Genomic DNA, 57,671 nt, shown 5'->3' on the forward strand with positions numbered 1-57,671 from the left:
CGCGCGATCCACGCGGCGAGGCCGTAAAGACAGTTAGTTTAGGGCAGGGATTTTAACGCTTGCAAGCTTCGAGCACATAAGGATTATGATTCCCCTGTACCCGTGCGATACGTTGGTCTCGCTCGCATTCCCACTGGCTGACCGGATAGAGCTTGTTCCAGGCCGTAAATAGCTGGGTTTGCTGGCGCGACAAGCGCAGATGATATTGATCGCGCATATAGAAGTAGGTGCGCGCGATGGCACCGCGGGCCCGTTCTGGTGGCTCTGCCTGTTTGTTTTTAAAATCAATGTGCATGCTGCACTGACCATATTGCTTCTCTGTCCCGTTCCACTGGCTGTAAGCAAAGTTACCCCGGTCGCCGTTTACTTCCCCTATTGCCGGTTGCAGATTGTGCAGATCGGTCTCCATATGGCGATAGTCGGCATCTTTACTGCAGTTTTTGCGTCCACCATTCTGCCAGCACTGACGTTGATGACCGAACTCCCAGGCAGGCATCACGTGCTCCCACTCGATGCGCGCGGCACGGTTGGCATTTTTACGCGGTTGATAACCGCAGCCGCTCAGATCAGGTTCGCCCTTTTTACCGTGCCAGGTCATTTTGCAGCCGCAATAAAAACTGCCCGGTGCATCGGCGTTAATCTCGGCCGCATAAGCTTTTGCCTGCTGAAAATTATTCTGATGGTAATTATTCAGGTTAAGCGCGGTGGCATGAAAGGAGGCCAGCAGCAGCGCGGCGGTCATGATTATTTTGTGAGACATATTCCAGTTATCACCTTGATCCTAAAAAGGGCGGCAGGGTACCAGAATGCGGGGGCAGGCGGAATGAGAATCCGGTCAGGATGGAAGGAAAAGGCCGGCTTTTAATACGTTGCCGCAATGGACACAGCGGTATTCGCTTTCGCCGCGAATCACGCGATTATGACGCCGTACGGTAAGGTGGTGCTGCTGACACTGACAGCGGTAGGCAAAGGTGCGACTACGGACGGACGCGACTTCAAAACGGTGGGTACGCTGGGCCGGAACACCGAGGACGGTTTCCATCATCCACTTCCACTCTTTCCCGTGCGGTGCCACGCGACCAAAGGTCTTCCACACCAGCAAATGGGCCAGTTCGTGAGGAACGACTTCATCAATAAACGCCTGTTGGTTCTCCAGCAGCAGCACAGGATTGAGGCGAATCTCCCATTTTTCCAGCCAGGCGGTACCGGCGGCGGTGCCCCGTTGCTGATAAACCAGCGTGGGCTCAGGGTAGGTGCGTTCAAGCATGCGATTAGCGCGCTCAAGAGCATCACGCAGGGCGCGCATAACGGCTTGTTGCAGGGCAATCGGAAGACGAGGTGTTTTCATGGCGCTCAGCATAAGCGCCGCAGAGGCGGAACTCAATATGAATGCGCGGGGCAAAGATGGCGATGCCCGTCTGTCACGACGGACATCGCCACGGCTTAATGGAACTGCGCGACGGTTTGTGCCAGCTGGCGGGCCTGATCCTCAAGCGAACTGGAGGCCGCCGACATCTGCTGAACCAGTGCCGCATTTTGCTGAGTCGTGCCGTCCATTTCATTAACGGCAATGGTGACCTGAGCGATACCGCGCGCCTGTTCATCGGATGCGGCAACAATTTCACCGATGATGCGCTGCACGGATGAAACGGCATTTGTCATTTCATGCATGGTTTTGCCCGCATCATTGACCAGCACAACGCCATTCTCGACGCGCAGCGCTGACTCTTCAATCAGGGCGGCGATGTCCTTTACGGCACTGGTGGTGCGCTGCGCCAGGTTACGCACTTCTGAGGCCACCACGGCAAATCCGCGTCCCTGTTCCCCTGCACGTGCCGCTTCAACGGCGGCGTTAAGCGCCAGAATATTGGTCTGGAAAGCAATGCTGTTAATCAGCGTGGTGATATCACCAATTTTCTGCGAGCTTTCATCGATCTTCGCCATGGTTGTCACGACCTGATCCACCAGCGTTTCGCCACGGTTAGCGATACGGGTGGCAGTTTCCGTCAGGCCTGTCGCCTGTTGTGCGTTGTCAGCGTTCATACGAATGGCCGCGCTAATCTGTTCCATGCTGGCCGCAGTTTCCTCCAGGGCGGCAGCCTGCTCCTCAGTTCGGGAGGACAGGTTCAGGTTGGCGCTGGCGATTTCGCCCGCGCCCTGCTGGACAGAGAGGCTGGCATCTTTGATTTGGCCGACCATCGTCCTAAGCTGTGACTGCATGGTATTCAACGCGTAGAACAGACTACGGCTATCGTCGGGCGCAACGCCAATGCTGTTGTTTAACCGCCCCTCAGCCACAGCCAGCGCGATACGCGCAGCCTCTGCCGGTTCACCACCCAGCGGGCGCATCACTTTGCGACTGAACAGCAGCCCCAGCACGGCACCCACCGACAGGATGCTGATGATCATCAGCCCGATTGCCCAGTACAGCTGGCGGTCAGCGGCCGCCATCACCTGACTGACGGGCGCCACGATCCCGACATACCAGGGTTTATCACTCTTCCCAACGCGCACGGGATACCACGTATACATGGCCTGTTCTTTGAGCACCGGATCGTATTGCTCCGTCACGTTGGTACTGGTGCTGTTTACGTTCCCCGGCCATTTCTTGCCCGCTTCACTTGTATCGGGGGAGGAAATCACGTTACCGCTGTTCGAAATCAGCAGCGCGTAACCGGTGCCTTGCCAGGGTTTGATCTGGTTGATTTTTTTCTGGATAGACGACAGCAGAATATCCGAGCTGACGACCAGTTTTAGCTTATCGTTCACCATGACAGGCGTGGCGACTGAGGTTAACCACTCGGGTTTCGCGCCATCATAGGCGAAGCTGTAGGGTTCAATCAGCGTGTCTTTAAGCGTTTCTTTCGGCAGCAGATAGTAATTGCCCGCACCGGGTTGTAAAAAATCCAGCGCCGGATTCATTTTAAAATGCCCGTCTTTATCCCGATCAATATACCAGGCATAGCGCCCCTCGGGTGGCATTCCCTGCTGGCCGGCGAAAGCACTGTCACGACCGTCGAAGGCGTTGGGTTCGAACACCACGGTCATCGATACAAAGTCAGGATTTTTCTGCAGGGCATATTCCATGAGCTTATGGGCAACGTTGCGATCGGTCACGCCGGCCGCTGGCAGCGCGGCAAGGCTTTGCCCCAGGTTTTGTGCCGCGTCCAGTGCATGTGTCAGTTCCTGTTGAATTTGTCCGGCATGGCTGGCAGCAATTTGTTGCAGGTAGTCAGCGGCCAGAGATTTTTGCGCTTTTGAAGACTGCCAGCTGAGCAATCCGATGGTCGCTGCAAAGCCCACGACAATCGTCATTCCCCCTGCCAGCAGCATCTGAGCCCGGGTGCTCATTGTCTTTTTAACGCTGGGGTTGTTCATTGGATTTCCTGATGAAAATAAAGTCTGAAAACGGGTTTTTTATAAGGGAAACGTCAGGTCATTTATCGGCGTATATTTTTTCGACTTTAACGAAAGAAAAGCGAAGCGGGGCGGCGCAAGCCAGGCGTGGCAGGGTTTTAGCGTGAATACGCTGAGCTGTTGGCGTGGGTAAAGGGTTAAAAAAAGCCAGTCAGTTTACACTGACTGGCTTTCACGGGCGCGGGCGCGAAGGAATTTACTGGCCGATATCGCGCAGTTTTTTACCCGCCATCAGGTTACGTTCAATATGTTCCAGCGACACGTTTTTGGTCTCCGGAATGAGCATAACGGTGAGCACAATAAAGAACACGTTCAGCAGCGCGTAAACCCAGAAGGTCGGTGCATTACCCAGCGTGTTCAGCATGGTCAGGAAGGTTGCGCCAACGATCATATTGGCAATCCAGTTGGTGGTGGTTGAAACCGTGATACCAAAATCACGCCCTTTAAGCGGCTGAATTTCGGAACACAGTACCCAAATCAACGGACCGGCTGACATGGCGAAGCCCACGATAAACATCAGCAGCATACCAATGGCGAAGTACTGCGCGCCTGGTGTATGGATGCCCATGTGCAGCATAGTGCCCAGGATGCCCATACCGGCAGCCATGACCAGGAAGCCCAGAATCAGTGTAGGCTTACGGCCCCAGCGATCCACCAGGCCAATGGCGATGAAGGTGGCCAGTACGTTAACCAGACCGACAATAACCGTTCCCCACATCTGCTGAGTCGTATTCGCAAAACCGGCGATCTCAAAGATTTTCGGCGCGTAATACATGATGACGTTCATCCCGGTGAACTGCTGCATCACCTGAAGCAGAATGCCGAGGAAGACCGCGCGGCGGAAGTTGGCGTTATTGGTAAACAGACCCCAGCCAGACTGCTTCACTTTCAGGCTTTCGCGGATCTCATCCAGTTCGCGTTTTGCCTGTTCACTGGTGTCACGCAGACGATCCAGAACACGCTGTGCGTCGCGGAAGTTGCCTTTCGCCGCCAGCCAGCGCGGGCTGTTCGGCAGGAAGAACACACCAATCAGCAGCAGAATGGCAGGGATCGTGATCACGCCCAGCATCCAGCGCCAGTTTCCGGTAAAGCTAAATGCGGTATCGGAGAGATACGCACCCAGAATACCGATGGTAATCATCAGCTGGTACAGCGAGATCATGCTGCCGCGGATTTTCTCTGGTGCGATTTCAGAAAGGTAAAGTGGCGCGGTATACGAGGCGACACCCACGGCGAGACCTAACAGGACGCGCGCGCAGATCAACATTTCCGGATTAGGTGCCATCGCTGACCAGAGTGAGCCAATGACAAACAGAATCGCACCGGCCATCAGGCTTTTTTTACGGCCCAGACGTGATGACATCCAGCCGCTGCCGATAGCACCAATGGCTGCACCAAACATCATGGAGCTGACAATCCACTCCTGTTGGTGGGCAGTAACATTAAAGTCCTTAGCGATAAAGGGCAGGGCACCTGCGATAACGCCGATATCCAGCCCAAAGAGCAGGCCTGCGAGCGCTGCCAGAAAGCAGACAAATAAGGTCATTGCCTTATTTGAGGTTCTGCTTTTATGTGAGTTGCCAGGCATGGTTGCCTCCAAATTATCCATCATTGTTGTTATCGATGTTAAAAAACCTTATCTGGGTTAAAAGTGAGCCCGATCACATTGATGTAATCGCTTACACATGCTGAAACCCTGAAATCCAGCATTTACAACCCAGAAAGGTCAAGTAACCAGTGAGGTATAGTACCCTCGAAGTTTCTGACAATGTCCTGATTAACGCCTATCAGATGACGCTGAAAATAACGCATTTTTAAAAGAATAACTACGGCGATAAATTCCTAAATAGCCGATATTTAAAGCGTTTCAAATTGTAATCGTTAACACAAGGGCAGGGTACAAACTGAAAGAAAGTGTAGTTGAGTTAAAAAAATGTGCCGCAGGAAAAAAGCGGAGGACGAATGCGGGATAAAGCCCATAAAAAAGCCCCGCCATCGGGCAGGGCTTTCAGGTGCACTTACTCAACGATGCTTACAGGCCAGCGGCCTCGCGCAGCTGTGCCGCTTTGTCGGTTTTTTCCCATGGGAAATGTTCGCGGCCAAAGTGACCGTAAGCAGCCGTTTCTTTATAGATTGGGTGCAGCAGATCCAGCATCTGAATCAGACCGTATGGACGCAGATCAAAGAATTCACGGACCAGCAGCGTCAGCTGTTCAGTAGAGACTTTCTCGGTACCAAAGGTTTCCACCATGATAGATGTCGGCTCTGCCACGCCGATGGCGTAGGAAACCTGAATCTCACACCGATCGGCCAGGCCAGCCGCCACGATATTTTTGGCAACATAGCGCGCAGCGTACGCCGCGGAGCGGTCAACTTTTGAGGGATCTTTACCTGAGAATGCGCCGCCACCGTGACGCGCCATCCCGCCGTAGGTATCGACAATGATTTTACGACCGGTCAGGCCACAGTCACCCATTGGACCGCCGATAACAAAACGGCCGGTTGGGTTGATGTGGTATTTGGTGGACGCGTTCAGCCACTCAGAAGGCAGTACCGGCTTGATGATTTCTTCCATCACCGCTTCCTGCAGATCGTTCTGGCTGATGGCTTCGCTGTGCTGAGTCGAGAGCACGACCGCGTCGATGCCTACAATCTTGCCATTGTCATACTGGAAAGTGACCTGGCTTTTCGCATCCGGGCGCAGCCATGGCAGCGTGCCATTTTTGCGGACTTCAGCCTGACGCTGAACCAGACGATGCGCATAGGTTACCGGGGCGGGCATCAGCACGTCGGTTTCGTTGGTCGCGTAGCCGAACATCAGGCCCTGATCGCCTGCACCCTGTTCCAGCGGATCGCTGCGGTCAACGCCCTGGTTGATGTCCTGAGATTGTTTACCGATGGCGCTTAACACGGCGCAGGAATTGGCATCAAAGCCCATATCGGAATGAACATAGCCGATTTCACGTACGGTATTACGGGTGATTTCTTCGATATCAACCCAGGCGCTGGTCGTGATTTCGCCGCCGACCAGAACCATACCGGTCTTTACGTACGTTTCGCAGGCCACGCGCGCTTTAGGATCCTGCTCCAGGATCGCATCAAGCACCGCATCGGAAATCTGGTCAGCGATTTTATCAGGATGTCCTTCTGATACGGACTCGGATGTAAAAAGATGTTTAGCCATTATGTTCTTTACCTTACCAATGGTTTGAGTTCGACTGCGTAGCGCAAGTGAGTGTTAGCTGACTTAACGCCCCTTAAGGCAAAGCCGAGAGCAGTCAGGTAGTGTCAGCACGCCAGGCCAACACCGCCTGGATATTAACCTGTTTAGATGGAAAACCATCTGGACGTCTATTTTAGGTTACGAGATGAGCGAATTACCAGCCCTTTTTTCTGATGCACTGCCGGCCTGGTGCTGAGTAGTGAATAATGCTGCGGGCAGGGCCAGCATTAAGCGAATAATCTCTTTGCATTTTTCAGGCACAAATTGTATAAAACGCCGCTGCGTTTGCAGCAGAAAAAGGATGACGCGCTATCGCGTCGCGCCCGTCAGACCACTGTCTGGCTTTCACCCTGATGGTTTGCCACATGACGGCGTCATGTGCGGAGGTGATACACGTCATGAGCCTTATCTTCTCCTTCACGGCTTCTTTGCGTGCTGGCTTTGCGTCAGCGTTATCCTGTTTCCCGTCTTTATTTCTTTCCTGCCACCCTTTTATTCGCTTCGGTAATTATCCCGACACAAGCGCTGGCTAACCTCTGACACGTCAACGTGGGCAAGTGGCCCGACCGACGTAGTGTGAATTATTCGCGGCCCTTTTTTCCCCTGTCGTGGCGGAGTGTTTTACACTTAGGTCATGCAAGGGGATTATCTGGGCGCGTGACGCTGACAGAGCATGACGTAATATGTGGCAACGAATTTCCCTACATCCGGCTGTTGAGTCGGATTACAGTATTATCTTTCAACGGAAAATTGAGGTTCGTGATGTCTGACGGCATGAAGAATATCAAGGGTTCGTCAGCTGGCGAACAAGGTGCTCTCCGCTCTATGCAGGAGGTGGCGATGAACGATCAGGACGCCAGCCTGATGCTGCGGACCTATAACATTGCCTGGTGGGGCAATAACTATTATGACGTGAATGAACTGGGTCATATTAGTGTCTGTCCCGACCCGGATCGCCCGGACGTGCGCGTTGATCTGGCAAAACTGGTGAAAGAACGTGAGGCGCAAGGGCAGCGTCTGCCGGCGTTGTTCTGTTTTCCGCAGATCCTTCAGCACCGCCTGCGCTCAATCAACGCCGCGTTCAAACGCGCGCGTGAATCCTATGGCTATACCGGTGACTACTTCCTGGTTTATCCCATCAAGGTTAACCAGCACAAACGCGTGATTGAATCGCTGGTGAACTCCGGTGAGCCGTTGGGCCTTGAAGCCGGATCAAAAGCGGAACTGATGGCGGTGCTGGCGCATGCCGGCCACACCCGCTCAGTGATTGTCTGTAACGGTTATAAAGATCGTGAATACATTCGTCTGGCGCTGATCGGCGAAAAAATGGGGCACAAGGTTTATCTGGTTCTGGAGAAGATGACCGAAGTGCGCCTGGTGCTGGAAGAAGCGGAACGCCTGAATGTGGTGCCGCGCCTCGGCATTCGTGCGCGTCTGGCGTCGCAAGGTTCCGGTAAATGGCAGTCGAGCGGTGGCGAGAAATCCAAATTTGGCCTGTCTGCCACGCAGGTGCTGAAGCTGGTTGAAATCATGCGCGAAGCCGGACGCATTGACAGCCTGCAACTGCTGCACTTCCACCTTGGCTCTCAGATGGCGAATATTCGCGATATCGCCACCGGCGTGCGCGAGTCGGCACGTTTTTACGTGGAGCTGGCGAAGCTGGGCGTCAACATTAAGTGCTTCGACGTCGGCGGCGGCCTGGGCGTGGATTATGAAGGGACGCGTTCACAGTCTGACTGCTCGGTAAACTACGGGCTGAATGAATACGCTAATAATGTTATCTGGGCCATCGGTGCCGCCTGCGACGAACACGGACTTGAACATCCTACCGTCATCACCGAGTCAGGTCGCGCCGTAACGGCGCACCATACGGTGCTGGTCTCTAACATCATTGGTGTTGAGCGGAACGAATTCAGCAAACCTGAAGCGCCCGATATCGATGATGCGCCACGTCCTATCCTGAGCATGTGGGAAACCTGGCAGGAGATGCACGAGCCGAATACGCGCCGCTCTCTGCGTGAATGGCTGCACGACAGCCAGATGGACCTGTTTGATATTCACACCGGCTATTCGTCAGGCATTTACAGCCTTAAGCAGCGCGCCTGGGCTGAACAGCTGTACCTGAGCATTTGCCATTATATTCAGCAGCATCTGGATCCCAGCAACCGCGCACATCGCCCGATTATTGATGAGCTGCAGGAGCGCATGGCGGATAAGATCTATGTGAACTTCTCGCTGTTCCAGTCGATGCCGGACGCGTGGGGCATCGATCAGCTGTTCCCGGTGCTGCCACTGGAAGGCCTGAATAAAAAGCCCGAACGTCGGGCCGTGCTGCTGGATATCACCTGTGACTCCGATGGCACCATTGATCATTACGTGGATGGCGACGGCATCGCGACGACCATGCCGATGCCGGAATATGATGTGGAGAACCCACCGATGCTGGGCTTCTTTATGGTCGGCGCGTACCAGGAAATTCTGGGCAACATGCACAACCTGTTTGGTGATACCGAAGCGGTGGATGTCTTCGCATTCCAGGATGGCGAAGTGGAAGTACAGCTTTCCGATGAAGGCGATACCGTGGCCGACATGTTGCAGTATGTGCAGCTGGACCCCAATGAGCTGATGACGCTGTTCCGTAAACAGATTCAGACCTCTGAACTGGACGAAGACCTGCGTGAGCAGTTCCTGCAGGAGTTTGAAAGCGGTCTCTATGGCTACACGTATTTAGAAGACGAATAACGCCCTGCGAAGCGCTTGCAGCCGGGCGGGACATTGTTGATAATCGGCGGCAACACATCCCTTCCTCGTCGGGCCTAACGACGCGGAGGGGATTTTTTTTATCTCAACCTGAAAGGTGTGCGGGCCCGGCCCGGTTCAGACATTAACAGAGGACGACTTATGTACAATACCCTCGGTAATCAGTACGACAATTCACTGGTTTCTAACGCCTTTGGTTTTATGCGTTTTCCAGTCAATTTTCAGCCTTACGACAGCGACGCAGAGTGGGTGATCACCGGCGTTCCATTTGATGCAGCAACCTCTGGCCGTCCAGGCAGCCGTCTTGGCCCTGGTGCCATCCGTCAGATTTCAACGAATCTGGCCTGGGAAGGCTGTCGCTGGCCGTGGGATTTTGACCTGCGTCAGCGCCTGAATGTCGTGGACTGTGGCGATCTGGTTTATGCCTTTGGCGACTCTCAGGATCTGTCTGACAAGTTGCAGGCTCACGCAGAGAAGCTGCTGGCTAACGGTAAACGTATGATGACGTTTGGCGGCGATCACTACGTCACGCTGCCGCTACTGCGTGCCCACGCGAAGCACTTCGGTAAAATGGCGCTGGTGCACTTCGACGCGCATACCGATACCTATTCTAACGGCCCCACGTTTGACCATGGCACCATGTTCTTTACGGCGCCAAAAGAGGGCCTGATCGATCCGCAGCACTCCGTCCAGATCGGTATCCGTACCGAGTTCGATAAGAGCCTGGGCTTTAACGTGCTGGATGCGGCACAGGTTAACGACCGCAGCGTGGACGATATCCTGGCGGAAATTAAGCGCACCGTTGGCGATCTGCCGGTTTACCTTACCTTTGACATTGACTGCCTGGACCCTGCGCATGCGCCGGGTACCGGTACGCCAGTGATCGGTGGCTTAACGACCGACAAAGCGACCAAGTTGATTCGGGGTTTGCAGGGCATGAATATTGTCGGGATGGATCTGGTGGAAGTGGCCCCGGGCTATGATCACGCCGATCTGACCGCGCTGGCTGCCGCAACGCTGGCACTGGATATGTTACACGTTCAGGCCGCCAACAAAGGCTAATGCCACAGCGGGATAACGCAGCGTTATCCCGCTGATTCAGGCTTACTTGCTGTCTGCCGCGATACGATCGCGAATGTGTTGTGCGCGGGCTTCAGAATCAGGGTGCGAATCGAACATAGAGCTCTGGCGACCCTGTTCCAGTTTCGCCAGTTTTTCAAAGCTGGTCGCTAATCCGACAGGGTCAATTCCCCGTTTTTTAAGCAGATCGTAAGAGTAGTCATCCGCCTGCGTTTCCTGAGTCTGGGAGAACTGCGCATTCACCAGTTTTTCGCCCATATCGCCCAGTTGTGACTGCGACAGCGAGCCAATGATGCCTCCTACGGACGCGGCAGCGGTGCGCGCGGCGGTCGTGGTAAAGGCAACCTGCATCGCTTTACGTGTATGGCCCAGCGCGACGTGACCCATTTCGTGCCCCAGCACCGCCTCCACTTCATTGTCGTTCATCATGTCCATCAGGCCGCTGTAAACGCGAATACAGCCGTTGGCCATCGCCCAGGCATTCACATCTTTGGTCTGGTAGACCTTATAGTTAGCCGGCGTACCGTTAATGTTGTCGCCCAGTGCGGCCGCGATTTTATTCAGACGTTGCTGGTATTCGCTGTTCGCCGGCGCGACCTGATTGTCTTTGTCCATCTGGGCACAGGATTGATCGCTCAACTGCTTCACCTGGGCATCGCTTAATGTGTACGCCTGGAAAGCCTGTGCACCTGACTGCAGCAGGCCGTTGTTATTCATCCCCTCGCAGCCACTTAACAGCGCGATCATCCCCAAAGCCAGTACCGTTTTCTGAATTTTCATTCCATCTTCCCAATAGTAACAAGATAAAAAACAATCACCTGACGCGGTGGCTGGTGATCGAACTTACTGGTTATAGTCGGCGGTAAACCGTTTTGCTAGCAGACATTACCGGAAAAGCCAAACGCGCCGGGCATATTTCGCGTTTTACAACATTACTTTTAGGCCGTTTTTCATGTACATTGTTGTGAAAGTTTCCCCTCGCTTTGCCCGATAACTGATTAATTACAAAAGGTTAAGGCGCAAATCGTTAATCCGAAATGGAGTAGAAGATGCCCTCTCGTAAAGATCTTGCCAATGCCATTCGCGCGTTAAGTATGGATGCAGTGCAAAAAGCTAAATCGGGACATCCGGGTGCCCCTATGGGCATGGCGGATATCGCCGAAGTGTTATGGCGTGGCTACCTGAATCATAATCCAACTAACCCATTGTGGGCTGACCGCGACCGTTTTGTGCTGTCGAATGGTCACGGTTCGATGCTGATCTACAGCCTGCTGCATCTGACCGGTTACGATTTGCCCATCAGCGAACTGGAAAACTTCCGTCAGCTGCACTCTAAAACCCCGGGGCACCCTGAGTACGGCTACACCGTTGGTGTGGAAACCACCACCGGTCCGCTGGGCCAGGGCATTGCCAATGCCGTGGGTTTTGCCATTGCTGAGCGCACATTAGCGGCGCAGTTTAACCGTCCGGGTCATGACATCGTAGACCATAACACTTGGGTGTTTATGGGCGATGGTTGCATGATGGAAGGCATCTCACACGAAGTCTGCTCACTGGCCGGTACGCTGAAGCTCGGTAAGCTGGTGGCCTTCTATGACGATAACGGTATTTCAATTGATGGCCATATCGACGGCTGGTTTACCGATGACACCGCTAAGCGTTTTGAAGCCTATGGCTGGCATGTGGTGCGCGGTGTGGATGGGCATAACGCGGATGCGATCGCGAAAGCCATCGAAGAAGCGAAAGCCGTAACCGATAAGCCTTCACTGCTGATGTGCAAAACCGTGATTGGTTTCGGTTCACCAAACAAAGCGGGCACCCATGATTCACATGGCGCGCCACTGGGTGACGACGAAGTGGCCTTGACCCGTAAGCAACTGGGTTGGGAGTACCCGCCATTTGTTATCCCGTCTGAGATTTATGCCGAGTGGGATGCTAAAGAAGCGGGCCAGGCGAAAGAAGCCGCGTGGAATGAAAAATTTGCCGCTTACGCTAAAGCCTTCCCGGAACTGGCTGCCGAATTCAAACGTCGCATGAGCAACGAACTGCCAGCTAACTGGCAGCAAGAGTCGCAAAAATTCATTGAGCAGTTGCAGGCGAACCCGGCGAAAATTGCCAGCCGTAAAGCTTCACAGAATGCGATTGAAGCGTTTGGTAAGATCCTGCCGGAATATCTGGGCGGTTCAGCGGATCTGGCACCCAGTAACCTGACTATCTGGTCGGGATCTAAGCCAATCAATGAAGATGCTGCGGGTAACTACATCCATTATGGTGTGCGCGAGTTTGGTATGACCGCGATTGCTAACGGTCTGGCCCTGCACGGCGGTTTCCTGCCTTATACCGCAACCTTCCTGATGTTCGTGGAATATGCGCGTAACGCGGCACGTATGGCTGCGCTGATGAAGATCCGTCAGATCATGGTGTATACCCATGATTCAATCGGTCTGGGTGAAGATGGCCCGACGCACCAGCCTGTTGAGCAGATGGCAAGCCTGCGCACGACGCCGAACATGAGCCTGTGGCGTCCGTGTGACCAGGTTGAATCTGCCGTGGCGTGGAAATATGCCATTGAGCGTAAAGACGGTCCAAGCGCCCTGATCTTCTCGCGTCAGAACCTGGCACAGCAGGAGCGTACACCCGAGCAACTGGCCAACGTGGCCCGCGGTGGTTATGTCCTCAAAGACAGCGCAGGCACGCCAGAACTGATTCTGATTGCCACCGGTTCCGAAGTGGAACTGGCCGTCGCGGCTTACCAGAAGCTTACCGAAGAAGGTCGCAAGGTGCGCGTGGTGTCTATGCCATCGACCGATGCTTTCGATAAACAGTCCGAAGAATACCGTGAATCTGTTCTGCCAAAAGCCGTTGCGGCGCGCGTCGCTATTGAGGCTGGTATCGCCGATTACTGGTTTAAATACACCGGGCTGAACGGGGCTATTGTTGGGATGACCACCTTTGGTGAGTCGGCTCCTGCTGAGAAGCTGTTCGAAGTGTTCGGTTTCACGCTCGACAACGTTGTCGCAAAAGCAAAAGCGTTGCTGGCGTAATGCCACAATCCTGACGCGTGCCTGCGCGTCAGGATAGCAATAAAAAAGGGGGCGCTTTCTGCCCCCTGACTGACGCAATTATTCCTGGAGTAATCGCTCATTTTTGCTCAATTATGTGATGCAGATCCAAAAATTCGCAGCTCGCTTGATCGCAGTCATTCCTGTTATTCCTCACTTCTATTATTCTCGCTGAACCGTTTCAGTTATGGCGCGTTCACCCTGCACCAGGTAAGAATCTCCTGTACAAAACGTGGTGAAACGCTCAGGCTATCTGCACCTTTTTTTCAGTCTGGTTTGGCAGGAGAAAGATGACCATTCGGGTTGCAATAAACGGCTTTGGTCGCATTGGACGCAACGTGTTGCGTGCACTGTATGAAACGGGACGCCGTGCTGAAATCACCGTGGTGGCGATTAATGAGCTGGCGGAAGCCGCAGGCATGGCGCACTTATTAAAATACGACACCAGTCATGGCCGTTTTGCACTGGATGTTCGCCAGGAGCGGGACCTGCTGTGGGTGGGAGAAGATACTATTCGTATTCTGCACCACGCCGGACTGGACGCGCTGCCCTGGCGCGAACTCAATGTCGATGTGGTACTGGACTGTACCGGCGTTTATGGTTCCCGCCAGGATGGTGAAGCTCATCTGCGCGCTGGCGCTAAAAAAGTCCTGTTTTCCCATCCGGGTGGTCACGATCTTGATGCCACCGTCGTGTACGGTGTTAACGAGCAGGAACTGAAACAAACGGACTGTATTGTCTCGAATGCCTCCTGCACCACCAACTGCATTATTCCCGTGATTAAGCTGCTGGATGATGCGTTTGGGATTGAGTCGGGCACGGTGACGACGATCCATTCGGCGATGCACGATCAACAGGTGATCGATGCTTATCACAGCGATCTGCGCCGCACGCGTGCAGCCAGTCAGTCTATTATTCCGGTGGACACGCGCCTGGCGGCAGGCATTACGCGTATTTTTCCGAAATTTAACGATCGCTTTGAAGCCATCGCAGTGCGTGTGCCGACGATCAACGTGACCGCCATTGATCTCAGCGTTTCTGTGCGTCAGCCGGTTAAGGCCTGTGAGGTTAACGCCTTGTTGCTGAGCGCGGCAGAAGGGGCGTTTCGTGGTATAGTTGACTATACGGAGTTGCCGTTAGTCTCAATAGATTTCAACCATGATCCGCACAGTGCCATTGTGGACGGTACACAAACGCGGGTCAGCGGTCAGCATCTGATCAAAACCCTGGTCTGGTGCGACAACGAATGGGGCTTTGCTAACCGAATGATCGACACGACGTTAGCGATGGCCGCAAGCGGTTTCAGGTAAGACGCGGTTTGCGTCTGGCAAAACTTATGAGAATCAACGAGAGGGTTCACCATGTCCGTAATTAAGATGACCGATCTGGATCTTGCTGGCAAACGCGTTCTAATCCGCGCCGATCTCAACGTGCCGGTAAAAGAAGGGAAAGTGACGTCAGATGCACGTATCCGTGCGTCTCTGCCTACCATCGAAGCAGCCCTGAAGCAGGGCGCTAAAGTGATGGTTACCTCTCACCTGGGTCGTCCGACCGAAGGTGAATACAACGACGAATTCTCACTGCTGCCTGTAGTGAACTACCTGAAAGAAAAACTGAACGGCACCCCGGTAACGCTGGCGAAAGACTACCTTGACGGCGTCGATATCGGCGCGGGCGAGCTGGTTGTGCTGGAAAACGTTCGCTTTAACAAAGGCGAAAAGAAAGACGACGAAGCGCTGGCAAAAAAATACGCAGCACTGTGTGACGTGTTCGTGATGGATGCTTTTGGCACCGCGCACCGCGCCCAGGCCTCTACACACGGCGTGGGTAAATTTGCGCCTGTCGCCTGTGCGGGCCCGCTGCTGTCGGCTGAGCTGGACGCGCTGGGTAAAGTGATGAAAAACCCTGAGCGTCCGCTGGTGGCCGTTGTCGGTGGTTCAAAAGTCTCAACCAAATTTGATGTGCTGCAGTCGCTGGTCAAGATTGCTGACACCGTGATTGTCGGCGGTGGCATTGCGAACACCTTCGTCGCTATCGATAACAAAGTGGGTAAATCGCTGTATGAGCCAGACTTTGTTGAAGCGGCAAAAGGCCTGCGCGATCAGTACGGTATTCCTGTCCCAACCGACTCACGCGTTGGCACGGAATTCTCTGAAACTGCCCCGGCAACCGTGAAAAAGGTTTCGGAAGTGGCAGATAACGAAGAGATTATGGACTTCGGCGACGAAACCGCTCAGGCCATGGCAACCATCCTCAAGAATGCGAAAACCATTCTGTGGAATGGCCCGGTTGGTGTGTTTGAGTTCCCGAACTTCCGTAAAGGCACCGAGATTGTCGCTAACGCGATTGCAGACAGTGACGCGTTCTCTGTTGCAGGTGGCGGTGATACGCTGGCTGCTATCGATCTGTTTGGCATTGAAGACAAAATCTCCTATATCTCGACGGGCGGCGGCGCGTTCCTTGAGTTCGTTGAAGGCAAAAAACTGCCTGCCGTTGCCATGCTGGAAGAGCGTGCGAAGCAGTAATCCTTTGGGGGCGGTGCCTGGCGGCACTGCCTGAAAACTCGCCCGATACCGGGCGTTTAAATCGCTGTCCCCATGTTGGGGATAACCGGTCACGAAACAGGACACAATCATGTCTAAAATTTTTGATTTCGTAAAACCCGGCGTTGTCACTGGTGACGACGTTCAGAAGATCTTCAAAGTAGCGAAAGAGAATAAATTCGCTCTGCCAGCGGTTAACTGCGTCGGTACTGACTCAATTAACGCTGTGCTGGAAGCCGCCGCGAAAGTTAAAGCCCCGGTTATCGTACAGTTCTCTAACGGCGGTGCTGCGTTCATCGCCGGTAAAGGTTTTAAAACCGACAAGCCACAGGGCGCCGCCATTTTCGGTGCGATCTCTGGCGCACAGCACGTGCATCTGATGGCTGAACAGTATGGCGTGCCGGTTATCCTGCACACCGACCACTGTGCCAAAAAACTGTTGCCGTGGATCGACGGTCTGCTTGACGCAGGCGAAGAGCACTTCAAAAAAACCGGCAAGCCGCTGTTCTCTTCTCATATGATCGACCTGTCTGAAGAGTCACTGGAAGAAAACATCGAAATCAGCAGCAAATACCTGGCGCGCATGGCGAAAATCGACATGACCCTGGAAATCGAACTGGGCTGCACCGGCGGTGAAGAAGATGGCGTGGACAACAGCCACATGGACGCTTCTGCCCTGTACACCCAGCCAGAAGACGTGAACTACGCGTACGAAAAACTGAATGCGATCAGCCCGCGTTTCACCATTGCGGCATCCTTCGGTAACGTCCACGGCGTTTACAAACCCGGTAACGTGAAACTGACCCCAACCATCCTGCGTGACTCCCAGAAATTTGTCTGTGAAAAACATGGCCTGCCGCACAATGCGCTGGATTTCGTGTTCCACGGTGGTTCAGGTTCTTCTGCTGAAGAAATCGAAGAGTCTATCAGCTACGGCGTGATCAAGATGAACATCGATACCGATACTCAATGGGCGACCTGGGACGGTATTCTGCAGTACTACAAAAAGAACGAAGGCTATCTGCAGGCGCAGCTGGGTAACCCAGAAGGCGCTGATAAGCCGAACAAGAAATACTACGATCCACGCGTCTGGCTGCGCGCTGCGCAGGCATCCATGGTGGTGCGTCTGGAGCAGGCGTTCAAAGAACTCAACGCCGTTGACGTTCTGTAAGTAGCGTTGCTCAGCGCTGAGGTCGTCAGGACGTCAGCGTGACTGACTCTGTCCCGATCAGCCGATCGGGACTTTTTTTATCCCGCCTTTGCACACCTTTCTCTTTGCGCTTTTGATAAGTCGACGTCCGGTTACAGCGGCATCGCTCACCACCTTTTATGCTCAAAAACTTCTCAACAGGGAAGGGCGAAGCAAGGGGAGTCAAACGCATTGTGGCGACGATTCAGGCTGCCCGTCCTCATTATGGTGCCATGTAATTTGGCACCAGGCTAAATAATTGATTACCCTTAATCCCTGGGTGTCGGATTACATCTGGCAGTTTTTGTTTTTCCCCTCGGGGATTCATCAACAGGGCTTACAAATGGAAGACTTGAATGTTGTGGATGGTATCAACAGTGCCGGTGGCTGGTTAGTACACAACCAGGCGCTGATTCTGAGTTATGCCGTGAATATCGTTGCGGCTGTTGCCATCATTATTGTCGGGATGGTCATCGCCAGAGTGATTTCAAACGCCGTTAATCGTCTGCTCATCGCGCGTCATATTGACGCCACCGTGGCAGACTTTCTTTCCGCGCTGGTTCGTTATGGCGTCATTGCGTTTACGGTGATTGCTGCGCTGGGACGCGTTGGCGTGCAAACCGCGTCGGTCATTGCCGTGCTGGGTGCGGCGGGTCTGGCCGTCGGCCTTGCGCTACAGGGCTCATTGTCCAATCTGGCAGCCGGTGTACTGCTGGTCACGTTCCGTCCTTTCCGTACCGGTGAGTTTGTTGATCTGGGCGGCGTGATGGGCACCGTACTGAATGTGCAGATTTTCTCGACCACACTGCGGTCGGCGGATGGCAAGATTGTGGTGGTGCCCAATGGCAAAATCATCAGCGGGAATATCATCAACTTCTCGCGTGAACCCGTGCGCCGTAATGAATTCATTGTCGGCGTGGCCTATGAAGCCGATGTGGATGAGGTGATTGCCCTGCTGCGTGAAGTGGTGGAAGCCGATCAGCGTGTCTTAAAAGATCGTGGCATCCAGATTGGCCTGAATGAATTGGGCGCTTCATCGCTGAATTTCGTTGTGCGTTGCTGGAGCAACAGTAGCGATCTGCAGGACGTTTACTGGGATCTGCTCAAGAACTTCAAACGTGCGCTGGATAACAAAGGCATTGGTATTCCTTACCCACAGATGGATGTCCATCTGCATCAGGTGAACAAACCTGACGCGGAAACTGCGGTCACCCGTTAAGCCGATGGGCGGCAGCCGCCGCCCATTAAAATGGCTAATGACGTATTAATTTTTTCCATTTCCGCTAATCATATCGGCTTCCCTATAATGCCTGACATCTGACTGATGTAAGGATATTTCCCGTGTTATCGATTTATTTTCAAGGGCTTGCTCTTGGGGCCGCGCTCATTCTGCCGCTGGGGCCACAAAATGCCTTCGTACTTAATCAGGGCGTGAAACGGCACTATCATCTGATGACCGCCACGCTCTGCTCGCTGAGCGATGTTGTGCTGATCTGCGCGGGGATTTTCGGGGGAAGTGCGCTCCTGCAGCAGTCGCCACTGCTGCTGACCGTGATTACCTGGGCAGGTGTGGCCTTTTTGCTCTGGTATGGCTGGGGCGCATTACGGACCGCTTTTAGCCGCGAGCTGGCGCTGGCGTCAGGCCTGGATATCCGGCAGAGCCGAGGCCGGATCATTGCTACCCTGCTGGCAGTCACGTGGCTCAATCCCCACGTTTATCTCGATACCTTTGTTGTGCTTGGCAGCCTGGGAAGCCAGTTGCCTGATACCCACGCGCGTCAGTGGTTCGCCCTGGGGACCGTCAGTGCCTCTGTGTTGTGGTTTTTTGGCTTAGCCCTGTTGGCGGCCTGGCTTGCGCCGTTACTGCAGACAACGCGCGCGCAACGCCTCATCAACCTGCTGGTCGGCGCGGTCATGTGGTTTATCGCGTTTCAACTCGCACAGCAGGCTATCACAGGATTTTGAGCAAAAGGTAAACGAAAACGGGTTATCCAGACCCGTTTTCCGAACTTTTGTCATTACCTTCACTCCAAGCAAGGCGTAATATGATGCGCGTGCCGGCTTCGGACCCGAAGCCACCGAACTGACCTTTCAAGGAGGACTTTCATGAAACTGAAAGCATTGGCGCTTGTCGCGATGATGAGCGCAGGGGCATTGCCTTTAAGCGCACAGGCTGATGAACTGCCAAACGGACCGCATGTTGTGACGTCAGGCAAAGCGACGGTTGATGCCCGCCCGGATATCGCGACGCTGTCAATTGTGGTGAATGTCTCATCGAAAGATGCCGCAGAGGCAAAGAAACAGGTCGACAGTCGTGTTGCGCAGTATTTTGATTTCCTGCAGAAAAACGGCATCGAGAAAAAGGATATTGAAGCGGCCAACCTGACCACGCAGCCAGAATACGATTATACCAAAGACGGTAAATCGCAGTTGAAAGGTTACCGTGCGGTACGTCAGGTTCAGGTGACCGTCCGCCAGCTGGACAAGCTGAATGAGCTGCTTGACGGCGCGCTGAAATCGGGCCTGAACGAAGTTCGCAGCGTCGAGTTAGGCGTCGCCAATCCTGAGCGCTACAAGCAGCAGGCGCTGAAAGCCGCCATCAAAAATGCGACTCAGCAAGCCACAGAACTGGCAGAAGGCTTTAACGCCAAACTGGGGCCAATCTACAGCATTCGCTATCAGGTCGCTAACTACCAGCCTATGCCGATGAATCGCATGTTTAAAGCCTCCGCGGCAGCGGCCGATACTTCCGCGCAGGAAACCTACGACCAGCAAAGCATTAACTTCGATGACCAGGTTGATGTGGTTTTTGAGATGAAACCCAATACGGCACAGTAAGCCTATCGACGCTGTCGTGAAGCCATCAGCGGCCGTGTTTACCAGGCGCGCTTTGCGCCGCTGATGCGGTGCCTTTCCATCGCTCAGCAACCTGACGGACTGTCGCAGTCGGCCTGTTCCTTTGCCGGCGGCGCTTTTCCCCCGCATTCCTGCGGGGGCAATCCCTGGTTGATTCCCGCTTTTCAGCGCCCGGTATCACCTGCTGAAATCACGCCCCTGATGGCCATGGAGCCGTGCTGCTTTTAGCAGGGTACACTCTCACTGCAACGCCTGACGCTTGCTGCGGCACAGGGGATTATTCTCTTTAGTTCAGCAGAAGCCCGGACAGGCTGTCCGGTTCCGGGCGGTTTGTCAGGAGAATAAGCAGACCAGGAATGCTGCCCGGTAGCGGCAGAGAGTCGCGTTTGGCACGCACCGTCCCCCAGTTTATCCGGCCTTCACTTTCGCCTTTGGCCGCTATTCCATCGTGTCCTGACGCAGAACCCGATGACCATGCGCAATCAGCGCATCGGTTACCCGACGCATCAATCGGCTTTCCGGTGCAAAACGGTGCCAGTACAACATCCGGCGCTGATACAGCCCCGGTGTCAGATCGATCAGCTCACCGCTCGCCAGTTCGCGCTCAATCTGCAGATGCGGGATCATACAGCAGGTCGAGCCCTGACGGGCCATCTGCACAAAGGCTTCAGAAGAGTTAACGATATGGCAGGGCACGCTGCCCGGCGAAAGATCGAAGTTCTGCTGTAAAAAGGCCTGATGCATATCATCCAGATGGTCAAATGCGACGGCAGGCGCTTTCAGCAACGCGGAACGGGTGACGCCGTTGGGAAAAAAGCGCTCGGCAAAGTCACGGGAAGCCACAAACAGGTAATCCAGGGCGCCCAGTTGATCAACCAGACAACTGGGTAAAGGCTGGGGCTGGATACTGACTGCGCCGACCACTTCGCCACGTCTCAGACGTTCCTGCGTACGGGTTTCATCTTCAACCTGGAGGTTAAGGCGCACCGGCGAATCGGCCAGCACGTCTTTTAATGCAGGCAACAGCCAGGTGGCCAGACTGTCGGCGTTCACCGCCAGGGAGAGCAGTAACGGCGTCGTACCGCTGATTTCGTCCCCCAGCCACTCTTCCTCCAGCAGTTCAACCTGGTGCAACAGCGCAAGCAGCTTTTGCCCCTGCTCAGTGGGACGAGGGGGCACGGTGCGAACCAACAGCGGCTGACCAAACAGGTTTTCCAGCTGTTTGATGCGTTGCGATACGGCCGACTGGGTGATGCACAGTTTTTGCGCAGCACGTTCAAAGCCACGTTCACGTATCACTGCGTCCAGCGCCTGAAGCGTTCTGTAGTCCGGGCGTTTCATTATTCTTTTCTCTCCTTCAGGGTGGACGTTACGATGCCACAAATGTGCCTGAGCAAAAGTCTGGGGTATTTTTGTGGGCTGGCTTCCAAAGCATTAAATCCGCCCAATGCATCCGAGCATTTTCAGCAAACCTTGCTTTATACTACGCGCATTTTCTTATCGCACAGGTTCTAAACATACCATGACGCAGGATGAACTGAAAAAAGCTGTTGGTTGGGCTGCACTTGATTATGTCCAGCCAGGTACGATCGTCGGCGTGGGAACAGGCTCTACCGCTTCCCATTTTATTGATGCGCTCGGCAGCATCAAACACCAGATTGAAGGTGCCGTGTCCAGTTCTGAAGCCTCCACGCAAAAGCTCAAAAGCCTCGGTATTCAGGTGTTTGATTTGAATGAAATCGATGACCTGGCCATCTATGTTGATGGTGCCGACGAAATTAATCCCCAGATGCAGATGATCAAAGGCGGCGGTGCCGCGCTGACCCGCGAAAAAATCGTCGCGGCCGTGGCTAAAAAGTTTATCTGTATTGCCGATGCATCGAAAGAAGTCGACGTGCTGGGGCGTTTTCCGTTGCCCGTTGAAGTGATTCCCATGGCACGCAGCTACGTCGCGCGTGAACTGGTCAGGCTGGGCGGTTTGCCTGAGTATCGCCAGAATGTCGTCACTGACAACGGTAATATCATCCTGGACGTGCATAATCTGCGTATTCTGGATCCCATTGAGCTGGAAAAAACCATTAACGCGTTACCGGGCGTCGTCACCGTCGGGCTTTTCGCTACCCGGGGTGCCGATGTGGCGTTGATTGGCGGACCGGATGGGGTCAAAACGCTGAAAAAATAACGCGACGGGCGCATAATTTGCGCCCGCGTTTTTTTAATTAAAAAAAAACTTTTCTCGCCAGGCTGAAATTTGGTGACTTATGTCACATAAGCGTCATCAACAGCGGGTTCATTCTCCCCGATGCGGCCAACCCACGATTTTGTCCGGCAAAGTTTGGCTTCTGAATCCAGCCAGCCAGCCGGTCAGGCAATCGTTTGTATTGCTGCTGGCGTTTTTTTTGATATTTTGACTGCTGGCTGACTGCGTTCAGTCCTCGTTGAATTCTGAATAGGGTTGGGAAATGGCAAAGGTTTCACTGGAAAAAGACAAGATTAAGTTCCTGCTGGTGGAAGGTGTCCACCAGAGCGCGCTGGACAATCTTCGTGCTGCAGGTTACACCAATATTGAATTCCACAAAGGCGCACTGGATAGCGAGTCATTAAAGGCTTCCATTCGTGACGCGCACTTTATCGGTATCCGTTCCCGTTCCCAACTGACTGAAGAGATTTTTGCCGCAGCAGAAAAACTGGTCGCTGTGGGCTGTTTCTGTATCGGTACCAACCAGGTTGATTTAAATGCGGCGGCAAAGCGCGGTATTCCCGTTTTTAACGCCCCGTTCTCTAACACGCGCTCGGTCGCCGAACTGGTGATTGGCGAAATGCTGCTGATGCTGCGTGGCGTGCCAGAAGCGAACGCCAAAGCCCATCGCGGTGTCTGGAATAAGATTGCTAAAGGCTCATTCGAAGCGCGCGGTAAGAAGCTGGGCATTATCGGCTATGGTCACATTGGTATGCAGTTAGGCGTGCTGGCCGAGGGCCTGGGCATGCACGTGTATTTTTATGATATTGAAAATAAACTGCCGCTGGGTAATGCCTCGCAGGTGCGAAGCCTGACGCAGTTGCTGAATATGAGCGATGTCGTCAGTCTGCATGTGCCTGAAACCGCCTCGACACAAAATATGATCTCTGCTGACGAGCTGGCGCAGATGAAACCTGGCGCGCTGTTAATCAACGCCTCACGCGGCACCGTCGTGGATATTCCGGCACTGTGTGACGCGCTGGCCAGCAAGCAGGTCGGGGGCGCGGCCATTGACGTGTTCCCGGTTGAGCCAGCCACAAACAGCGATCCGTTTGTCTCGCCACTGAGTGAGTTCGATAATGTCATTCTGACGCCACACATCGGGGGTTCCACCGAAGAAGCGCAGGAAAACATTGGTATCGAAGTGGCAGGCAAACTGGCGAAATATTCCGATAACGGTTCAACGCTGTCTGCAGTGAATTTCCCTGAAGTGTCCTTGCCGATGCACGGCGTCAGCGCAAGCCGTCTGCTGCACATTCATGAAAACCGTCCGGGTGTGCTGACCGCAATTAACCAGATTTTTGCCGAACAGGGCATCAATATCGCCGCGCAGTACCTGCAAACCTCACCCATGATGGGGTATGTGGTGATTGATATCGATGCCGAGCACGAACTGGCAGAGAAAGCGCTGCAGCTGATGAAGGCTATCCCTGGCACTATCCGCGCCCGTCTCCTCTACTGATTTATCAAAATAATCAACCCAGGCGCACAACAGTGCCTGGGTTTATTCTTCCCACAACCACAACGTTGACGGCGTCAGCACGGCGGGCAAAGGAATATCCCAGGCCGCCACAGGCAGCGAATCGACCAACTGGCAGTCGTGCGCGATGCCAACCGGTAAAAAAGCGTGCTGTTTCCAGTTTTGTAACGTGCGGTCGTAAAAACCGCCCCCCATGCCCAGACGCTGACCACTGCGATCAAAGGCCACCAGCGGCACCATCATCACATCCAGTTCGTCCAGCGTAACCATATGCCGGATATCGAGTGGCGGTTCAGGAATACGTAGCTTGTTCGGGCTCAACGGCGTTTCTGGCGTATAGCGCAGAAAAAGCAGATGACCGGCAGAGAAGGGATGAAGCACAGGAAGATAAACGCGTTTGTTCTGCTGCCATAATTTTGCGATAAGCGGACGCGTATTAATTTCCCCATCGACGGATAAGAACAGCGCGACGTTTTGGGCGTCGGAGACAGGCGCAAAGTTAATCGCGTGTTCCGCAAGCTGTTCGGCGGCAGTATGTTGCTGTTCCGGGGTTAAGGCGCGACGTAAATGACGAACATGCTGACGAATGTCCTGTCGCTGAAGTAAAGAGGGTTCTGACATGGTGTCCCCCAGAAGAAGTCGCCTGAGCGACGCACTATATCATGTCTGGTGGGGGATAATGCAGTACAACCAGAAAGGAGATCTCCGAGATGCCGCCGTAGGCTGTAACCCTTGAACCCTTGGTTCAAGGTGAACATGCCGTCGCAACCATCAGGCTTCTCGGACGGACCGAGCATGCTCACAGGTTGCGGAGCGTCACATTCTGTTGGTATGAAATATCGGCTCAGGGGACTGGCCCACTTGCAAACATCTCAGAGAAAATTGACTTCACCGTCAGTGTAGCACAGTGACCATGAAGTATTATTCGAACTTCGCATCCTGACGATCAGTTATGCGACCTTGCTCAACTAATGCCTGCTCTATCGTCTGCTGTAACATACGGATTCGTTGTTCCATATTAGCAGCATAGTCGCGCGTCTTGTTTTTTTCTTGTGCCAGTTCATGGCAAATGTTTAACGCGGCAATGAACACCAGTTGCTCTGTATTGGTGACTCTAGTGCGAACTTTTAAATCTTGCAACCGTTGATTGAGATCTTCCGCCGCCGCGTTCAGCGCATCTTGCTGTTCAGGCGGACAATTTACTCTCAAAGAACGACCAAAAATTTGTAAATCTACCGGTTGTGCAGACATGCCACCTTCCTGACTGATTACCTGGCTCGCCATTCCCTTAGCCTTCAATGGCCTGGGAGGCGGGCAACTATATAGACCTGAGAAATAAGATACAACCCCTTTTCTGGAAACCTTGAGGCAGCTAGTGGTAGCATACCACGAACTCTTACAGCCAACGACGATGAAAAATGATGTCTTCACAGAACGCAACCCCTGATTACAATGCGCTGGCGGCGGCGCTCTCACAGCACGGCGTCGGAATGACACCTGCCGAAATGCACGGATTACTCAGCGGTATTCTGTGTGGCGGTAATCAGGATACCAGCTGGAAAACGCTGGTCCACGATCTCGCGAATGAAGGCATGGCTTTTTCGCACACGCTGGCCCAGCCGCTGCAGGATTTGCATGCAAATATTACGACGGCGCTTGAAGAAGATGGCTTTCTCTTTCAACTGATGCTGCCCGACGATGATGACATCACCGTGTTTGATCGGGCGGACGCCCTGGCTGGCTGGGTAAACCATTTTTTACTCGGCCTGGGCGTAACTCAGCCTAAACTGGATAAGGTCACCGGCGAAACCGGCGAGGCCATTGATGATCTGCGTACTATCGCGCAGCTTGGCTATGACGAAGACGAAGATCAGGAAGAGCTGGAGCAGTCGCTGGAGGAGGTGATCGAGTACGTCCGCGTCGCGGCGCTACTTTGTCACGATACGTTCACGCGCCCGCAGCCAACCGCACCTGAAGTACAGAAGCCAACGTTACACTAAGCCAGATATCTCAGTTCAACAGGGAGTGCAGACATGATTTCACTGGAGACCTTCCAGCAGCGTCGTCAGGCGCTGTTAGCGAAAATGGTTCCGGGCAGCGCAGCGTTAATTTTTGCGGCGCCTGAAGTAACGCGCAGTAACGACAGCGAATATCCGTTTCGTCAAAACAGTGATTTCTGGTACTTCACAGGTTTTAATGAGCCTGAAGCCTTACTGGTGCTGATCAAAAGTGATGAGAACCACAACCACAGTGTGCTGTTTAATCGTGTCCGCGACCTGACCGCAGAAATCTGGTTTGGTCGCCGTCTGGGCCAGGAGGCGGCACCGGCAAAACTGGGTGTGGATCGCGCACTGCCCTGGAACGATATCGGTGAGCAGCTTCATCTTTTGTTGAACGGTCTGGATGAGGTTTATCACGCGCAAGGGTTATATCCTGAGGCTGACAAGCTGGTGTTCAGTGCACTGGATAAACTACGTCGCGGTTTCCGCCAGAACCTGAGCGCCCCTGCCAGCCTGACAGACTGGCGTCCCTGGGTGCATGAGATGCGCCTGTTCAAAAGTCCGGAAGAAATCGCCATTCTGCGCCGTGCAGGTGAGATCAGTGCGCTGGCCCATACGCGCGCTATGCAGGCCTGTCGCCCCGGCCTGTACGAATACCATCTGGAAGGCGAAATTCATCATGAGTTTAACCGCCACGGTGCGCGTTTTCCCTCCTACAACACCATCGTCGGTTCCGGTGAAAATGGATGTATTCTGCACTATACCGAGAATGAATGTGAGCTGCGGGATGGCGACCTGGTGCTGATTGATGCGGGATGTGAATGGCAGGGGTACGCAGGCGATATTACCCGCACCTTCCCGGTAAACGGTAAATTCTCACCTGCTCAACGTGCTGTCTACAACATCGTGCTGAAATCATTAGAGACGGCATTATCCCGTTTCCGGCCTGGCGTCAGTATTCGCGAAGTGAATGATGAGGTGGTGCACATCATGGTGACCGGTCTGGTTGAACTGGGCGTGTTGCAGGGCGAGGTTGACGCGTTAATTGCTGAAGACGCGCATCGCAAATTCTTTATGCATGGCCTGAGCCACTGGCTGGGGCTGGATGTCCATGATGTGGGGCACTACGGCACGCCAAGCCGGGATCGCATTCTGGAACCGGGCATGGTCATTACTATTGAACCAGGCTTATACATTGCCCCCGATGCCGACGTGCCGGTGGAATACCGCGGTATCGGCATTCGCATTGAGGATGACATTGTGATCACTGAAACAGGTAACGAGAACCTCACTGACAGCGTGGTGAAAGATCCAGATGCTATTGAGGCGCTGATGGCGGCGGCACGCGCAGGATGACCGTCCTCATCGCGGGTGGCGGAATGACCGGTGCCACGCTGGCGCTGGCTATTTCGCACCTGACACAGGGCGCGCTGCCCGTCACGCTGATCGAAAGCAGCGAACCTGCCAGCCGCGCGCATCCGGGTTATGACGGCCGTGCCATTGCGCTGTCTGCCGGCACCTGTCAGCAACTGGCCAATATTAATCTCTGGCAGCGCATTGCCCCCTGCGCAACGCCGATCACGACGATCCATGTTTCCGATCGGGGTCATGCGGGTTTTGTCTCACTGGCGGCCAGCGACTATGCGATTCCCGCGCTGGGCCAGGTCGTCGAATTGTTCGACGTAGGCCAGCGTTTATTCGCGCAGCTTAAACAGGCTCCCGGCGTCACCCTGCGCTGTCCGGCACGGGTCACCAATGTGAACCGTACTCAGGCGCACGTGAAGGTCACGCTGGATAATGATGAACAACTGGACGCTGATGTGCTGGTGGCGGCTGATGGCTCGCGTTCGGCTGTCGCGGCAGCCTGCGGTATTCAGTGGCAAACCGAAACTTATCAGCAACTGGCACTCATTGCGAATGTCACCAGCGAGATACCGCACCAGGGGCGGGCCTTTGAACGGTTTACTGCGTTCGGCCCGCTCGCCCTGCTGCCGATGTCTGACAACCGTCTGTCGCTGGTGTGGTGTCATTCATTGGATAAGCGCCCGCAGCTTGAGCGCTGGGACGACGAGACGTTTCTCAGCGAACTTCAGCACGCGTTCGGCTGGCGACTGGGGAAATTTACCCACACCGGTAAACGCGATATCTATCCGCTGGCATTGCAACAGGCCGAACCGGTCGTTTCACATCGTGTTGCCACCGTGGGCAACGCAGCCCAGACGCTGCACCCTATTGCCGGGCAGGGATTTAACCTGGGCCTGAGGGATGTCATGTCCTTAGCCGAAACCCTGGCCACCGCGCACCGGCAGCAACAGGACCCTGGCAGCTATGCTGTCATGCAGCATTACCGTCAGCGTCGCCAACAGGATCGGGCCACGACCATCGGTCTCACCGACGGTCTGGTGCGCCTGTTTGCCAACCGCCATGCACCGCTGGTCGTCGGGCGCAACCTTGGCCTGCTGGCAATGGATCATCTGCCGTTGCTGAGAAATCTTCTGGCCGAGCGCACGCTTGGCTGGGTTAAGCGTTAACTGAGAGGCACTGATGCAAACTTATGATGTGGTGATCGCCGGTGGCGGTATGGTAGGACTGGCCGTGGCCTGCGGTCTGCAGGGCAGTGGCTTGCGTATCGCCGTACTCGAACAAGCGCCCGAGCCGCAATTTGATGCCACCGCTTCTCCGTCTGTCCGCGTATCGGCTATCAATGCGGCCAGTGAACGTCTTTTACAAAAACTGGATGTCTGGTCGACGATCCTGTCGCTCAGAGCCAGCCCTTATCAGGCCATGGAAGTCTGGGATCGTGACAGCTTCGGTGCTATCTCATTTGACGGTGAGCAGCAGGGCTTAACCCATCTCGGGCACATTATCGAAAACCCGGTGATTCACTGCGCCTTATGGCAGCGAGCCAGGCAGTGCAGTGACGTGACGTTGCTGCCGTCGTCACATCTTCAGCAGGTGGCATTTGGCGATAACGAAGCCTTCATTACGCTACAGGATGGCGGCATGATGAGCGCACGGCTGATGGTTGCCGCAGACGGTGCCAATTCCTGGCTGCGCAACAAAGCCGATATTCCGCTGACTTTCTGGGATTATGAACACCATGCCCTGGTGGCGAACATCCGTACCTCCATGCCACATGATGGCGTCGCGCGTCAGGTATTCCATGGGGATGGCATTCTGGCGTTTCTGCCGATGCAGGATCCGCATCTGTGCTCCATCGTCTGGTCGCTGTCGCCCCAGGAAGCCACCCGGCTGGAGACGATGCCTGAGGCGCTCTTTAATCAACAGTTGTCGGTGGCGTTTGATATGCGCCTTGGCCTGTGCGAACTGGAAGGCGAACGGAAGGCATTCCCCCTCACGGCACGCTATGCGCGCAGCTTTGCTGCACATCGCCTGGCGCTGGTGGGCGATGCTGCGCATACCATTCATCCGCTGGCCGGGCAGGGTGTCAATCTCGGTTTTATGGATGCCGCAGAGTTGATTGGTGAAGTTCGCCGCCTGCATCAGCAGGGCAAAGATATCGGGCAGCACCTCTATCTGCGCCGCTATGAACGCAGCCGTAAACACAGTGCCGCCATGATGCTCGCGGGCATGCAGGGATTTCGTGAGCTGTTTGCGGGCAATAATCCGGCTAAAAAGCTGCTTCGCGATGTCGGGCTAAAATTGGCCGATAATTTACCGGGCGTGAAACCTGTCATGTTGCGGCAGGCGATGGGCCTGAACGACTTTCCCGCCTGGCTTCGCTGACGCGAATCCCTTTCTTAAAGCCAGCGTAATTGCTGGCTTTTTTATTTTAAAAAAGGACTGCACCGTAAAAATGCAGTCCTGCACCGTTGCAGCGCCTCATTTGATTTATTCTAATTTTGCGTGATGTTTCGCATTACTTATTTTTATTCGACGCCATTTTTGCTTCGCTATTTTTTTAACATCTTACGTGTCGGTACGAATAAAATGGCTGTAAAAAAATGAATAGGTCGTATTTTTTGTGTGTTTAATCACAAAATCACAGTCTTTTGTCCTGCTTTTTCTTTTGCGCGATTAGGCTGTGCGTCTGCGTTCGACCTCGCTTTGCTTATGGTTAATCGACCCGTTCAGTGGTAACGTCATTGCAAAGAGAACGTTTGCGTCGGCTCCCGGCGGCGTGGTTTCAAACTTACTTGTTTCAGCACAGGATAGTTATGACTCAGCACACACCTCTGTTTGACCAGCATCAGGAAAACGGTGCGCGTATGGTGGATTTCCATGGCTGGATGATGCCGCTGCACTATGGCTCCCAACTGGATGAACATCATGCTGTTCGCAACGACGCAGGCATGTTTGATGTTTCGCACATGACCATCGTCGATCTGCACGGTGCACGTACGCGTGAGTTTTTGCGTTTTCTGCTGGCAAACGATGTCGCGAGGCTGACGCAACCCGGCAAAGCGCTTTACACCGGCATGCTGAATGCGTCGGGCGGCGTGATTGACGATCTGATCGTGTATTTCATGGATGAGACGTTTTTCCGCCTGGTCGTGAACTCTGCGACGCGTGAAAAGGATCTGGCATGGATCAATGAACATGCGCAGGGTTATGGCGTGGAAGTCCGGGAGCGTGACGATCTGGCGATGATCGCCGTGCAGGGCCCACAGGCCCAGCAAAAAGCACAAACGCTCTTCAGTGATGCACAGCGTCAGGCTGTACAAGGTATGAAGCCGTTCTTTGGTATCCAGGCCGGGGAGCTGTTTATCGCCACCACCGGTTATACCGGCGAAGCGGGTTATGAGATCGCGCTGCCTGCGGCGCAGGCCGTTACATTCTGGCAGCGCCTGCTCGCCGCGGGCGTCAAACCCGCCGGGCTGGGCGCACGCGATACATTGCGTCTGGAAGCGGGCATGAATCTTTACGGTCAGGAAATGGATGAAAGCGTCTCACCGCTGGCCGCCAACATGGGCTGGACCCTGTGCTGGGAACCGGCGGACCGCAATTTTATCGGGCGCGAAGCACTGGAAAGTCAGCGCGAAAAAGGCACTGAAAAACTGGTTGGCCTGATCCTGACAGAAAAAGGCGTACTGCGTAACGGCCTGCCCGTGCGTTTTACGGATAGTCAGGGGCAGATGCAGCAGGGCATTATTACCAGCGGATCTTTCTCACCAACGTTGGGTTACAGCATTGCGCTGGCCCGCGTGCCTGCGGGCATTGGCGAAGACGCTATCGTTGAAATCCGCAACCGTGAAATGCCCGTAAAAGTGACTAAACCCGTTTTCGTTCGCGCCGGCAAGCCGGTTGCGCAGTAAAACATAATTACAGGAGAAAGGGCGATGAGCAATGTGCCAGCTGAGTTGAAATACCGCGACAGTCATGAATGGCTGCGCAAAAATGCGGATGGATCTTACACCGTCGGCATCACCGAACACGCGCAGGAATTACTGGGCGATATGGTCTTTGTGGACCTGCCAGAAGTAGGGGCGACGTTCGCTGCCGGCGAAGAGTGCGCCGTCGCCGAATCCGTAAAAGCGGCTTCCGATATCTATTCTCCTGTCAGTGGCGAAATTATCGCCGTGAACGACGCGCTGAATGATTCCCCAGAGCTGGTTAACAGCGAGCCTTATCAGGACGGCTGGTTATTCCAGATCAAAGCCAGCGATGAGTCAGAACTAGACTCACTGCTGGACGCGGATGCCTATAAAGCATCTATTGACGAGTAATCGTTGCGCGGCCTCCAGATGAGGCCGCCGATATCTGACCAGCACTCTCTGTTCCCCAGCCCGATTCAGGATTTACAGCTCATGACTCAGACTCTCAGCCAGCTTGAACACAACGGTGCGTTTATTGAGCGCCATATTGGTCCGTCGCCAGAACAACAGGCCGTTATGCTGGAGGCGATTGGTGCCAGCTCTCTGGCGTCGTTGATTGGTTCTATTGTTCCCGCCGACATTCAGTTGCCCGGTCCGCCCGCCGTTGGCGATGCGGCAACTGAACAGCAGGCGCTGGCAGAGTTAAAAGCGATTGCCGCGCAAAACCTGCGCTACAAATCCTGGATCGGCATGGGATACAGTGCGGTGATAACGCCGCCCGTTATCCTGCGGAACATGCTGGAAAATCCGGGCTGGTACACGGCTTACACGCCGTATCAGCCCGAAGTTTCTCAAGGGCGCCTGGAGGCGCTGCTAAACTTCCAGCAGGTCACCATTGATCTGACCGGCATGGATATCGCGTCCGCTTCACTGCTGGATGAAGCCACCGCGGCGGCCGAAGCGATGGCGATGGCAAAACGCATCAGCAAACTGAAAAATGCCAACCGGTTCTTTATCGCTGATGATATCCATCCGCAAACGCTGGATGTGGTACGGACCCGCGCCGAAACCTTTGGTTTTGAACTGATTATCGACAGCGCGGAGAAAGCCCTGGAGCACGATAATCTGTTTGGTGTCCTGCTTCAGCAGGTAGGCACCACGGGCGAGGTCCACGATTACACCAGCCTGATTGCCGAGCTGAAAACACGTAAGGTGGTCGTCAGCGTGGCCTCGGATTTTATGGCCCTGGTGTTACTTGAATCGCCGGGCAAGCAGGGCGCGGATATTGTGTTCGGTTCCGCTCAGCGCTTTGGTGTACCAATGGGCTATGGCGGTCCTCATGCGGCCTTCTTTGCCAGCCGTGATGAACACAAGCGTTCTATGCCTGGCCGTATTATCGGTGTCTCACGCGACGCCGCTGGCAACACCGCGTTGCGTATGGCGATGCAAACTCGCGAGCAACATATCCGTCGGGAAAAAGCCAACTCCAATATCTGTACCTCTCAGGTGCTGCTGGCCAATATCGCGGGACTGTATGCCGTGTTCCACGGACCTGTTGGGCTGAAACGTATCGCTTCACGTATTCACCGCTTCACCGATATCCTGGCTGCCGGACTGCAACGTGGCGGGCTGAAGCTGCGTCATCACCACTGGTTCGACACGCTGACAGTGGACGTGACCGATAAAGCCGCCGTGTTAAACCGTGCGCTGAGTTTCGGCGTTAACCTGCGTAGTGATATTCATAACGCTGTCGGTATCACGATGGATGAAACCACATGTCGTGAAGACGTTGCGACATTGTTCGCCATCCTGCTGGGCGATGATCATGGTCTGGATATCGATCAACTTGATAGCCAGGTTGCGGCAGACAGCCAGTCAATCCCTGCAAGCCAGCAGCGCGTCAGCGACATCCTCTCTCACCCTGTGTTCAATCGCCATCACAGTGAGACCGAGATGATGCGCTATATGCACAGCCTGGAGAAAAAAGATCTGGCTCTCAACCAGGCGATGATTCCGCTGGGTTCATGCACGATGAAGCTTAACGCTGCCGCAGAGATGATTCCCATCACCTGGCCTGAATTTGCCGAAATGCATCCGTTCTGCCCGGCAGAACAGGCGGGCGGCTACCTGCAAATGATTGGCCAGCTTTCCCAGTGGCTGGTTCAGCTTACCGGTTACGATGCGCTCTGCATGCAACCGAACTCCGGTGCACAGGGGGAATACGCGGGGCTGTTAGCGATTCGTCGTTACCATGAAAGCCGTGGTGAAGGTGAACGTCACCTTTGCCTGATTCCCAGCTCAGCACACGGGACCAACCCGGCCTCAGCCCAGATGGCGGGCATGGATGTGGTGGTCGTGGCCTGTGACAAACAGGGTAATATCGATCTGGGCGACCTGCGCGAAAAAGCCGCACAGGCGGGCGATAAACTGTCATGCATCATGGTGACCTACCCATCCACGCACGGCGTGTACGAAGAGACTATTCGTGAAGTGTGCCAGATCGTGCATCAGTACGGCGGCCAGGTGTACCTGGACGGTGCGAACATGAATGCTCAGGTGGGCATTACGACGCCGGGTTATATTGGCGCTGACGTTTCGCACCTTAACCTGCACAAAACTTTCTGTATTCCGCACGGCGGCGGCGGCCCGGGCATGGGACCTATTGGCGTGAAAGCGCATCTGGCACCGTTTGTACCCGGTCACAGCGTGGTGCAGATTGATGGTGTGCTGACACAGCAGGGCGCTGTCTCTGCTGCACCGTTTGGCAGTGCTTCCATTTTACCAATCAGCTGGATGTACATCCGCATGATGGGCGCGGAAGGGCTCAAGCAGGCCAGTTCGGTGGCGATTCTCAATGCCAACTACATCGCCAGCCGTCTGAAATCAGCTTATCCGATTCTGTATACCGGGCGCGATGGTCGTGTGGCGCACGAATGTATTCTGGATATTCGTCCGCTGAAAGAGCAGACCGGGATCAGTGAACTGGATATTGCAAAACGCCTCATCGACTACGGTTTCCATGCGCCAACCATGTCATTCCCGGTCGCGGGCACGCTGATGGTGGAACCTACCGAATCGGAAGGCAAACTGGAGCTGGACCGCTTTATTGATGCCATGCTGGCGATTCGTATGGAAATTGGGCGGGTGGAAAAGGGCGAGTGGCCAATGGATGATAATCCGCTGGTTAACGCGCCTCACACACAAATGGAAGTGACTGGCGAATGGACGCATCCTTACAGCCGCGAGCTGGCCGTTTTCCCGGCAGGCAGCCACAATAAATACTGGCCAACAGTGAAGCGCCTGGATGATGTTTTTGGTGACCGCAACCTGTTCTGCTCATGTGTACCGATGAGCGACTATGCCTGAGTCGGGTTAACACAACTGTTTTGAGGGCCGGTTTTCGGCCCTTTTTTATGGAGGCTCAGATGAAACTCGCGCTTGTTACTGGCGGTAGTCGCGGCATTGGCCGTGCGACCGCCGTTTTACTGGCGACACGGGGTTACCGTGTGGCCGTGAATTATCGCGCGCGCGAAAGTGAAGCGCAGCGGGTGGTGGATGAGATTGTGCGTAACGGCGGAGAAGCCTTTAGCGTACAGGCCGATATCAGTGAGGAGGCGCAGGTCATGGCGCTGTTTCAACGGCTGGATCAGGAGAACCTGCCGCTCTCGCTGCTGGTAAATAACGCCGGTATCCTGTTTCAGCAATGCCGTCTTGAGCAACTGGACGCGGCGCGCATTCAACAGGTTTTTGCCACAAATGTCACGGGCACCTTCCTCTGCTGTCGTGAAGCCGTCCGGCGCATGGGAACGCACCTGGGAGGACTGGGCGGCAGTATTGTGAACGTTTCCTCCGCGGCAGCCCGTACGGGTTCTCCCGGTGAATATGTCGACTATGCCGCATCGAAGGGCGCGATGGATACGCTGACGAAAGGTCTGTCACTGGAGGTCGCGCAACAGGGAATTCGCGTCAATGGCGTGCGGCCCGGTCTGATCTACACCGGGATGCATGCCGATGGCGGGGAGCCCGGCCGGGTCGACCGACTGGCGAGCGGCGTTCCGATGGGACGTGGTGGACATGCCGAAGAAATTGCAGAAGTGGTGGTCTGGCTGGCCAGCGATGCGGCCTCTTACATCACCGGCAGCATCATTGATGCCGCCGGCGGGCGGTAAATTCATGCCGCAGCGTGACGCTGCGGCAACCGACTTACAGCTTTTCACCGTTACTGGCGATAACCTGCTGATACCAGGCAAAGCTTTTCTTTTTCGCGCGTGAGAAATCACCGCTGCCATCGTCGTTTTTATTAACGTGAATGAAACCGTAGCGCTTGTCGTACTGGCCGGTCGTAAAGGATACACAATCGATGCAGCCCCACGGCGTATATCCCATGAGATCCACACCATCATGAATGACGGCTTTTTTCATCTCTGCGATATGCGCCGCCAGATACGCAATGCGGTAATCATCTTCGATCACGCCCTGCGCATTCGGTTTGTCGATTGCGCCAAAGCCGTTTTCCACGATAAACAGCGGCTTCTGGTAGCGTTCGTACAGATCGTTCAGCACATAACGCAGGCCAACGGGATCGATCTGCCAGCCCCAGTCTGAGGCGCTGACATGCGGGTTTTTGACCACCCCGTCAAAACCGGTAATGGGGTCGTCAACACCGCTGGCGCTGTGCTGCACGGCATTACTCATGTAATAGCTGAAACCGATGTAATCGGCACAGCCCTGACGCAGGGTATCTGCATCCTCTGGTTGCATCTCAATGTGGTAGCCTTTGCGTTCCCACTCTTTCAGCGCGTAGGCAGGGTAGTAACCGCGCATTTGTACATCGCTAAAGACATAGCGTTGATGCATCGCTTCTTTAGCCAGCATGACATCGTCCGGATGGCAGGAGAACGGATAAACCGGCACCATGGCGATCATGCAGCCAATTTTGAAGTCCGGGTTGATCTCGTGTCCGCGCTTCACCACCCGGGCACTGGCAACGAACTGATGGTGCATGACCTGATACATCGCCTGTTCAGGTTTTTCATGGTCGGTGAAAATAACGCCGGAACAGCAGTAGCCAAACAGCGGATATTGCCAGTTACGTTGGTTATTAATTTCGTTAAAGGTCATCCAGTATTTAACTTTATTTTTGTATCGTTCCAGCACGACTTCACTGAAACGCACAAAGAAATCGACGACTTTACGGTTATGCCAGCCGCCATACTCTTTTACCAGGTGGTAGGGCATTTCAAAATGGGAAAGGGTAATTACTGGTTCGATGCCATATTTCAGTAATTCATCAAACAGGTCATCATAAAACTGCAGGCCGGCTTCGTTAGGTTGCTGCTCATCGCCATTAGGGAATATACGCGTCCACGCAATCGAGGTACGGAAGCATTTAAATCCCATCTCCGCAAATAACGCAATATCCTGCTTATAGTGTGAGTAAAACTCGACGGCCTGATGATTAGGGTAAAATTTTCCGGGCTGAACGCCATCGGTAATGACACGATCCACGCCGTGTGCACCCCCTGTCAGCACGTCAGCGATGCTAATACCTTTTCCACCCTGATCCCACCCGCCTTCAACCTGGTGAGCCGCGACGGCACCGCCCCACAAAAATGTGTCTGGTAAGCTCATTACCCACTCTCCAATACAGATAAAATTGGGCTGAGTGTAGCAAAGCACTTTATAAAGTCACGGTATAACACCGTGCGAAAAAAGGGATTTGTCACAGCTAAAAAACGCTGTGTTTTACTGGCTTAACCGTCGGCCAAGTGATTCGATAATATAAATCGCCGGTACCTGAGTGGTAATATCGCAGTTATCCGCCAGGCGGATAACCGGGACGTGATAGGAAACCGTAAAGTCGCTCATTTTTGCCAGCGAACAGTTTTCACTGTTGGTGACCGCAATAATTTTGCATTTATTCAGGCTAAACTGGCTGGCGATACGCAGTACTTCTTCTGTTTCGCCCGAGACAGAAAGGATGATCGCCAGGGCATTTTCATACAGGCTCGGACTGACGGGATAATAAGGATCATCAATAGCATGACTGAATTTCCCCACATTCGAAAAAAAACGTGCACCGTATTTTCCCAGGCTCCCTGATGTGCCCACACCAATAAAAAATACCCGTTCAGCCTGCCTGATCATCGCGGCTGCCTGGGTGATGACCTGCTCAAATTCAGCATTATTGATGCTTTTAAAAAAACTCAGCATATCGGCCGGGCCAGAGACCGGTAAAGCTGGGGCCGTGTGTTCCTGGGCCAGCCGCAGACGGATACGAAACTCAGACCAGCCTTCACAGTGCATTTTGCGACAGAAACGCAGCACGGTGGTAGTTGACACGGCGGCCTGCTCCGCCAGTTCACGAATGGTCATGTAACTGACACTTTCACGATGTCTGATGATGTACTGATAAACCTGCAATTCCAGATCGTTGAGCGTGGCAAGATCGTGATGCGCGAACATGAAAAAATCACCAGATAGTTGACCAGTCAGCATTTTAACAGAATTTGAACCGGCGTTGACCGCATTAATTAATTTAAGCTTACACTTGTACACTGAAAGTTTTTCTGATTAATTTGTCTGGTGATTAAACTGCAATGGCTCTCACTTTTCAGGCAGGAAGGTTATGACGCATAAACATTTTTCCACGCAGGGCTATCCACTGGCAGAGGAAATTGCCAACAGTATCAGTCACGGGCTGGGTTGCCTCTTTGGAATCGTTGGGTTAGTGCTGCTACTGGTTAAGGCAACAGCGATCCATGCGGATGTCACCACCATCGTCAGCTCAAGCCTGTATGGCGGCAGCATGATCGTGCTGTTTCTGGCGTCCACGCTTTATCACGCTGTCAGTCATCCACGCGCCAAACGCGTGCTGAAAAAAGTGGATCACTGCGCCATTTATCTGTTGATTGCGGGCACTTATACGCCGTTTTTGATGACAGGGCTGCAGTCACCGCTGGCTCACGCATTAATGGCGGTCATCTGGGGACTGGCGCTGCTGGGCATCCTGTTTAAACTGACGATCGCTGAACGCTATAAGGTGCTGTCACTGGTCACGTATCTTTGTATGGGATGGCTGTCGCTGGTGGTGGTCTATCAACTGGCGATGAAACTGTCGCCGGGGGGAATCTGGCTGTTGGCGCTGGGAGGCATCATCTATTCCCTGGGGGTGATCTTTTATGTGGCGCGCCGCGTGCCGTTTAATCACGCCATCTGGCACGGTTTCGTGTTAGGCGGCTGCATCTGTCATTTCTGCGCCATTTATTTCTACGTCATGTAGAAACAGGGCGGGAGAGGTTCCCGCCCCGACACTCAGTTTTCGTCCAGCGAATAAGGCAAAGGCTGAATAGTGAGTTTGCCTCCTTCATCCCCTTCGACGCGCAATACGCTGTCTGGCTCCAGATCGTTATTCATCACGACCTGCACCCAGGTCACGCCATCATCAAGCTGCACGGCGGCGAGAACGGTACCTGTGCGACGCCAGCGTTCACCCATCTGCAATTCCAGCGAGTCGTTTGCGGCAGGCAGATGGCTGGCCTGGCCTGACAGCCAGTACAGGGCGCGCTTATTGGCGCCACGGTATTTCGCGCGGGCCACCATCTCCTGCCCGGTGTAGCAGCCTTTTTTGAAGCTGATCGCGTCCAGTGCCTGCAAATTAGTCGCCTGGGGAATAAACTGCGCGCTGGTCGCAGGTTCAATCACCGGAATACCGGCTTCAATGTCCAGGGCCAGCCACTGTGTGCTGTCTGTTAACTGAGCATCCTCGGCCAGCTTCTGTTTCAGTGCTTCTGCCTCAGCAAGCGAGGTGACCAGTAAAAAGCGCTCTGCGGGCTGGGCAAACCACAGCAGGGTGGTTTCGCCCTGTTGCACCACGGGAGTAGTACTGTCAGGAAGGGCTTCAAACCGGTCGGCCAGCGCCGCCCGAGCCTGGAAACCGGCAACGCCCAGTAACACCACATCGTCATCGGCGGCCAGCGTCACTTTAGAGAATACGGCGTATTTTTTTAGCTCCGGCAACTGAGTATCACGCAGTGCCCGGCGCACTAAATAGGCATAACCTTCGCCGCGGTGAAACAGACGCAGATTGCTCCACATTTTGCCTTTCGCATCGCAGTGGGCGGCGGGCAGATGATGGGCGGCATCCAGCGCGGCGACATCCAGCGTCAACTGACCCTGCAAATAGGACGTACTGTCAGGGCCCACTACAGACACCAGAGCCCAGGTATCCAGAGACATTAACGTGAGCGGCAGACGCGATGAGGCCGCAGGTTGACGTGGGGGAAGCGTAAATGTTGGCATTGATAAATCCTGAGTATGAAGGTTCATCCGGAACAATATCTTCAATGGTAAAAGAGCAGACTGGCATTGCAACCTGTTTACTGAACAGGGCGCACAAAACGCGTGATGAACGCCAGCAAAAGCGTCATCCTGCGGCGTTGTGCACATGACGAAGTCTGGAGCCTGCAGCCGCTGTTAATCCAGGTTACACTAGTCGCCACGATGTGAAACAGGAAAACTGATGCATGGATATTCATGATAAATCGCGCGTTCAATGGGCCTGCCGTCGTGGCATGCTGGAACTGGATGTCGCTATTATGCCGTTCTTCAAGTACGAATATGACACGTTAAACGATACCGACAAGCAGGTTTTCATTGCCCTGCTGAAAAGTGACGATCCGGACCTTTTCAACTGGATGATGAACCACGGCGAGCCAGCCGATCCCGAGCTGAAACGCATGGTGAAGCTTATTCAGCAGCGTAATCGTGAACGCGGCCCGGTGGCAATGTAACCTTCATCCCTCGTTGCAGGCGCGCACAATCCTTGCCCTGACGCTGGTGGTAACGCTAGCCGGCGTCGGGCTGATGCCCTTGTCTGCGGCAGAGTGGGTGATAAAGCCGGTGCTGTTCGCCCTCATCGTGTGGGAAGGATGGCGGCAGGACAGGCGCTTGTGTCTGCGCTGTGGAGCGCTACGACGCGACAGTGCCCGTGACTGGCACTGGCAGGATGAACACTGGCAAACGCAGCAACCGCTTTACTGGTTACCTGGCGCGGTGTTGCTGGTCATGAAGAACCCTCAGGGCAGGATAACGCGGTTTTGGCTCATGCAGGATAATATGCAGCCTGCTGAATGGCGCGCCTTACGCGCCTGCTGTTTTCGCGACAGACAACGCGCGCGTTAACACCGACAGCCTACAGGCGTTCGGCCGTTTCCGTCAGAATCTGCTCGCACCACTGCTCAACGCGCTCATCCGTCACGTCAAACTGATTGACGTCATCCAGCGCCAGCCCCACAAACTGTTTGCCATCCGCGCTAAGCGGTTTGGGGCTGGTAAATTCATAGCCATCCAGCGGCCAGTAGCCGACAAACTGCACGCCCATGGGTTGCAGCAGGTCGTGCAGCATACCCAGCGCGTCGAGAAACCATTCACCATAGCCAATCTGGTCGCCCATGCCGTAAAGCGCCACTATCTTGTTATGCAGATTGAGGGTGGGCAACTGCGGCCAGATGGCCTCCCAGTCTTCCTGTAGCTCGCCAAAGTCCCAGGTCGGAATGCCCAAAATCAGCAGGTCGTACTCTTCCATCAGACGCGGATCGTCATCTTTCACGTTGTGCAACGTCACTAACTCGTCGCCAATAAAATCCCGAATCTTCTCCGCTACGATTTCGGTGTAGCAGGTACTGGAACCGTAAAAAAGACCAATTTTCATGCAGATAGTGCTCTGTTAATCCAGACTTTGGCGTAATTGTATCAGAAGCAGGGGTGAATCAGGCATAATGAGCACGATTTCAGACTGAACGGCGGGGAAAACGTGCAAGACAGCGAACTGACAGAACAGTTTCTTGACGCGCTGTGGATTGAGCGCAATCTGGCGCAAAATACCTTGTCCTCCTATCGACAGGATCTGCAAACGCTCACCGGCTGGCTGGCACATCACGGCCTGACGCTGGTGTCATTAAGCCCGCAGGATCTGCAACAGTTTCTCGCAGAGCGACTGGAAGGCGGCTATAAGGCCACCAGCTCAGCGCGTCTGCTCAGCGCTATGCGCCGCCTGTTTCAGTACCTGTACCGTGAAAAGATTCGTGTGGACGATCCCAGCGCCCAACTGGCCGCGCCAAAGCTGCCCCAGCGGCTGCCCAAAGATCTGAGCGAGGCACAGGTCGAGCGTTTACTGCAGGCTCCGGATGTCAACGTGCCGCTGGAACTGCGCGATAAAGCCATGCTGGAATTATTGTATGCCACCGGGCTGCGTGTTTCGGAGCTGGTGGGATTAACCCTGAACGACGTCAGCCTGCGTCAGGGCGTGGTGCGGGTGATCGGTAAGGGCAATAAAGAGCGCCTGGTGCCATTAGGTGAAGAGGCGGTTTACTGGCTGGAATATTATATGGAACATGGTCGTCCGTGGTTGCTCAACGGGCAAACGCTGGATGTGTTCTTCCCCAGTAGCCGCGCGCAGCAAATGACGCGGCAGACGTTCTGGCACCGAATCAAGCACTACGCCACGCTGGCAGGCATTGACAGCGAAAAGCTGTCGCCCCATGTGCTGCGCCACGCCTTTGCCACACATTTGCTGAACCACGGGGCAGACTTGCGTGTCGTACAGATGTTACTGGGACACAGCGATCTCTCCACGACCCAGATTTATACTCACGTCGCCACGGAACGTCTGCGACTGTTACATCAACAGCATCATCCGCGTGCATGACCGACGGATATAAGGAAAACAATGAACAAACATGTTGCCACGCTGGCGCTGCTGGTCAGCGTCTTTTCCGGTTTAACCCACGCTGATGACAGCGCTATTCAGCTTTCCCTGAAAAAACTGGGTTTACACCAGACCGAGATTCAGCCGTCTCCGCTGCCAGGCTTCAAAACCGTGCTCAGCGAAAGCGGCGTCCTGTATGTGACCGATGATGGTAAACACATGATCCAGGGTCCCCTTTATGATGTCAGCGGCACGCAACCGGTGAACGTGACCAATACGCTGCTGGATAAAAAGGTCGACGCGCTGGTTCCGGAGATGATCATCTATAAAGCGCCAAAAGAGCAGCATGTGGTCACGGTGTTCACGGACATTACCTGTGGCTATTGTCACAAGCTGCACGAGCAGATGGCCGATTACAATGCGCTGGGCATCACGGTTCGTTATCTTGCTTTCCCACGCGAAGGGATGAACGGTAATGTCGCCAGCGCCATGAAAGCGGTCTGGTGCAGCGCCGATCGTAACAAAGCCTTCGATGACGCAATGAAAGGTGATGCGCCGAAGATGGAGGCGCCTGCGTCATGCAAAACTGACATTGGTCAGCAGTATAAACTCGGCATTCTGTTCGGCATTCAGGGCACGCCCGCCATTCTGACCGATAGCGGAATGATGATCCCGGGCTACCAAAGCCCTCAGGAACTCAAACAGGTACTGGATAATCAAAAGCGTGGTGGTTAAGGCGTGGTAAAGCACGAAGTCGAATTACGTCGTCGTGAGGCGGTACCGGATTTGCCCGGGCTCCCTGCTGATTTGCCGCCGCTTCTGCGTCGGCTTTATTTGCAACGCGGCGTCAGTGATGCCGCTCAGCTTGAAAGAGGCGCGAAAAACCTGCTGCCGTTTAGTGCGCTGAGCGGTATTGATAAGGCCGTCGCCTTGCTGCATGAAGCGCTGCTGGATGGACGCTGTATTATGGTCGTCGGCGATTTTGATGCTGACGGTGCCACCAGTACCGCGCTTACCGTGCTGGCTCTGCGCAGCATGGGATGCAGCAATGTTCAGTATCTGGTACCTAACCGGTTTGAGGATGGATACGGCCTCAGTCCTGAGGTTGTCGAACAGGCGAAAGCGCGCGGCGCGGAGATGATCCTCACTGTCGATAACGGTATTTCCTCTCATGCTGGCGTCGCCGTCGCGCATGCGCACGGGATTGCGGTGCTGGTGACCGACCACCATTTACCCGGCGAAACGCTGCCTGACGCGGACGCTATCGTTAACCCAAACCTGCCTGATTGCACTTTCCCGTCGCGTGCGCTGGCAGGCGTTGGTGTGGCCTTTTACCTGATGATGGCGCTGCGTGCCCATCTGCGAACTCAGGGCTGGTTTGGCGTCATGCGGGCAGAACCTAACCTGGCTGACCTGCTCGATCTGGTGGCGCTGGGCACGGTTGCGGATGTCGTGCCGCTGGATGCAAATAACCGTATTTTGGTCTGGCAGGGCCTGAGCCGCATTCGTGCCGGTAAATGCCGACCGGGCATCAAGGCGCTACTGGAAATCGCCAATCGCGATGCGCGCCAGCTGGCCGCCAGCGACCTGGGGTTTGCGCTGGGACCGCGGCTGAATGCGGCCGGAAGGCTCGACGATATGTCGGTCGGCGTCGCGCTGTTACTGACGGACGATCTCAGCCAGTCGCGTATGCTAGCCAGCGAGCTGGATGCGCTCAATCAGATGCGCAAAGAGATTGAACAGGGCATGCAAAGCGAGGCGCTGGCGCTCTGTCAGACGCTGGAGCGTGAGCAAACCGATTTGCCGCTGGGGCTGGCCTTTTATCATCCCGAATGGCATCAGGGCGTGGTAGGTATTCTGGCTTCCCGGCTCAAAGAGCGTTTTCACCGTCCGGTCATCGCCTTTGCGCCTGCGGGCGACGGCATGCTGAAAGGCTCGGGACGTTCGATTGCGGGCCTGCACCTGCGGGATGCCCTGGAACGGCTCGATACGCTCCACCCCGGACTGATGCAGAAGTTTGGTGGTCACGCCATGGCGGCCGGGCTGTCGCTGGAGGAGGCGCGCTACGAGGAGTTTCGTCAGCGGTTCGCTGAACTGGTCGGCGACTGGCTGGCTGGCGAAGCGCTGCAAGGGGTGATGTGGTCTGATGGCGCGTTACAACCCGCTGAGTTTTCTCTGGAGACCGCCGAAATGCTGCGCGATGCCGGTCCCTGGGGACAGGCCTTTCCGGAGCCTGCGTTCGACGGCAAATTCCGGCTCTTGCAGCAGCGGCTGGTGGGGGAACGTCATCTGAAAGTCATGGTGGAGCCACTGGGCGGCGGGCCACTGATCGACGGCATCGCGTTTAACGTAGATACCACGCTGTGGCCTGACAGCAGCGTTCGCGAGGTTGAACTGGCGTACCGGCTGGATATCAATGAATATCGCGGTAACCGCTCAGTGCAGTTGATTATTGAACATCTCTGGCCGCTCAGTTAACGGATGAAGGTGGACGGACGGGAGTCCGTCCGCCAGGCCTTTCTGACGTTGCCTCCCTCCCTTTCAGCACAGCCTGTCCCAAACGTTTACACCCTGCGCATTTTCTCAACGCTACAAACTGTCGCCGGTTTCGGGTAAACTCGCAGGTTACATTTCTTATTCCATCAAACGTTAAAAAGACGCTAAACACATGTTTGAAATTAATCCGGTCAAATACCGTATTCAGGACCTCACCGAGCGCAGCGACGTTCTTCGGGGGTATCTTTGACTACGATGCCAAGAAAGAACGCCTTGAAGAAGTAAACGCAGAACTCGAACAGTCTGACGTCTGGAACGAACCTGAACGCGCCCAGGCGTTGGGTAAAGAGCGCTCCTCTCTCGAAGCAATCGTGAATACGCTGGATCAGATGACGCAGGGGCTGGAAGACGTACAGGGCCTGCTTGATCTGGCTGTGGAAGCCGATGACGAAGAAACCTTTAACGAAGCGGTCGAAGAACTGGACGCGCTGGACGTTAAACTGGGTGAACTCGAATTCCGCCGTATGTTCTCGGGTGAGTACGACAGCGCAGACTGTTATATCGACTTGCAGGCTGGCTCCGGCGGCACCGAGGCGCAGGACTGGGCCAGCATGCTGATGCGTATGTATCTGCGTTGGGCCGAAGCGAAAGGCTTCAAAACCGAGATTATTGAAGAGTCCGAAGGCGAAGTGGCGGGCATTAAATCGGTAACCATTCGTGTGTCGGGCGATTATGCGTTTGGCTGGTTACGCACCGAGACAGGCGTTCATCGCCTTGTTCGTAAGAGTCCGTTTGACTCCGGTGGTCGCCGCCATACGTCATTCAGCTCCGCGTTTATCTACCCGGAAGTCGATGACGATATCGATATCGACATTAACCCGGCAGACCTGCGCATTGACGTTTACCGTGCCTCCGGTGCCGGTGGTCAGCACGTTAACCGGACGGAATCTGCGGTGCGTATCACCCATATTCCGACCGGTACGGTCACGCAGTGTCAAAATGACCGCTCTCAGCACAAAAACAAAGATCAGGCGATGAAGCAGATGAAGGCGAAGCTGTACGAGCTTGAGATGCAGAAAAAAAATGCCGAGAAGCAGGCGCTGGAAGACAATAAGTCGGATATCGGCTGGGGAAGCCAGATCCGTTCTTACGTTCTGGACGACTCACGAATTAAAGATCTGCGTACCGGCGTGGAAACGCGTAATACGCAGGCGGTTCTGGATGGCGATCTGGACCGTTTCATTGAAGCAAGTTTAAAAGCAGGGCTATAAGGAACCGACATGTCTGAACAACAACCGCAGAGCGCTGACGTCGCACTTGAGTTAAATAACGAACTGAAAACGCGTCGCGAGAAACTGAGCGTGCTGCGTGAAAACGGCGTGGCGTTTCCTAACGATTTTCGTCGTGATACCACCTCCGATCGGCTGCACGCCAGCTATGACGAGAAGAGTAACGAAGAGCTGGAAGACTTAGGCATTGAGGTCAGCGTGGCGGGCCGTATGATGACGCGCCGTATTATGGGCAAAGCGTCTTTCATCACCCTGCAGGACGTTGGCGGCCGCATTCAGCTGTACGTAGCACGTGACGATCTGCCTGAAGGCATCTATAACGAGCAGTTCAAAAAGTGGGATCTGGGCGATATCCTCGGCGCACGCGGTAAGTTGTTCAAAACTAAAACCGGCGAGCTGTCTGTTCACTGTTCAGAACTGCGTTTACTGACCAAAGCGCTGCGTCCGTTGCCTGATAAGTTTCACGGCCTGGCCGATCAGGAAACACGTTATCGTCAGCGTTATCTTGATCTCATCGCCAATGATGAATCACGCAACACCTTCAAAATTCGCTCTCAGATTATGGCCGGTATCCGCCAGTTCATGGTCGCTCGCGACTTTATGGAAGTGGAAACGCCAATGATGCAGGTGATCCCGGGCGGCGCATCAGCGCGTCCGTTTATCACGCATCATAATGCGCTGGATATCGATATGTACCTGCGTATTGCGCCAGAGCTGTATCTGAAACGTCTGGTTGTGGGCGGTTTTGACCGCGTGTTTGAGATCAACCGTAACTTCCGTAACGAAGGGATTTCGCCACGTCATAATCCAGAGTTCACCATGATGGAACTCTATATGGCGTATGCGGATTATAAGGATCTGATCGAACTGACCGAAAGCCTGTTCCGCACGCTGGCGCAGGATGTGCTGGGCAGCACCGTCGTGCCTTATGGTGAGCAGGAATTCGATTTCGGCAAGCCGTTTGAAAAGCTCACCATGCGTGAAGCCATCAAAAAATACCGTCCGGAAACCGATCTGGCCGATCTTGACGATTTCGATAAAGCCGTGGCAGTCGCCCAGGCCATCGGCATCAAAGTCGAGAAAAGCTGGGGCTTAGGCCGCGTAGTGACCGAGATTTTTGAGGAAACCGCAGAAGCGCACCTGATTCAGCCTACCTTCATTACCGAATACCCGGCGGAAGTTTCTCCGCTGGCTCGTCGTAACGATGAAAACCCGGAAATCACCGACCGTTTCGAGTTCTTTATCGGCGGACGTGAAATCGGCAACGGCTTCTCTGAGCTTAACGATGCGCAGGATCAGGCTGATCGCTTCCTGCAGCAGGTTAATGCCAAAGACGCGGGCGATGATGAAGCCATGTTCTACGACGAAGACTACGTTACCGCACTGGAACACGGCTTACCGCCAACGGCAGGTTTAGGCATTGGTATCGACCGTATGGTGATGCTGTTTACCAACAGCCATACCATCCGTGACGTGATCCTGTTCCCGGCGCTGCGTCCTGGCGCTAAATAAGTCTTGTTGTTCTGTAAAAAGGCCGGGGTAACCCGGCCTTTTTTCTTTCTGCTGTTCGCGATGCCGTGCTTGAGTCATCCCGCTCCCTCTGCCAGACTGAAATCTCAACAGGGAGCCAACCACGATGACACAACGTCCCGACTGTATTCGCCACTGGCAGACGCTGGAAGGCGACGATAACGAACACTATTCTGACAGCGATGAGCGCATGTCGATTGGCGCGCCACTGGGGCGGTTACTGGGGTTAACCCGCCTCGGCATTCACCATGAAAGGCTGTTGCCCGGACGCCGCATGTCCTATCCGCACGCGGAGAGCGCGGAAGAAGAGTTTATCTTTGTGCTTGAAGGTCATCCTGACGCCTGGATAAACGGTGAGTTGTACCCGCTGTCGCCGGGCGATGCCGTTGCTTTTCCGGCCGGAACAGGCATCTGCCACACCTTTATCAACAACCGCGACCATGAGGCGCGCCTTTTAGTGGTGGGCGAGGTGAGCAAACCCGAAAACCGTATCACTTATCCGCTCAATCCGGACTACGAAGCAACCCGTGAGGACAGGTGGCTGAATCCGCCTGAACAGACGATGGGCAAGCATCCCGGTTTGCCCGACAAAAATTAAGATTTTACGGCGTCATCCAGCCAGTGCTGAAAGCGAGAGTAAGGAACATAGAGGGCGACGTCTTTATACAACGTCTTGCCGCTGTGGTTATCGTTAATGCGCTGGCTGTAGCCGACAATCACGCCAGCCAGTGTGTCGTCAGAGGCATTGTAAACCGCGCCACCAGACATCCCTTTAACTACGCCGGCATTCGCTGCCACCACCACACAGTTAGCTTTGTTCCAGTCATTGGCCAGCGTGGTATTCACCAGATTCTGACCGGTTGAGCTGACCGGCATGGCCGAGATAAAGCTGTACCCGTAAAGGTTCACCTTGTCGCCAATGTGGCTGTTACGGAAGGCAGGAGGAAGGTTGGCTTCGCTGTTCTTGTGGTAGACCACCGCCAGGTCGCACTCCGGATGCCAGGCTTTCACCCGGTAAAGCGAATATTTCGCCACGTGGGCCGCCGTGAGGCTGTAGTCCGGGGTCAGGGGAATGGTCGTACCCAGCGTGCCCAGCCCCATGATGGTTGGAATGCCGGTAACGGTCATATCAACCCGCTTTTCAGCTTCTTTACTGTACTCATAGTGACCGACTGAGCAACCCGTTAAGCCCAGTACCAGTAAGAGGGTAAGCCGTTGCATTATTCTCTCTCCGCGTCAGTTGGACTGCATTTCATCTGGCGATTCATAAGAGCTTTATCGGCAACGCTAATACTTTATTGATAACTAAAATCGGTATTAGCTAAAAAACGGCTACTTCGCTGGCAACCTTTCTGCTTGTTTTAAGTGGCGGGCTATCCCTTTCTCCTTAACCTCATGTTTAATAAGCATAGTTCATCTTACTGTCAATTATTGCCTTTCCTGCAATACAGTGTTGCCTCTGTGTGAGTATCCGATGACAGTCAGCTATGGTGTAATACAGAATGTGACAGAGATCATAAATTATAGCCTGTTCATCGCGATGCACGCGGAAGCAACCGCGTCGCAATAATCATATTTGGGAGAGTGTTATGCCTGTGGCATTACTGGCATTGGCGCTGAGTGCGTTCGCCATCGGAACCACTGAGTTCGTTATTATGGGGTTACTGCCGGAAGTGGCAAACGATTTACAGGTGACCATTCCGTCAGCGGGCTGGCTCATCAGCGGCTATGCCCTGGGCGTGGCCATTGGCGCGCCGGTCATGGCACTGTTGACCGCGAAACTGCCACGCAAGAAAACGCTGATTCTGTTAATGGCCATCTTCATCATCGGTAACCTGTTGTGCGCGCTGGCGTACAGCTACAACCTTCTGATGCTGGCGCGGGTGATTACCGCCCTCTGTCACGGTGCGTTTTTTGGCATTGGCGCTGTGGTGGCTGCCAGTCTGGTGGCTGCCGATCGCCAGGCGTCCGCCGTGGCGCTGATGTTTACCGGCCTGACGTTAGCCAACGTATTAGGCGTGCCATTGGGGACCTGGTTTGGTCAGCTGTTTGGCTGGCGTGCCACCTTCTGGGGCGTTGCGGTAATTGGTGTGCTGGCCTTTATTGCGTTGATCACCAGCCTGCCGGAAAATAAAAACGAGAAGCCCGTCAATCTGGCCAGCGAAATCAGCGCGCTGGCAAACGGTAAACTGTGGCTGTCGTTACTGATGACGGTCTGTTTTGCTGCCGCCATGTTTACGCTGTTCAGCTATATTGCGCCGTTGCTGTTGCAGGTCACCGGCATCAGCGATCATGGCGTGAGCTGGACTCTGTTCCTGATTGGGGCGGGGCTGACGGCAGGCAATATTTTGGGCGGCAAACTGGCTGACCGCAATGTGGCGCTCAGCCTGACAGGCAGTTTCCTGCTGATCGCGCTGTTCTCACTGCTGTTTAGCTGGACCAGCCATGCGCTGTGGCTGGCGGAAATCACCTTGTTCCTTTGGGCGATGGCTACCTTCGCTACGGTACCCGGCTTGCAGATAAATGTCGTGCGCCACGGTAAGGAGGCACCAAATCTGGTGTCGACCCTGAACATTTCGGCCTTTAATGTCGGGAATGCACTGGGTGCCTGGGTAGGCGGAGCGGTTATTGCCCGGGGCTATGGGCTGACCAGCGTGCCGGTTGCCGCGGCTGCGCTGGCGGCGGTGGGGCTGATCGTCTGCCTGATCACCTTCCGTAAATCAGGCGGCGCGGCGGCCAGCGTACACGCCTAAACCAGTCTGGCCGCAATCAGCGCCGGAAAACGGGCAATCTGATGTTGAAGGTGCGCTGCAAAGGCGTCAACCAGCGCTGAAGCCGGCCGGTGGCGCGGCCGGACCAGACTGACGGTAAAGGGCACCGCCACGCTAAACGGACGCATGACGATCCCGCTGTCAGCATAATCGAGTGCTGTCAGCGGATTAACGACAGAAATACCCACGCCAGCCTGCACCATCGCGCACACCGAGGCTGCGCTATGGGTTTCCATCACCATCCTGCGCGTCACGCCTTGCTCATGAAACAGTGCATCCAGTAACTGCCGATAGCTGTCCGTACGTGACAGGCTGACATAGTTCTCACCCGCAAAATCCTGCGGCGTAAGTAAGTTGCGCTGCGCCAGAGGATGCTGTTTCGGTAAGACACAGACTTCATCGCAGGTCAGTAAAGCCTGGCGATCGGTACCGGCAGGTGCGTGCAGCGTTTCTGTCAGGCCCAAATCATAGCGCTGCGCCGACAGCCACTCTTCCAGCAGCGGTGAATCCTGCGGAATGATGTTCAGGCTGACGTCGGGATAGCGTTGTAAAAACGTCTGACAAATGGGCGGCAGCAACGACTGTGAGAAGGCCGGCAGACAGGCAATCGACAGCTCGCCCTGACGAAACTGCCGCAAACCTTCTGCCGCATCCATAATGCGGTCCAGCCCATACCACGAGCGCTGCACCTCTTCAAACAGGCGTAGTCCCTGCACCGTCGGTTGCAGACGGCCACGCACGCGCTCAAACAGTTGCAGACTCAACTGCCGTTCAAGCCGCGCCAGTTCACGGCTGACCGTGGGCTGTGAGGTTTGCAGCAGCGTGGCGGCCTGGGTGAGGTTGCCGCTGGTCATCACGGCATGAAAGATCTCGATGTGGCGCCAGTTAATCGTGGCCATGGGATATCCCATATCATTTATGCATAGATGCTATTAAAACAGATATTTTTCGGCATGGCACGAATCTGGCTTAATAGGAGGATTGCCACAGGAGACATGCTATGCCGCGTCCGTTAAACACCACAGAAACCGCCCTCAACGTTGATCATCTGCTGCCGCTTGCCCGCCAGTATTCTGGCCCGTTCTGGGCTTATGATGCGCAGGTGATTCAGCAGCGTATTGCACAGCTTCACGCTTTTGATGTGGTGCGCTTTGCTCAAAAAGCCTGTTCAAATACGCACATCCTGCGCCTTATGAAATCGGCCGGGGTTAAAGTGGATTCCGTTTCGCTGGGCGAAATTGAGCGCGCCCTCGTGGCTGGTTTTACGCCCGGCGGTGACGACATCGTGTTTACGGCTGACGTGCTGGATGAACCTACACTCGCCAGAGTTGCAGAACTAAAGGTGCCGGTGAATGCCGGTTCGGTCGATATGCTGCATCAGCTGGGTGCGGTTTCGCCAGGGCACGCGGTCTGGCTGCGTATCAATCCGGGATTTGGTCATGGCCACAGCCAGAAAACCAATACAGGCGGTGAAAACAGTAAACACGGCATCTGGCCGAGTGATTTGCCTGCTGCTCAGGCGGCGATTGAGCAATATGGATTGCGCCTGATCGGCATTCACATGCATATCGGCTCGGGCGTGGACTATGCGCACCTGCAGCAGGTCTGCGATGCCATGGTCGATCTGGTGGTGGCGTTCGGTCAGGATCTGGAGGCGATTTCTGCGGGCGGCGGTTTATCCATTCCCTATCACTATGGGGAGGAAGCGATTGATACCGATCACTATTTTGGCCTGTGGGACGCCGCGCGCCAGCGTATTGCCTCACATCTGGGCCACGCCGTGAAGCTGGAAATTGAACCGGGCCGTTTCCTGGTGGCGGAGTCAGGCGTGCTGGTGTCGCAGGTGCGGGCCGTTAAAGAGATGGGCAGCCGTCACTTTGTGCTGGTGGATGCCGGATTCAGCGATCTTATGCGTCCATCGATGTACGGCAGCTATCACCATATCTCCCTGATGGCTGGCGACAACCGACAGATTGATGAACAGGATACGCGTGAAAGCGTTGTCGCGGGGCCACTTTGCGAGTCCGGCGATGTGTTTACCCAGCTTGAAGGGGGCAAAGTGGAAACCCGGGCGATTCCCGACGCGAAAGTCGGCGACTATCTGGTGTTCCACGATACCGGGGCGTACGGTGCGTCCATGTCCTCTAACTACAACAGTCGACCGCTGATTCCGGAAATCCTGTTTGAAAACGGCACGCCACGTGAGATTCGTCGCGCGCAGCGTATCGAGGATCTGCTGGCTCTGGAATTGGGTTAACGCAGGCTGTCAGTCAGAACTGCCAGCCGCACTTGCGGCTGGCACATGGCATCACGGTGCTGGGTAGGTATAACGGCGGTGAATCGCCTCAAGCTCTTCCAGAATCTCACTACTGAGCGTCAGGTTGGCGCTGTCGATATTGATCTTTAACTGATCCAGCGTGGTGGCGCCCAGCAGCGTGCTGGAAACAAACGGCTGCTGGCGAACAAACGCCAGGGCCATTTGCGAGGGATCGATCTGATGCTTGTTTGCCAGCGCCACATATTCTGCGACTGCCAGCTGAGACTGCTCGCCACTGTAGCGGGTAAACCGGCTAAACAAGGTATTACGTGCACCAGCAGGCTGTGCACCGTTCAGGTATTTCCCACTTAGCGTACCAAAAGCCAGGCACGAATAGGCCAGCAGTTCCACGCCTTCATGCTGGCTGATTTCCGCCAGGCCCACCTCAAAACTGCGGTTCAGCAGGCTGTAGGGATTCTGAATAGAAACAATGCGCGGTAACTCATGCTTTTCTGCCAGTTGCAGGTAACGCATCACGCCCCAGGGGGTTTCATTAGAGACGCCGATGTAGCGAATTTTACCGGCCCGCACCTGTTCTGCCAGCGCTTCCAGCGTTTCCAGCAGGGTCACCGGGACGCTGGAAGCGCTGTACTGATAGCCAAGTTTGCCAAAGAAGTTGGTCTGGCGCTGCGGCCAGTGCAGCTGGTACAGGTCGATATAATCGGTATTCAGGCGCTTCAGGCTGGCATCCAGCGCTTCGCGAATGTTCTTACGATCCAGCGCCATATTAGGGCGAATGGAGGCATCGTTGCCGCGGGTCGGCCCTGCGACTTTACTGGCGAGAATGATTTTATCGCGGCTGCCGGTCTTTTTTAACCAACTGCCAATGTACTTTTCGGTCAGGCCCTGGGTTTCCGGGCGAGGCGGCACCGGATACATTTCGGCAGTATCGATCAGGTTGATGCCGGAACTGATCGCAAGATCCAGTTGCGCGTGGGCGTCGGCTTCGCTGTTTTGCTCACCAAACGTCATGGTGCCCAATCCAAGCTGACTCACTTCCAGCGTGCTATGGGGGATACGGTGATAATGCATTGCCGGCTTCCTTTTCTCTGAGGATGGATATTGTGTCTTAAGGGACTATAGCGCGAGGCGTAGCGGCTAAGAAAGGGAAACAACAAGGAGAAACAGCCTGCCGGAGAGGGAAAGGTCGACAGGCCTGCTCGTTTCGCATTTAACGCTCAATGATGGTTGATACTTCATCACTGTTAATCTGTACCGTATGGCCTGACTGATCGGTGTACTGTACCAGTCCGGTCTCCTTATCAATGCTCGGTTTGCCTTCCGTCATAATCATGCGACCGTCTTTTGTCGCCATCACATAATCAGAACTACAACCACCTAATGTCACTGCGGCAACGGCCGCCAATATAATCTTACTCAGCCCTTTCATTGTGCTTATCCTCGCAACGCGTCCACTGTAAAAAAGTGTAGTAATAAATCCTTTTACCGATTGGGTTAATCGTATCAATCTGAAAATAGGTGGGCGGCAGGCCGCCGCCCTTGACAACGCTAGCTGACTTTTTTCTTACTGCGCATCAGGTTAAGGCACTCAACGGCCATCGAGAAGAACATGGCAAAATAAATGTAACCTTTTGGTACATGCACGCCGAAACTCTCCAGAATGAGGGTGAAACCCACCAAAATCAGGAAAGAAAGCGCCAGCATTTTGACCGACGGATGACGGTCAACAAATTCGCCAATACTGCGTGCCGCAAACATCATCATTAAGACGGCAATCACCACGGCGGCCATCATAATAAACAGATGGTCGGAAAGGCCGACGGCTGTAATAACCGAGTCGAGGCTGAAAATAATGTCGAGCAACATAATCTGCACAATCGCTCCCAGGAACGAATGCACATTGGATTTGTGTTCGGTTTCCTCACCTTCGATGGTTTCATGGATTTCCATGCTGGATTTCCAGAGCAGAAATAAGCCACCAAACAGCAGAATAAGATCGCGCGCGGAGAACGGATGATCCATCAGGGTAAACAGGGGATTGGTCAGTTTTGCTACCCAGGCAATCGAGGCCAGCAGTCCCAGCCGCATCAGCATCGCGCCCATCAGACCAATGCGCCGTGCGCGGGCCTGCTGATGTTTAGGCAGTTTTGCCACCACTAATGACAAAAAGATAATGTTATCAATGCCCAGAACCACTTCCAGAATGGTCAGGGTGCCCAACGCCAGCCAGGCGTTAGGATCGGAAATCCACTCGAACATACCTGCACTCGTATCCTAAACGAAAAGTAAACGAAGATTATACGCACCTAATCTGTCGAACTCACATTTAAATAGTGCATGGCCTGGGGAAAGGGGATTCAGAGAAGAAAATGGCGGGCAAGCAGCGGGGCGGTAAAGCTTTTCTTGAGATAAAACCCGCGCGGTAACGTCATAATGGGCTGTCCCTGTTCGCCGATCCCTTCGGTCAGGGCCCGGCTGTTAGCCGCTTTGGGGCGAATTTGCAGCCAGGCACCATGACGGGCAGTAATACGTTCCACCTGACCCAGCACAATCATATCCATAAGTTCTTCCCAGTCCTGACGCAGCATGTCTTCTTCTTGTGCCGTCGGGCTCCACAGCAAGGGCGCGCCTACCCGGCGCTCGCCAGGGGGAATATCACGCTCACCCTCAACCGGCATCCACAGTACGCGAGCCAGCTTATGGCGAACATGACTGTTTTCCCACGTCACGCCGCTGTTACCGGTCAGCGGTGCAACGCAGACAAACGTGGTTTCCAGCGGTTTGCCTTCACGATCGACAGGGATAGTTTTCAACTCAATGCCCAGATGCGCAAAATCCTGCTCGGCTTTACTGCCTGCGCTGGCCCCCAAATGCCATTCCAGCAGCATGCCCACCCAGCCTTTATCGCGCTTCAGATTGTCTGGCGTTGGAATGCCGGCCTGTTCTGCCAGACAGTGTAAAGGTAAACCTGCCAGTGCCTGCGCCCGCGCGAACAGTACCGATTCGTTTTCAGGAGGCTCTGGAAGAGTGATCATATGCGTAACCCGGTGTGGTTAAAAAATAAGCGCCCTGCGGCCTGTCAGGTTTTCCACAGGAATGAGCAGGGTAAGGTGCGCATAATAACATGAAACATAGTGCTTTTTTAAGAATGCACCGCCTCATGCTGTTAACGACGGGTCAGGTTATCCCAACTTGCTATCAACAATGAACAGGATCTTATGACCAGTTATCCACAGAAAGATGGGATAACCTGGCATCAGACGGGTTACTGGTTCGATTTACAGCCTTGACTTTACTGTTTTTTAGCAAAAATTAGCCGGTTTGCTGCAAGCTTGAACCGATCTCTGTGGATAAAAAGCTGGGTGGTGGATCTTTAGCCAATTGTCAGCGGCAGGACATTATACAATGTCACTCAGACGAATTTATTCAAACCTCAGCAGAGAAATAGTCTTATATTTCAATGGCTATTTCAGAATTACAGTAAAGCGTATTCAGATTCCTCCCAACGGGTTATTCAGTTAACTCCCGTGTTCTACACAAAGCTATCCACAGAAAACGTGAATAAGATCGATGTTTTCTCGGTACTTTGTTTATAACTTTGCATTCTTCTGTGAGTTATCCCGAGATTACGGTCCCCATTGCCCGCGAATCCAGTGGTTTACCGCCTGTAAGGAGTGTGAAACAATCAGACCATTCAAATTTAGCTTTTGAGGTAGTCCAGTGATCGATGATGATGGCTACCGCCCGAATGTTGGTATCGTAATTTGTAACAGGCAGGGACAAGTGTTATGGGCCAGGCGCTTTGGACAGCACTCCTGGCAATTTCCTCAGGGAGGCATCAATCCCGGTGAAACCGCAGAACAGGCGATGTATCGCGAATTGTTCGAAGAAGTAGGGTTACACAGAAAGGATGTCCGAATACTTGCATCTACCCGTAACTGGTTGCGCTACAAATTGCCAAAACGTTTGGTGCGTTGGGACACAAAACCGGTTTGTATTGGTCAGAAACAAAAGTGGTTTCTTCTGCAGTTGATGTGCAGTGATGCAGATATTAATGTGCAACACAGTAGCACGCCGGAATTCGACGGCTGGCGCTGGGTGAGCTTTTGGTATCCGGTACGTCAGGTTGTCTCTTTTAAACGCGATGTGTACCGTCGGGTGATGAAGGAGTTTGCAGGCGTTGTCATGTCCATGCAGGAGAGTGCGGTGCAGCGAAATCATCCTGCCCATCGACGTAAAAGAGGATAGGCCACGCCCTTTATGCTCACTCAGTTGCGAGAAATTGTTGAAAAGGTGGCGAGTGCGCCCCGTCTGAACGAAGCACTCGACATCCTGGTTAATGAGATCTGTCTGGCGATGGAAACGGAAGTCTGTTCCGTTTATCTGGCCGATCACGATCATCGCTGTTATTACCTGATGGCGACGCGCGGTCTGAAAAAACCGCGTGGCCTGACGGTGAAACTGGCGTTTGATGAAGGGATTGTGGGCCTGGTCGGTCGCCTGGCCGAGCCTATCAACCTGGCTGATGCGCAGAGCCATCCGAGCTTTAAATACATCCCCTCCGTTAAGGAAGAACGCTATCGCTCTTTCCTTGGTGTGCCCATCATCAGCCGCCGCCAGCTTCTGGGCGTGCTGGTGGTGCAGCAGCGCGAGCATCGCCAGTTCGACGAAAGCGAAGAGTCTTTTCTGGTTACGCTCGCCACCCAGCTAGCGGCCCTGCTGTCACAATCGCAGCTGAGCCAGCTGTTTGGCCAGTATCGCCAGGCCCGTGTTCGCGCCATCGCGGCCGCACCGGGTGTGGCGGTTGCACCGGGCTGGGTGGATGAAACCCAACCCCTGCTCGATCAGGTCTCCGCGGCCTCCACGCTGGATCCACTGCGCGAACGTGAGCGCTTGTCACTGGCGATGAGCGAAGCCGCCAGTGAGTTTCGTCGCTTCAGTAAACGCTTTTCTGCCAGCGCGCAGAAAGAAAGCGCGGCTATCTTCGATCTCTACTCGCACCTGTTAACGGATGCCCGCCTGAAAAAAGATCTCTTCGATGAGATCGAACGCGGATCCGTGGCCGAGTGGGCAGTCAAAACCGTGATTGAAAAGTTTGCCGCGCAGTTTGCCAGCCTGACGGATAGCTATCTGAAAGAGCGCGCGGGCGATCTGCGGGTGCTTGGACAGCGGTTGCTGTTCCACCTTGATGATTCCCTGGTGGGCGTCAATGCCTGGCCCGAACGCTTTGTATTGGTAGCCGATGAGTTGACAGCGACAACGCTCGCCGAGATCCCGCATGATCGCCTGGCCGGTATTGTGGTGCGTGACGGCGCCGCGAATTCGCACGCCGCGATCCTGACCCGCGCCATGGGGATCCCCACGGTGATGGGCGCAGACATTCAGCCCGGCCAGCTCAATAAGCGCCTGCTGATTGTCGATGGCTATCGTGGTGAACTGCTGATCGACCCTGAACCGGTGATCGTGCAGGAGTA

General features: G+C 54.4%; 51 protein-coding genes and 1 other RNA gene (1 of these 52 cut by a window edge). 32 read left to right on the top strand and 20 right to left on the bottom strand.

All coding sequences use genetic code 11. The features are described 5' to 3' along the window. Positions 1-52 precede the first annotated feature (52 nt). From endA to metK, 5 genes are all read right to left on the bottom strand, one after another. A complete protein-coding gene (gene endA, locus C7434_RS15850; RefSeq protein WP_133745650.1) occupies positions 53-760 on the bottom strand; it encodes a deoxyribonuclease I in 708 nt (235 codons plus the stop codon). Between the two features lie 75 nt (positions 761-835). Next, positions 836-1,348, bottom strand: a complete 513-nt coding sequence (locus C7434_RS15855) for a SprT family zinc-dependent metalloprotease (RefSeq protein WP_006120847.1) — start codon at positions 1,346-1,348, stop codon at positions 836-838. 95 nt (positions 1,349-1,443) lie between these two features. Further along, positions 1,444-3,378: a methyl-accepting chemotaxis protein gene (locus C7434_RS15860; RefSeq protein WP_033739649.1), complete on the bottom strand. Its 1,935-nt coding sequence runs from the start codon at positions 3,376-3,378 to the stop codon at positions 1,444-1,446. Positions 3,379-3,613: 235 nt separating this feature from the next. Continuing rightward, complete coding sequence (locus C7434_RS15865; protein WP_006120845.1) at positions 3,614-5,005, bottom strand: sugar porter family MFS transporter; 1,392 nt, start codon at positions 5,003-5,005, stop codon at positions 3,614-3,616. A gap of 444 nt (positions 5,006-5,449) precedes the next feature. After that, the gene (metK, locus tag C7434_RS15870) at positions 5,450-6,601 is read right to left on the bottom strand and encodes a methionine adenosyltransferase (protein ID WP_006120844.1); all 1,152 of its coding nucleotides are present in this window, start codon (positions 6,599-6,601) and stop codon (positions 5,450-5,452) included. Positions 6,602-7,402: 801 nt separating this feature from the next. On the opposite strand from metK, the gene speA reads away from it, so the two are divergent. Together speA and speB are read left to right on the top strand one after the other, a co-directional pair. Then, the gene (speA, locus tag C7434_RS15880; protein WP_033739647.1) at positions 7,403-9,382 is read left to right on the top strand and encodes a biosynthetic arginine decarboxylase; all 1,980 of its coding nucleotides are present in this window, start codon (positions 7,403-7,405) and stop codon (positions 9,380-9,382) included. A 159-nt stretch (positions 9,383-9,541) separates the two neighbouring features. Beyond that, on the top strand, positions 9,542-10,462 hold the full coding sequence (gene speB, locus C7434_RS15885; RefSeq protein WP_033739645.1) for an agmatinase: 921 nt from the start codon (positions 9,542-9,544) through the stop codon (positions 10,460-10,462). 42 nt (positions 10,463-10,504) lie between these two features. Here the strand turns inward: speB and C7434_RS15890 are convergent, their stop codons facing one another. Continuing rightward, positions 10,505-11,260, bottom strand: a complete 756-nt coding sequence (locus C7434_RS15890) for a M48 family metallopeptidase (RefSeq protein ID WP_006120841.1) — start codon at positions 11,258-11,260, stop codon at positions 10,505-10,507. 269 nt (positions 11,261-11,529) lie between these two features. Between C7434_RS15890 and tkt the strand changes: the two genes are divergently transcribed. From tkt to C7434_RS15925, 7 genes are all read left to right on the top strand, one after another. Next, positions 11,530-13,524 (top strand): transketolase, encoded by a 1,995-nt coding sequence (gene tkt, locus C7434_RS15895; protein WP_006120840.1) that lies wholly within the window; start codon positions 11,530-11,532, stop codon positions 13,522-13,524. Positions 13,525-13,832: 308 nt separating this feature from the next. After that, positions 13,833-14,852, top strand: coding sequence for an erythrose-4-phosphate dehydrogenase (epd, locus tag C7434_RS15900; RefSeq protein ID WP_033739643.1), 1,020 nt, complete (start codon positions 13,833-13,835; stop codon positions 14,850-14,852). Positions 14,853-14,903: 51 nt separating this feature from the next. Then, complete coding sequence (gene pgk, locus C7434_RS15905; RefSeq protein WP_033739641.1) at positions 14,904-16,067, top strand: phosphoglycerate kinase; 1,164 nt, start codon at positions 14,904-14,906, stop codon at positions 16,065-16,067. A gap of 109 nt (positions 16,068-16,176) precedes the next feature. Beyond that, positions 16,177-17,256, top strand: a complete 1,080-nt coding sequence (gene fbaA, locus C7434_RS15910; RefSeq protein WP_033739639.1) for a class II fructose-bisphosphate aldolase — start codon at positions 16,177-16,179, stop codon at positions 17,254-17,256. A 361-nt stretch (positions 17,257-17,617) separates the two neighbouring features. Continuing rightward, positions 17,618-18,493, top strand: a complete 876-nt coding sequence (gene mscS / locus C7434_RS15915; RefSeq protein ID WP_006120836.1) for a small-conductance mechanosensitive channel MscS — start codon at positions 17,618-17,620, stop codon at positions 18,491-18,493. 122 nt (positions 18,494-18,615) lie between these two features. Next, positions 18,616-19,239, top strand: a complete 624-nt coding sequence (gene argO / locus C7434_RS15920; RefSeq protein ID WP_058702217.1) for an arginine exporter ArgO — start codon at positions 18,616-18,618, stop codon at positions 19,237-19,239. Positions 19,240-19,380: 141 nt separating this feature from the next. Continuing rightward, positions 19,381-20,112, top strand: coding sequence for an oxidative stress defense protein (locus tag C7434_RS15925; protein WP_006120834.1), 732 nt, complete (start codon positions 19,381-19,383; stop codon positions 20,110-20,112). A 456-nt stretch (positions 20,113-20,568) separates the two neighbouring features. Here the strand turns inward: C7434_RS15925 and C7434_RS15930 are convergent, their stop codons facing one another. Continuing rightward, positions 20,569-21,471: a LysR family transcriptional regulator ArgP gene (locus tag C7434_RS15930; protein ID WP_006120833.1), complete on the bottom strand. Its 903-nt coding sequence runs from the start codon at positions 21,469-21,471 to the stop codon at positions 20,569-20,571. A gap of 181 nt (positions 21,472-21,652) precedes the next feature. Here C7434_RS15930 and rpiA point away from each other — a divergent pair, with 181 nt between their 5' ends. Both rpiA and serA read left to right on the top strand, forming a co-directional pair. Further along, the gene (rpiA, locus tag C7434_RS15935) at positions 21,653-22,312 is read left to right on the top strand and encodes a ribose-5-phosphate isomerase RpiA (protein WP_133745651.1); all 660 of its coding nucleotides are present in this window, start codon (positions 21,653-21,655) and stop codon (positions 22,310-22,312) included. Positions 22,313-22,592: 280 nt separating this feature from the next. Continuing rightward, positions 22,593-23,831 carry a phosphoglycerate dehydrogenase gene (gene serA, locus C7434_RS15940; RefSeq protein WP_006120831.1) on the top strand — a complete coding sequence of 413 codons (1,239 nt, stop codon included), beginning with the start codon at positions 22,593-22,595 and terminating at the stop codon, positions 23,829-23,831. Between the two features lie 42 nt (positions 23,832-23,873). Here the strand turns inward: serA and C7434_RS15945 are convergent, their stop codons facing one another. The 3 genes from C7434_RS15945 to zapA all read right to left on the bottom strand — a co-directional run bounded on the left by C7434_RS15945 (position 23,874) and on the right by zapA (position 25,100). After that, positions 23,874-24,470: a 5-formyltetrahydrofolate cyclo-ligase gene (locus tag C7434_RS15945; RefSeq protein WP_033739632.1), complete on the bottom strand. Its 597-nt coding sequence runs from the start codon at positions 24,468-24,470 to the stop codon at positions 23,874-23,876. Positions 24,471-24,547: 77 nt separating this feature from the next. Then, a non-coding RNA gene (ssrS, locus tag C7434_RS15950) (6S RNA) lies at positions 24,548-24,731 on the bottom strand. 39 nt (positions 24,732-24,770) lie between these two features. After that, positions 24,771-25,100: a cell division protein ZapA gene (gene zapA / locus C7434_RS15955; RefSeq protein WP_006120829.1), complete on the bottom strand. Its 330-nt coding sequence runs from the start codon at positions 25,098-25,100 to the stop codon at positions 24,771-24,773. Between the two features lie 170 nt (positions 25,101-25,270). On the opposite strand from zapA, the gene C7434_RS15960 reads away from it, so the two are divergent. The 8 genes from C7434_RS15960 to C7434_RS15995 all read left to right on the top strand — a co-directional run bounded on the left by C7434_RS15960 (position 25,271) and on the right by C7434_RS15995 (position 35,294). Then, positions 25,271-25,849, top strand: a complete 579-nt coding sequence (locus C7434_RS15960) for a YecA family protein (RefSeq protein WP_006120828.1) — start codon at positions 25,271-25,273, stop codon at positions 25,847-25,849. 33 nt (positions 25,850-25,882) lie between these two features. Beyond that, positions 25,883-27,205, top strand: a complete 1,323-nt coding sequence (gene pepP, locus C7434_RS15965) for a Xaa-Pro aminopeptidase (protein ID WP_080752861.1) — start codon at positions 25,883-25,885, stop codon at positions 27,203-27,205. After that, the gene (gene ubiH / locus C7434_RS15970) at positions 27,202-28,380 is read left to right on the top strand and encodes a 2-octaprenyl-6-methoxyphenyl hydroxylase (RefSeq protein ID WP_133745652.1); all 1,179 of its coding nucleotides are present in this window, start codon (positions 27,202-27,204) and stop codon (positions 28,378-28,380) included. The genes pepP and ubiH overlap by 4 nt, the downstream gene beginning before the upstream one ends. A gap of 13 nt (positions 28,381-28,393) precedes the next feature. Continuing rightward, positions 28,394-29,596, top strand: a complete 1,203-nt coding sequence (gene ubiI / locus C7434_RS15975; RefSeq protein ID WP_133745653.1) for an FAD-dependent 2-octaprenylphenol hydroxylase — start codon at positions 28,394-28,396, stop codon at positions 29,594-29,596. A gap of 431 nt (positions 29,597-30,027) precedes the next feature. Then, a complete protein-coding gene (gene gcvT / locus C7434_RS15980) occupies positions 30,028-31,125 on the top strand; it encodes a glycine cleavage system aminomethyltransferase GcvT (protein WP_033739627.1) in 1,098 nt (365 codons plus the stop codon). A gap of 24 nt (positions 31,126-31,149) precedes the next feature. Beyond that, on the top strand, positions 31,150-31,536 hold the full coding sequence (gene gcvH, locus C7434_RS15985) for a glycine cleavage system protein GcvH (RefSeq protein WP_033739626.1): 387 nt from the start codon (positions 31,150-31,152) through the stop codon (positions 31,534-31,536). Between the two features lie 81 nt (positions 31,537-31,617). Beyond that, positions 31,618-34,491: an aminomethyl-transferring glycine dehydrogenase gene (gcvP, locus tag C7434_RS15990; protein ID WP_133745654.1), complete on the top strand. Its 2,874-nt coding sequence runs from the start codon at positions 31,618-31,620 to the stop codon at positions 34,489-34,491. Positions 34,492-34,550: 59 nt separating this feature from the next. Continuing rightward, a complete protein-coding gene (locus tag C7434_RS15995) occupies positions 34,551-35,294 on the top strand; it encodes an SDR family oxidoreductase (protein ID WP_033739622.1) in 744 nt (247 codons plus the stop codon). A gap of 34 nt (positions 35,295-35,328) precedes the next feature. On the opposite strand, the gene C7434_RS16000 is transcribed toward C7434_RS15995, so the two are convergent. Together C7434_RS16000 and C7434_RS16005 are read right to left on the bottom strand one after the other, a co-directional pair. Further along, the gene (locus C7434_RS16000; RefSeq protein WP_033739620.1) at positions 35,329-36,756 is read right to left on the bottom strand and encodes a 6-phospho-beta-glucosidase; all 1,428 of its coding nucleotides are present in this window, start codon (positions 36,754-36,756) and stop codon (positions 35,329-35,331) included. A gap of 114 nt (positions 36,757-36,870) precedes the next feature. After that, positions 36,871-37,590 (bottom strand): MurR/RpiR family transcriptional regulator, encoded by a 720-nt coding sequence (locus C7434_RS16005; RefSeq protein ID WP_033739684.1) that lies wholly within the window; start codon positions 37,588-37,590, stop codon positions 36,871-36,873. Positions 37,591-37,753: 163 nt separating this feature from the next. Between C7434_RS16005 and C7434_RS16010 the strand changes: the two genes are divergently transcribed. Then, on the top strand, positions 37,754-38,407 hold the full coding sequence (locus tag C7434_RS16010; protein WP_033739618.1) for a hemolysin III family protein: 654 nt from the start codon (positions 37,754-37,756) through the stop codon (positions 38,405-38,407). A 32-nt stretch (positions 38,408-38,439) separates the two neighbouring features. On the opposite strand, the gene ygfZ is transcribed toward C7434_RS16010, so the two are convergent. Then, entirely contained in the window at positions 38,440-39,426 is a 987-nt protein-coding gene (gene ygfZ, locus C7434_RS16015; protein ID WP_033739617.1) for a tRNA-modifying protein YgfZ, read from the bottom strand. 224 nt (positions 39,427-39,650) lie between these two features. Here ygfZ and sdhE point away from each other — a divergent pair, with 224 nt between their 5' ends. Then, positions 39,651-39,917: an FAD assembly factor SdhE gene (gene sdhE, locus C7434_RS16020; protein ID WP_006120816.1), complete on the top strand. Its 267-nt coding sequence runs from the start codon at positions 39,651-39,653 to the stop codon at positions 39,915-39,917. Continuing rightward, a complete protein-coding gene (locus C7434_RS16025; RefSeq protein ID WP_033739615.1) occupies positions 39,892-40,308 on the top strand; it encodes a protein YgfX in 417 nt (138 codons plus the stop codon). Before sdhE ends, C7434_RS16025 begins: the two co-directional genes overlap by 26 nt. Before the next feature lie 10 nt (positions 40,309-40,318). Here C7434_RS16025 and fldB read toward each other — a convergent pair whose 3' ends face one another. Further along, positions 40,319-40,837 (bottom strand): flavodoxin FldB, encoded by a 519-nt coding sequence (gene fldB / locus C7434_RS16030; RefSeq protein WP_006120814.1) that lies wholly within the window; start codon positions 40,835-40,837, stop codon positions 40,319-40,321. A 102-nt stretch (positions 40,838-40,939) separates the two neighbouring features. Here fldB and xerD point away from each other — a divergent pair, with 102 nt between their 5' ends. From xerD to C7434_RS16060, 6 genes are all read left to right on the top strand, one after another. Then, the gene (xerD, locus tag C7434_RS16035) at positions 40,940-41,833 is read left to right on the top strand and encodes a site-specific tyrosine recombinase XerD (RefSeq protein ID WP_033739613.1); all 894 of its coding nucleotides are present in this window, start codon (positions 40,940-40,942) and stop codon (positions 41,831-41,833) included. A 21-nt stretch (positions 41,834-41,854) separates the two neighbouring features. Further along, positions 41,855-42,568, top strand: coding sequence for a bifunctional protein-disulfide isomerase/oxidoreductase DsbC (dsbC, locus tag C7434_RS16040; RefSeq protein WP_033739611.1), 714 nt, complete (start codon positions 41,855-41,857; stop codon positions 42,566-42,568). A gap of 3 nt (positions 42,569-42,571) precedes the next feature. After that, positions 42,572-44,311, top strand: a complete 1,740-nt coding sequence (gene recJ, locus C7434_RS16045) for a single-stranded-DNA-specific exonuclease RecJ (RefSeq protein WP_033739609.1) — start codon at positions 42,572-42,574, stop codon at positions 44,309-44,311. Positions 44,312-44,501: 190 nt separating this feature from the next. Beyond that, a protein-coding gene (gene prfB, locus C7434_RS16050) for a peptide chain release factor 2 (RefSeq protein WP_100208631.1) occupies positions 44,502-45,600 on the top strand; the annotation gives its coding sequence in 2 pieces (ribosomal slippage) (positions 44,502-44,576 and positions 44,578-45,600; 1,098 coding nt in all). A 9-nt stretch (positions 45,601-45,609) separates the two neighbouring features. After that, positions 45,610-47,130 carry a lysine--tRNA ligase gene (gene lysS / locus C7434_RS16055; RefSeq protein WP_033739607.1) on the top strand — a complete coding sequence of 507 codons (1,521 nt, stop codon included), beginning with the start codon at positions 45,610-45,612 and terminating at the stop codon, positions 47,128-47,130. A gap of 124 nt (positions 47,131-47,254) precedes the next feature. Continuing rightward, the gene (locus C7434_RS16060; protein ID WP_033739605.1) at positions 47,255-47,746 is read left to right on the top strand and encodes a cupin domain-containing protein; all 492 of its coding nucleotides are present in this window, start codon (positions 47,255-47,257) and stop codon (positions 47,744-47,746) included. On the opposite strand, the gene C7434_RS16065 is transcribed toward C7434_RS16060, so the two are convergent. After that, the gene (locus C7434_RS16065) at positions 47,743-48,369 is read right to left on the bottom strand and encodes a hypothetical protein (RefSeq protein WP_006120808.1); all 627 of its coding nucleotides are present in this window, start codon (positions 48,367-48,369) and stop codon (positions 47,743-47,745) included. The genes C7434_RS16060 and C7434_RS16065 overlap by 4 nt on opposite strands. Before the next feature lie 368 nt (positions 48,370-48,737). Between C7434_RS16065 and C7434_RS16070 the strand changes: the two genes are divergently transcribed. Beyond that, the gene (locus C7434_RS16070; protein WP_033739603.1) at positions 48,738-49,901 is read left to right on the top strand and encodes an MFS transporter; all 1,164 of its coding nucleotides are present in this window, start codon (positions 48,738-48,740) and stop codon (positions 49,899-49,901) included. Here the strand turns inward: C7434_RS16070 and C7434_RS16075 are convergent. After that, the gene (locus C7434_RS16075) at positions 49,898-50,818 is read right to left on the bottom strand and encodes a LysR family transcriptional regulator (RefSeq protein ID WP_006120806.1); all 921 of its coding nucleotides are present in this window, start codon (positions 50,816-50,818) and stop codon (positions 49,898-49,900) included. The genes C7434_RS16070 and C7434_RS16075 overlap by 4 nt on opposite strands. A 101-nt stretch (positions 50,819-50,919) precedes the next feature. On the opposite strand from C7434_RS16075, the gene lysA reads away from it, so the two are divergent. Then, on the top strand, positions 50,920-52,176 hold the full coding sequence (gene lysA, locus C7434_RS16080) for a diaminopimelate decarboxylase (RefSeq protein ID WP_033739602.1): 1,257 nt from the start codon (positions 50,920-50,922) through the stop codon (positions 52,174-52,176). 51 nt (positions 52,177-52,227) lie between these two features. On the opposite strand, the gene C7434_RS16085 is transcribed toward lysA, so the two are convergent. From C7434_RS16085 to mutH, 4 genes are all read right to left on the bottom strand, one after another. Next, positions 52,228-53,268, bottom strand: a complete 1,041-nt coding sequence (locus C7434_RS16085) for an NADP(H)-dependent aldo-keto reductase (RefSeq protein WP_006120804.1) — start codon at positions 53,266-53,268, stop codon at positions 52,228-52,230. A 139-nt stretch (positions 53,269-53,407) separates the two neighbouring features. Continuing rightward, positions 53,408-53,626: a YgdI/YgdR family lipoprotein gene (locus tag C7434_RS16090; protein WP_006120803.1), complete on the bottom strand. Its 219-nt coding sequence runs from the start codon at positions 53,624-53,626 to the stop codon at positions 53,408-53,410. A 119-nt stretch (positions 53,627-53,745) separates the two neighbouring features. Then, complete coding sequence (locus C7434_RS16095; protein ID WP_006120802.1) at positions 53,746-54,456, bottom strand: TerC family protein; 711 nt, start codon at positions 54,454-54,456, stop codon at positions 53,746-53,748. Positions 54,457-54,554: 98 nt separating this feature from the next. Further along, positions 54,555-55,232, bottom strand: a complete 678-nt coding sequence (mutH, locus tag C7434_RS16100; RefSeq protein WP_133745655.1) for a DNA mismatch repair endonuclease MutH — start codon at positions 55,230-55,232, stop codon at positions 54,555-54,557. Between the two features lie 685 nt (positions 55,233-55,917). On the opposite strand from mutH, the gene rppH reads away from it, so the two are divergent. Both rppH and ptsP read left to right on the top strand, forming a co-directional pair. Continuing rightward, the gene (gene rppH, locus C7434_RS16110) at positions 55,918-56,445 is read left to right on the top strand and encodes an RNA pyrophosphohydrolase (RefSeq protein WP_006120800.1); all 528 of its coding nucleotides are present in this window, start codon (positions 55,918-55,920) and stop codon (positions 56,443-56,445) included. A gap of 12 nt (positions 56,446-56,457) precedes the next feature. After that, positions 56,458-57,671, top strand: the 5' portion of a protein-coding gene (gene ptsP / locus C7434_RS16115; protein ID WP_006120799.1) for a phosphoenolpyruvate--protein phosphotransferase. It continues 1,033 nt past the right edge of the window; the window shows 1,214 of its 2,247 coding nt (coding positions 1-1,214); its start codon is at positions 56,458-56,460; its stop codon lies beyond the right edge, outside the window.

This window comes from Pantoea sp. PNA 14-12 (assembly GCF_004364735.1).
In the GTDB taxonomy this organism is placed as follows: domain Bacteria; phylum Pseudomonadota; class Gammaproteobacteria; order Enterobacterales; family Enterobacteriaceae; genus Pantoea; species Pantoea stewartii.

Coding starts and splice junctions, on each gene's coding strand:
- endA (WP_133745650.1), bottom strand. CDS start 760: ATGTCTCACAAAATAATCATGACCGCCGCGCTGCTGCTGGCCTCCTTT.
- C7434_RS15855 (WP_006120847.1), bottom strand. CDS start 1,348: ATGAAAACACCTCGTCTTCCGATTGCCCTGCAACAAGCCGTTATGCGC.
- C7434_RS15860 (WP_033739649.1), bottom strand. CDS start 3,378: ATGAACAACCCCAGCGTTAAAAAGACAATGAGCACCCGGGCTCAGATG.
- C7434_RS15865 (WP_006120845.1), bottom strand. CDS start 5,005: ATGCCTGGCAACTCACATAAAAGCAGAACCTCAAATAAGGCAATGACC.
- metK (WP_006120844.1), bottom strand. CDS start 6,601: ATGGCTAAACATCTTTTTACATCCGAGTCCGTATCAGAAGGACATCCT.
- speA (WP_033739647.1), top strand. CDS start 7,403: ATGTCTGACGGCATGAAGAATATCAAGGGTTCGTCAGCTGGCGAACAA.
- speB (WP_033739645.1), top strand. CDS start 9,542: ATGTACAATACCCTCGGTAATCAGTACGACAATTCACTGGTTTCTAAC.
- C7434_RS15890 (WP_006120841.1), bottom strand. CDS start 11,260: ATGAAAATTCAGAAAACGGTACTGGCTTTGGGGATGATCGCGCTGTTA.
- tkt (WP_006120840.1), top strand. CDS start 11,530: ATGCCCTCTCGTAAAGATCTTGCCAATGCCATTCGCGCGTTAAGTATG.
- epd (WP_033739643.1), top strand. CDS start 13,833: ATGACCATTCGGGTTGCAATAAACGGCTTTGGTCGCATTGGACGCAAC.
- pgk (WP_033739641.1), top strand. CDS start 14,904: ATGTCCGTAATTAAGATGACCGATCTGGATCTTGCTGGCAAACGCGTT.
- fbaA (WP_033739639.1), top strand. CDS start 16,177: ATGTCTAAAATTTTTGATTTCGTAAAACCCGGCGTTGTCACTGGTGAC.
- mscS (WP_006120836.1), top strand. CDS start 17,618: ATGGAAGACTTGAATGTTGTGGATGGTATCAACAGTGCCGGTGGCTGG.
- C7434_RS15925 (WP_006120834.1), top strand. CDS start 19,381: ATGAAACTGAAAGCATTGGCGCTTGTCGCGATGATGAGCGCAGGGGCA.
- C7434_RS15930 (WP_006120833.1), bottom strand. CDS start 21,471: ATGAAACGCCCGGACTACAGAACGCTTCAGGCGCTGGACGCAGTGATA.
- rpiA (WP_133745651.1), top strand. CDS start 21,653: ATGACGCAGGATGAACTGAAAAAAGCTGTTGGTTGGGCTGCACTTGAT.
- serA (WP_006120831.1), top strand. CDS start 22,593: ATGGCAAAGGTTTCACTGGAAAAAGACAAGATTAAGTTCCTGCTGGTG.
- C7434_RS15945 (WP_033739632.1), bottom strand. CDS start 24,470: ATGTCAGAACCCTCTTTACTTCAGCGACAGGACATTCGTCAGCATGTT.
- zapA (WP_006120829.1), bottom strand. CDS start 25,100: ATGTCTGCACAACCGGTAGATTTACAAATTTTTGGTCGTTCTTTGAGA.
- C7434_RS15960 (WP_006120828.1), top strand. CDS start 25,271: ATGTCTTCACAGAACGCAACCCCTGATTACAATGCGCTGGCGGCGGCG.
- pepP (WP_080752861.1), top strand. CDS start 25,883: ATGATTTCACTGGAGACCTTCCAGCAGCGTCGTCAGGCGCTGTTAGCG.
- ubiH (WP_133745652.1), top strand. CDS start 27,202: ATGACCGTCCTCATCGCGGGTGGCGGAATGACCGGTGCCACGCTGGCG.
- ubiI (WP_133745653.1), top strand. CDS start 28,394: ATGCAAACTTATGATGTGGTGATCGCCGGTGGCGGTATGGTAGGACTG.
- gcvT (WP_033739627.1), top strand. CDS start 30,028: ATGACTCAGCACACACCTCTGTTTGACCAGCATCAGGAAAACGGTGCG.
- gcvH (WP_033739626.1), top strand. CDS start 31,150: ATGAGCAATGTGCCAGCTGAGTTGAAATACCGCGACAGTCATGAATGG.
- gcvP (WP_133745654.1), top strand. CDS start 31,618: ATGACTCAGACTCTCAGCCAGCTTGAACACAACGGTGCGTTTATTGAG.
- C7434_RS15995 (WP_033739622.1), top strand. CDS start 34,551: ATGAAACTCGCGCTTGTTACTGGCGGTAGTCGCGGCATTGGCCGTGCG.
- C7434_RS16000 (WP_033739620.1), bottom strand. CDS start 36,756: ATGAGCTTACCAGACACATTTTTGTGGGGCGGTGCCGTCGCGGCTCAC.
- C7434_RS16005 (WP_033739684.1), bottom strand. CDS start 37,590: ATGTTCGCGCATCACGATCTTGCCACGCTCAACGATCTGGAATTGCAG.
- C7434_RS16010 (WP_033739618.1), top strand. CDS start 37,754: ATGACGCATAAACATTTTTCCACGCAGGGCTATCCACTGGCAGAGGAA.
- ygfZ (WP_033739617.1), bottom strand. CDS start 39,426: ATGCCAACATTTACGCTTCCCCCACGTCAACCTGCGGCCTCATCGCGT.
- sdhE (WP_006120816.1), top strand. CDS start 39,651: ATGGATATTCATGATAAATCGCGCGTTCAATGGGCCTGCCGTCGTGGC.
- fldB (WP_006120814.1), bottom strand. CDS start 40,837: ATGAAAATTGGTCTTTTTTACGGTTCCAGTACCTGCTACACCGAAATC.
- dsbC (WP_033739611.1), top strand. CDS start 41,855: ATGAACAAACATGTTGCCACGCTGGCGCTGCTGGTCAGCGTCTTTTCC.
- lysS (WP_033739607.1), top strand. CDS start 45,610: ATGTCTGAACAACAACCGCAGAGCGCTGACGTCGCACTTGAGTTAAAT.
- C7434_RS16060 (WP_033739605.1), top strand. CDS start 47,255: ATGACACAACGTCCCGACTGTATTCGCCACTGGCAGACGCTGGAAGGC.
- C7434_RS16065 (WP_006120808.1), bottom strand. CDS start 48,369: ATGCAACGGCTTACCCTCTTACTGGTACTGGGCTTAACGGGTTGCTCA.
- C7434_RS16070 (WP_033739603.1), top strand. CDS start 48,738: ATGCCTGTGGCATTACTGGCATTGGCGCTGAGTGCGTTCGCCATCGGA.
- C7434_RS16075 (WP_006120806.1), bottom strand. CDS start 50,818: ATGGCCACGATTAACTGGCGCCACATCGAGATCTTTCATGCCGTGATG.
- lysA (WP_033739602.1), top strand. CDS start 50,920: ATGCCGCGTCCGTTAAACACCACAGAAACCGCCCTCAACGTTGATCAT.
- C7434_RS16085 (WP_006120804.1), bottom strand. CDS start 53,268: ATGCATTATCACCGTATCCCCCATAGCACGCTGGAAGTGAGTCAGCTT.
- C7434_RS16090 (WP_006120803.1), bottom strand. CDS start 53,626: ATGAAAGGGCTGAGTAAGATTATATTGGCGGCCGTTGCCGCAGTGACA.
- C7434_RS16095 (WP_006120802.1), bottom strand. CDS start 54,456: ATGTTCGAGTGGATTTCCGATCCTAACGCCTGGCTGGCGTTGGGCACC.
- mutH (WP_133745655.1), bottom strand. CDS start 55,232: ATGATCACTCTTCCAGAGCCTCCTGAAAACGAATCGGTACTGTTCGCG.